51 protein-coding genes, 1 tRNA gene and 2 pseudogenes (1 of these 54 running past the window's edge) are annotated in these 57671 nt (G+C 69.1%); 14 read left to right on the top strand and 40 right to left on the bottom strand.

Features of this window, described 5'->3' with window-relative positions; translation table 11 throughout:
- Together FV560_RS09085 and FV560_RS09080 are read left to right on the top strand one after the other, a co-directional pair.
- A protein-coding gene (locus FV560_RS09085; protein WP_159621212.1) for an SGNH/GDSL hydrolase family protein crosses the window boundary here: on the top strand, positions 1–595 show its 3' portion. It extends 239 nt beyond the left edge of the window; 595 of the gene's 834 nt are visible here — the last part of the coding sequence; its start codon lies beyond the left edge, outside the window; it ends in the stop codon at positions 593–595.
- Positions 596–752: 157 nt separating this feature from the next.
- Positions 753–2666, top strand: coding sequence for an acyl-CoA dehydrogenase family protein (locus FV560_RS09080; RefSeq protein WP_159621211.1), 1914 nt, complete (start codon positions 753–755; stop codon positions 2664–2666).
- Between the two features lie 60 nt (positions 2667–2726).
- On the opposite strand, the gene FV560_RS09075 is transcribed toward FV560_RS09080, so the two are convergent.
- The 8 genes from FV560_RS09075 to FV560_RS09040 form a co-directional block, all read right to left on the bottom strand.
- Positions 2727–3095 (bottom strand): hypothetical protein, encoded by a 369-nt coding sequence (locus tag FV560_RS09075; RefSeq protein WP_159621210.1) that lies wholly within the window; start codon positions 3093–3095, stop codon positions 2727–2729.
- 203 nt (positions 3096–3298) lie between these two features.
- On the bottom strand, positions 3299–5770 hold the full coding sequence (locus tag FV560_RS09070) for a metallophosphoesterase family protein (RefSeq protein WP_200837588.1): 2472 nt from the start codon (positions 5768–5770) through the stop codon (positions 3299–3301).
- A gap of 212 nt (positions 5771–5982) precedes the next feature.
- A complete protein-coding gene (locus tag FV560_RS09065) occupies positions 5983–7971 on the bottom strand; it encodes an alpha/beta hydrolase family protein (protein ID WP_159621209.1) in 1989 nt (662 codons plus the stop codon).
- A 24-nt stretch (positions 7972–7995) separates the two neighbouring features.
- Positions 7996–8850, bottom strand: coding sequence for a hydroxymethylpyrimidine/phosphomethylpyrimidine kinase (locus tag FV560_RS09060; protein ID WP_235020026.1), 855 nt, complete (start codon positions 8848–8850; stop codon positions 7996–7998).
- 64 nt (positions 8851–8914) lie between these two features.
- Positions 8915–8987 (bottom strand) — tRNA-Thr (locus FV560_RS09055).
- Between the two features lie 77 nt (positions 8988–9064).
- Entirely contained in the window at positions 9065–9838 is a 774-nt protein-coding gene (locus FV560_RS09050) for a DsbA family protein (protein WP_159621208.1), read from the bottom strand.
- A 60-nt stretch (positions 9839–9898) separates the two neighbouring features.
- The gene (locus FV560_RS09045; protein ID WP_159621207.1) at positions 9899–10414 is read right to left on the bottom strand and encodes a hypothetical protein; all 516 of its coding nucleotides are present in this window, start codon (positions 10412–10414) and stop codon (positions 9899–9901) included.
- A gap of 142 nt (positions 10415–10556) precedes the next feature.
- Entirely contained in the window at positions 10557–12299 is a 1743-nt protein-coding gene (locus tag FV560_RS09040; protein ID WP_159621206.1) for a serine/threonine-protein kinase, read from the bottom strand.
- Between the two features lie 71 nt (positions 12300–12370).
- On the opposite strand from FV560_RS09040, the gene FV560_RS09035 reads away from it, so the two are divergent.
- The 4 genes from FV560_RS09035 (at position 12371) to FV560_RS09020 (ending at position 17270) form a co-directional block, all read left to right on the top strand.
- Positions 12371–13798, top strand: coding sequence for an alpha,alpha-trehalose-phosphate synthase (UDP-forming) (locus tag FV560_RS09035; RefSeq protein ID WP_159621205.1), 1428 nt, complete (start codon positions 12371–12373; stop codon positions 13796–13798).
- 18 nt (positions 13799–13816) lie between these two features.
- Entirely contained in the window at positions 13817–14650 is an 834-nt protein-coding gene (gene otsB / locus FV560_RS09030) for a trehalose-phosphatase (protein WP_235020025.1), read from the top strand.
- Positions 14651–14774: 124 nt separating this feature from the next.
- The gene (locus FV560_RS09025; protein ID WP_159621204.1) at positions 14775–15899 is read left to right on the top strand and encodes an ABC transporter ATP-binding protein; all 1125 of its coding nucleotides are present in this window, start codon (positions 14775–14777) and stop codon (positions 15897–15899) included.
- 120 nt (positions 15900–16019) lie between these two features.
- Positions 16020–17270, top strand: a complete 1251-nt coding sequence (locus tag FV560_RS09020) for a DUF4032 domain-containing protein (protein WP_159621203.1) — start codon at positions 16020–16022, stop codon at positions 17268–17270.
- A gap of 4 nt (positions 17271–17274) precedes the next feature.
- Here FV560_RS09020 and FV560_RS09015 read toward each other — a convergent pair whose 3' ends face one another.
- On the bottom strand, positions 17275–19083 hold the full coding sequence (locus FV560_RS09015; protein WP_159621202.1) for a glycoside hydrolase family 2 protein: 1809 nt from the start codon (positions 19081–19083) through the stop codon (positions 17275–17277).
- Positions 19084–19198: 115 nt separating this feature from the next.
- On the opposite strand from FV560_RS09015, the gene FV560_RS09010 reads away from it, so the two are divergent.
- Complete coding sequence (locus FV560_RS09010) at positions 19199–20215, top strand: LacI family DNA-binding transcriptional regulator (protein ID WP_159621201.1); 1017 nt, start codon at positions 19199–19201, stop codon at positions 20213–20215.
- Here the strand turns inward: FV560_RS09010 and FV560_RS09005 are convergent.
- The 8 genes from FV560_RS09005 to cysS form a co-directional block, all read right to left on the bottom strand.
- A complete protein-coding gene (locus FV560_RS09005) occupies positions 20212–21291 on the bottom strand; it encodes a Gfo/Idh/MocA family protein (RefSeq protein WP_159621200.1) in 1080 nt (359 codons plus the stop codon). The two genes, FV560_RS09010 and FV560_RS09005, sit on opposite strands and share 4 nt — an antisense overlap.
- Positions 21291–22016, bottom strand: a complete 726-nt coding sequence (locus FV560_RS09000) for a ThuA domain-containing protein (protein ID WP_159621199.1) — start codon at positions 22014–22016, stop codon at positions 21291–21293. The genes FV560_RS09005 and FV560_RS09000 overlap by 1 nt, the downstream gene beginning before the upstream one ends.
- A 106-nt stretch (positions 22017–22122) precedes the next feature.
- Positions 22123–24201 carry a hypothetical protein gene (locus tag FV560_RS08995; RefSeq protein ID WP_235020023.1) on the bottom strand — a complete coding sequence of 693 codons (2079 nt, stop codon included), beginning with the start codon at positions 24199–24201 and terminating at the stop codon, positions 22123–22125.
- Positions 24202–24211: 10 nt separating this feature from the next.
- Positions 24212–25519 (bottom strand): ABC transporter substrate-binding protein, encoded by a 1308-nt coding sequence (locus tag FV560_RS08990; protein WP_159621198.1) that lies wholly within the window; start codon positions 25517–25519, stop codon positions 24212–24214.
- A gap of 112 nt (positions 25520–25631) precedes the next feature.
- On the bottom strand, positions 25632–26630 hold the full coding sequence (locus FV560_RS08985; RefSeq protein ID WP_159621197.1) for a LacI family DNA-binding transcriptional regulator: 999 nt from the start codon (positions 26628–26630) through the stop codon (positions 25632–25634).
- A gap of 14 nt (positions 26631–26644) precedes the next feature.
- A complete protein-coding gene (locus FV560_RS08980; protein WP_159621196.1) occupies positions 26645–27856 on the bottom strand; it encodes a hypothetical protein in 1212 nt (403 codons plus the stop codon).
- Positions 27857–27866: 10 nt separating this feature from the next.
- Complete coding sequence (rlmB, locus tag FV560_RS08975) at positions 27867–28832, bottom strand: 23S rRNA (guanosine(2251)-2'-O)-methyltransferase RlmB (protein WP_159621195.1); 966 nt, start codon at positions 28830–28832, stop codon at positions 27867–27869.
- Positions 28822–30252 carry a cysteine--tRNA ligase gene (cysS, locus tag FV560_RS08970; RefSeq protein ID WP_159621194.1) on the bottom strand — a complete coding sequence of 477 codons (1431 nt, stop codon included), beginning with the start codon at positions 30250–30252 and terminating at the stop codon, positions 28822–28824. Before cysS ends, rlmB begins: the two co-directional genes overlap by 11 nt.
- Before the next feature lie 96 nt (positions 30253–30348).
- Here cysS and FV560_RS20525 point away from each other — a divergent pair, with 96 nt between their 5' ends.
- On the top strand, positions 30349–31236 hold the full coding sequence (locus tag FV560_RS20525; protein WP_159621193.1) for a DNA-3-methyladenine glycosylase family protein: 888 nt from the start codon (positions 30349–30351) through the stop codon (positions 31234–31236).
- Positions 31233–31715 (top strand): methylated-DNA--[protein]-cysteine S-methyltransferase, encoded by a 483-nt coding sequence (locus tag FV560_RS08960; RefSeq protein ID WP_159621192.1) that lies wholly within the window; start codon positions 31233–31235, stop codon positions 31713–31715. The genes FV560_RS20525 and FV560_RS08960 overlap by 4 nt, the downstream gene beginning before the upstream one ends.
- Positions 31716–31789: 74 nt before the next feature.
- Here FV560_RS08960 and FV560_RS08955 read toward each other — a convergent pair whose 3' ends face one another.
- Complete coding sequence (locus tag FV560_RS08955; protein ID WP_159621191.1) at positions 31790–33592, bottom strand: ABC transporter ATP-binding protein; 1803 nt, start codon at positions 33590–33592, stop codon at positions 31790–31792.
- A gap of 79 nt (positions 33593–33671) precedes the next feature.
- Here FV560_RS08955 and FV560_RS08950 point away from each other — a divergent pair, with 79 nt between their 5' ends.
- Positions 33672–34124, top strand: coding sequence for a MarR family winged helix-turn-helix transcriptional regulator (locus FV560_RS08950; protein WP_200837587.1), 453 nt, complete (start codon positions 33672–33674; stop codon positions 34122–34124).
- On the opposite strand, the gene ispF is transcribed toward FV560_RS08950, so the two are convergent.
- From ispF to FV560_RS08935, 3 genes are read right to left on the bottom strand one after another with little or no spacing between them, the layout of a single operon-like run.
- Complete coding sequence (ispF, locus tag FV560_RS08945) at positions 34121–34591, bottom strand: 2-C-methyl-D-erythritol 2,4-cyclodiphosphate synthase (RefSeq protein WP_159621190.1); 471 nt, start codon at positions 34589–34591, stop codon at positions 34121–34123. The two genes, FV560_RS08950 and ispF, sit on opposite strands and share 4 nt — an antisense overlap.
- A complete protein-coding gene (ispD, locus tag FV560_RS08940) occupies positions 34591–35307 on the bottom strand; it encodes a 2-C-methyl-D-erythritol 4-phosphate cytidylyltransferase (RefSeq protein WP_159621189.1) in 717 nt (238 codons plus the stop codon). The genes ispF and ispD overlap by 1 nt, the downstream gene beginning before the upstream one ends.
- Positions 35308–35315: 8 nt before the next feature.
- A complete protein-coding gene (locus FV560_RS08935) occupies positions 35316–35798 on the bottom strand; it encodes a CarD family transcriptional regulator (protein ID WP_159621188.1) in 483 nt (160 codons plus the stop codon).
- 195 nt (positions 35799–35993) lie between these two features.
- On the opposite strand from FV560_RS08935, the gene FV560_RS08930 reads away from it, so the two are divergent.
- Complete coding sequence (locus FV560_RS08930; protein ID WP_159621187.1) at positions 35994–36476, top strand: hypothetical protein; 483 nt, start codon at positions 35994–35996, stop codon at positions 36474–36476.
- A gap of 11 nt (positions 36477–36487) precedes the next feature.
- Here FV560_RS08930 and FV560_RS08925 read toward each other — a convergent pair whose 3' ends face one another.
- Positions 36488–37180 carry a response regulator transcription factor gene (locus FV560_RS08925; RefSeq protein ID WP_159621186.1) on the bottom strand — a complete coding sequence of 231 codons (693 nt, stop codon included), beginning with the start codon at positions 37178–37180 and terminating at the stop codon, positions 36488–36490.
- A complete protein-coding gene (locus tag FV560_RS08920) occupies positions 37177–38379 on the bottom strand; it encodes a sensor histidine kinase (RefSeq protein WP_159621185.1) in 1203 nt (400 codons plus the stop codon). Before FV560_RS08920 ends, FV560_RS08925 begins: the two co-directional genes overlap by 4 nt.
- 177 nt (positions 38380–38556) lie before the next feature.
- Between FV560_RS08920 and phoU the strand changes: the two genes are divergently transcribed.
- Complete coding sequence (gene phoU / locus FV560_RS08915; RefSeq protein WP_159621184.1) at positions 38557–39213, top strand: phosphate signaling complex protein PhoU; 657 nt, start codon at positions 38557–38559, stop codon at positions 39211–39213.
- A gap of 94 nt (positions 39214–39307) precedes the next feature.
- Here phoU and FV560_RS08910 read toward each other — a convergent pair whose 3' ends face one another.
- The 9 genes and pseudogenes from FV560_RS08910 to FV560_RS08875 form a co-directional block, all read right to left on the bottom strand.
- Positions 39308–40045: a phosphoglyceromutase gene (locus tag FV560_RS08910; protein WP_159621183.1), complete on the bottom strand. Its 738-nt coding sequence runs from the start codon at positions 40043–40045 to the stop codon at positions 39308–39310.
- A 32-nt stretch (positions 40046–40077) separates the two neighbouring features.
- A complete protein-coding gene (locus tag FV560_RS08905) occupies positions 40078–41085 on the bottom strand; it encodes a lactonase family protein (RefSeq protein ID WP_159621182.1) in 1008 nt (335 codons plus the stop codon).
- A gap of 72 nt (positions 41086–41157) precedes the next feature.
- Positions 41158–41487 (bottom strand): histone-like nucleoid-structuring protein Lsr2, encoded by a 330-nt coding sequence (locus FV560_RS08900; RefSeq protein ID WP_159621181.1) that lies wholly within the window; start codon positions 41485–41487, stop codon positions 41158–41160.
- Between the two features lie 242 nt (positions 41488–41729).
- Positions 41730–43253, bottom strand: coding sequence for a lysine--tRNA ligase (gene lysS / locus FV560_RS08895; protein ID WP_235020021.1), 1524 nt, complete (start codon positions 43251–43253; stop codon positions 41730–41732).
- A 4-nt stretch (positions 43254–43257) separates the two neighbouring features.
- On the bottom strand, positions 43258–43692 hold the full coding sequence (gene panD / locus FV560_RS08890; RefSeq protein ID WP_159621179.1) for an aspartate 1-decarboxylase: 435 nt from the start codon (positions 43690–43692) through the stop codon (positions 43258–43260).
- Positions 43693–43697: 5 nt separating this feature from the next.
- Positions 43698–44561, bottom strand: a pseudogene (panC, locus tag FV560_RS20105) (pantoate--beta-alanine ligase); the annotation flags it as partial.
- Between the two features lie 63 nt (positions 44562–44624).
- Positions 44625–45512 (bottom strand): annotated as a pseudogene (locus FV560_RS20100) (Rossmann-like and DUF2520 domain-containing protein); the annotation flags it as partial.
- Positions 45509–47032 (bottom strand): PH domain-containing protein, encoded by a 1524-nt coding sequence (locus FV560_RS08880; protein ID WP_159621177.1) that lies wholly within the window; start codon positions 47030–47032, stop codon positions 45509–45511. The gene FV560_RS08880 and the pseudogene FV560_RS20100, both read right to left, overlap by 4 nt.
- Positions 47029–47526: a PH domain-containing protein gene (locus FV560_RS08875; RefSeq protein ID WP_159621176.1), complete on the bottom strand. Its 498-nt coding sequence runs from the start codon at positions 47524–47526 to the stop codon at positions 47029–47031. Before FV560_RS08875 ends, FV560_RS08880 begins: the two co-directional genes overlap by 4 nt.
- A 60-nt stretch (positions 47527–47586) precedes the next feature.
- Here FV560_RS08875 and FV560_RS08870 point away from each other — a divergent pair, with 60 nt between their 5' ends.
- Both FV560_RS08870 and FV560_RS08865 read left to right on the top strand, forming a co-directional pair.
- Positions 47587–47961 carry an ArsR/SmtB family transcription factor gene (locus FV560_RS08870; RefSeq protein WP_159621175.1) on the top strand — a complete coding sequence of 125 codons (375 nt, stop codon included), beginning with the start codon at positions 47587–47589 and terminating at the stop codon, positions 47959–47961.
- On the top strand, positions 47958–48962 hold the full coding sequence (locus tag FV560_RS08865) for a cation diffusion facilitator family transporter (protein WP_159621174.1): 1005 nt from the start codon (positions 47958–47960) through the stop codon (positions 48960–48962). Before FV560_RS08870 ends, FV560_RS08865 begins: the two co-directional genes overlap by 4 nt.
- Here FV560_RS08865 and FV560_RS08860 read toward each other — a convergent pair.
- From FV560_RS08860 to FV560_RS08825, 8 genes are all read right to left on the bottom strand, one after another.
- Positions 48923–49399: a DUF3180 family protein gene (locus FV560_RS08860; RefSeq protein ID WP_159621173.1), complete on the bottom strand. Its 477-nt coding sequence runs from the start codon at positions 49397–49399 to the stop codon at positions 48923–48925. The genes FV560_RS08865 and FV560_RS08860 overlap by 40 nt on opposite strands.
- Positions 49400–49404: 5 nt before the next feature.
- The gene (gene folK / locus FV560_RS08855; protein ID WP_159621172.1) at positions 49405–50673 is read right to left on the bottom strand and encodes a 2-amino-4-hydroxy-6-hydroxymethyldihydropteridine diphosphokinase; all 1269 of its coding nucleotides are present in this window, start codon (positions 50671–50673) and stop codon (positions 49405–49407) included.
- Positions 50670–51518, bottom strand: a complete 849-nt coding sequence (folP, locus tag FV560_RS08850) for a dihydropteroate synthase (RefSeq protein ID WP_159621377.1) — start codon at positions 51516–51518, stop codon at positions 50670–50672. The genes folK and folP overlap by 4 nt, the downstream gene beginning before the upstream one ends.
- 71 nt (positions 51519–51589) lie before the next feature.
- The gene (folE, locus tag FV560_RS08845; protein ID WP_159621171.1) at positions 51590–52189 is read right to left on the bottom strand and encodes a GTP cyclohydrolase I FolE; all 600 of its coding nucleotides are present in this window, start codon (positions 52187–52189) and stop codon (positions 51590–51592) included.
- Positions 52186–54210: an ATP-dependent zinc metalloprotease FtsH gene (gene ftsH, locus FV560_RS08840; RefSeq protein ID WP_159621170.1), complete on the bottom strand. Its 2025-nt coding sequence runs from the start codon at positions 54208–54210 to the stop codon at positions 52186–52188. The genes folE and ftsH overlap by 4 nt, the downstream gene beginning before the upstream one ends.
- A gap of 118 nt (positions 54211–54328) precedes the next feature.
- On the bottom strand, positions 54329–54883 hold the full coding sequence (gene hpt / locus FV560_RS08835) for a hypoxanthine phosphoribosyltransferase (RefSeq protein ID WP_159621169.1): 555 nt from the start codon (positions 54881–54883) through the stop codon (positions 54329–54331).
- 26 nt (positions 54884–54909) lie between these two features.
- Positions 54910–55965, bottom strand: coding sequence for a tRNA lysidine(34) synthetase TilS (gene tilS / locus FV560_RS08830; RefSeq protein WP_159621168.1), 1056 nt, complete (start codon positions 55963–55965; stop codon positions 54910–54912).
- Complete coding sequence (locus tag FV560_RS08825) at positions 55965–57005, bottom strand: zinc-dependent metalloprotease (RefSeq protein ID WP_159621167.1); 1041 nt, start codon at positions 57003–57005, stop codon at positions 55965–55967. The genes tilS and FV560_RS08825 overlap by 1 nt, the downstream gene beginning before the upstream one ends.
- Positions 57006–57671: the final 666 nt, after the last annotated feature.

Raw genomic sequence — 57671 nt, 5'->3', positions numbered from 1 at the left:
CGCCCTCAGCGCCGAACCCGATCTGATCTCGATCGTGGGCGGCGGGAACGACCTGTTGCGCCCCGGAGCGGACCCGGACCAACTCGCCGTCAGCCTGGACCGTGCCGTCCGCACCGCTCGCCGCACTGGCGCTGAGGTGCTGCTGGCCACCGGTACCGATACCCGCAATGCGGGACTGCTGCGCCGGATCCGGCCCAAGGTCGCGATCTACAACGCGCACATCTGGTCGATCGCGCAGCGGCACGGCGCCACCGTGCTCGACGTCTGGGGACTGCACCCGCTGCAGGACTGGCGCATGTGGGCCGAGGACCGGATCCACCTCAGCAGCCTGGGGCACGCGCGGGTGGCCGACGCCGCGCTGGTCGCGCTGGGATTGGCGCCGGAGCACCCGAACTGGCATGTTCCGCTCCCGCGCCCGCCGGTTCGCCCGGCCACCGAGCGGCTCCGCGCGGACGCAGAGTGGATGGCCCGCGACGTGTACCCGTGGGCGACCCGCAGGCTGCGGGGGCGCTCCTCCGGTGACGCACACCTGCCCAAGCGACCCGAACCTCGTCCGGTGTCCTTCCCCGGCCAGGACGAGCGCTCCGATACCTGACGCGCACGGGTTCGAGCACGCCGAACGCAACCAGGAAACCGGCAACCGAGCCACGGAGAGCGACAGCCGCTGTCAGGGTTCCTACCCGAGCGGATTCCGCCCGCTGGCGGGCGCGAGCCTCGCAGATCAGACTGAGGGAGCATCGGAGGAGGCCCTCATGTCACAACCGGAGGTGACCGCCCGCGAAGCCCGCCGGGTGGCCGAAGAAGCACGCAGCAGTGAATTCACACACGCCTCGTTCGCGCGGGAGCTCTACCTCGGCCGGTTCCGGCCCGAGGTCCTCTGGCCGGAACCGAGCGAGTCGACCCCACCGGCCGACCCACGCGCGGAGGCATTCCTGACAGACCTGCGCCACTATCTCGACGAATACGTCGACGGAGCACGGATCGAGGCCGAGGACCACATCGACGACGAGGTACTGGCCGGGCTCGCCCGGATCGGCGCCTTCGGCATGACCATTCCACGCGAGTACGGCGGAGTAGCGCTCTCGCACGTGGACTACAACCGCGCACTGATTCTCGCCGGGAGCGCGAACCCCAGCCTCGGCGCGCTTCTCTCGGCGCACCAGTCCATCGGGGTCCCCGAGCCCGTCAAGGTGTTCGGCACCCCGGAGCAGAAAGAGACGTACCTGCGGCGCTGCGCCGAGGGCGCGATCTCCGCCTTCCTGCTCACCGAACCCGATGTGGGATCAGACCCGGCGCGGCTGCATGCGAGCGCCACCCGCACTCCCGAGGGGGACTACCTGATCGACGGGGTCAAACTGTGGGCCACGAACGCCGTGCTCGCCGAGGTGTTCGTGGTGATGGCACGGGTGCCGCCCGATCCCGACGGCGGGGGCGGCGGGATCACGGCGTTCATCGTGGAGGCCGACACGCCAGGCATCACGATCGAACGCCGCAATGAGTTCATGGGGCTACGCGGGCTGGAGAACGCGGTGGTGCGCTTCCACCAGGTGCGGGTGCCGGCACGCAACGTGGTCGGCGCCGAGGGCAAGGGCCTCAAGATCGCGCTGACCACACTGAACACCGGGCGACTGTCCATCCCGGCCCTGTGTGTGGCTGGCAGCAAGTGGTCCCTGACCATCGCCAGGCAGTGGGCGCGCGAGCGGGTGCAGTGGGGAGCGCCGATCGGCAAGCATGCGGCCATCGCACATCAGGTCGCCTTCATCGCCGCCACCACCTACGCCCAGGAGGCAGTGGTGCAGATCGCCGCCGAGCTGGCCGACGCCGAGTCGGCCGACATCCGGATCGAAGCGGCCCTGGCCAAGCTGTGGTGCAGCGAGATGGCCTGGCAGGTGGCCGATGCCATGGTGCAGATTCGTGGTGGCCGGGGGTACGAGACGGCCCGTTCGCTGGCCGCGCGTGGGGAACGCGCCGTCCCGGCCGAACAGTTGCTGCGCGATCTGCGGATCAATCGCATCTTCGAGGGTTCGAGCGAGATCATGCACCTGCTGATCGCCCGTGAAGCCGTGGACGAGCACCTCCGGGTGGCGGGCGCGCTCATCGACCCCGATGCCGACTCAGCCGACCGGGCCCGGGCAGCCGCGGACGCCGCGATGTTCTACGGCGGTTGGCTGCCCCGACTGGTTGCCGGACCGGGCGACTTGCCTGCTTCCTTCGCGTCCTACGGCCCGGCCGCACCGGCGTTGCGGTACGTCGAGCGGACCTCCCGCCGACTCGCCCGGAACACGTTCTATGGCATGGTCCGATGGCAGGGCGGCCTGGAGAAGCGGCAGGGATTCCTGGCCCGCGTGGTGGACGTCGGGGCCGAGTTGTTCGCCCAGACCGCCGTGCAGGCGCACGCCGCCCGCACCCCGGAGATCGGTAGCCGGCAGCGGCTGGCCGATGCATTCTGCCGCCAGTCCCGGGTGCGGGTGGAGCGCCTCTTCCGCGAGTTGTGGCGCAACAGTGACGATGGTGACGAGGCAGTGGCCGCACAGGTGCTGGCCGGAGACTTCAGCTGGGCTGAGGACGGTGTGATCGACCCCTCGGCGGGCACCGGCCCGTGGATCGCCACCGCCACCGAAGGCCCGTCCACTGCCGAAAACCTGGCCCGGCGCTATCGGCGGTGACTGTGAGTGCGGGTACCCCTGCTGCCTGCCGAGGCACCCGCGCCACACGGCCAGTCCGGATCAGCAGCGGTAGTTGACCGTTTGCGTCAAGCCCCACGATCCGTACATCTTCACCCACTGCGGACCGTAGGCCGTCCGGCCCTGCCCGAGGTAGGCCCGGCACCCTGCGTCGACATGGAATCCATCTGCATCCGCCCACCCGAACTTCGACTGGGTGTTCTGGCCGGGATATAGCCACCCGCGCGGCGAACCGTACGCACACGTGCCATTGCTGGCCCAGTCCCGGCAGACGACGAACGCATGAGTGGACGAGCTCGAGTTCGCGATGACGGCATCATTGAGATCGGCAGCCTGAGCTGGCGCCGGAGCAATAACGCTCACTCCGGCAACAAACGCCAGAATAGCCAGCAACTTGGTGACGAATTTCATGCGGTAACCCATTCTTCTGGAGTGGGCGAAAAATGTCGTGGATCATCACACCATCCCGGCCAACATGCCGATAGAGGTTTCCGAGAGAGTTATCTTCACTGCAATCGATTGTTTCATCGTGAGACATCGGGTGGATACGTGCCGCAATACGGGAGCCCCGGCGGGAAACAGACACGCCGGGGCTCACCGTCATTCCGACGGGCTCAGCTCTCGGGAATAGTGCGACGCTGACGGGCCACCAGGAACATCGCCATACCGCCGAAGAGCAGCGCGGCGCTGCCGGCGACCATCCAGACCGGGGTTTCCGAACCGGTCTCCGCGAGGTCGCCTCCTCCCTCCGCTGCGGTCACGGTCAGCGCGGCCGAGGCCCGTACGCCCGACTCGGAGATGAGCACGATTCGATGCGAACCCACAGCCGTCACCGGGATCGTCACCTGCGCGGTGACAGCTCCTGAGGCATCGGCCTCGACCGTTGCAAGCTCGACCGTGTGAGAGTGCAGCTCGATGCGCACGGCCTCGCCAGAAGGGAACCCGGAGCCGTTCACCTCCAGCGCATCGCCGGCAACCACTGAAGACGAGGACAACGTGACGGCAGCCGACGCCTCGCTCTCACCGGGTTCCTCACCATCACCCGGCTCCTCACCACCCGGCTCCTCACCACCGGGTTCCTCACCATCACCCGGCTCCTCACCACCGGGTTCCTCACCATCACCCGGCTCCTCACCACCGGGTTCCTCACCATCACCCGGCTCCTCACCACCGGGTTCCTCACCATCACCCGGCTCCTCACCCGCGGAGCGCCCGATCTCGAAGCGATCGATCACCCATGGGTCGATCTCGGGGGTGCGCACATCGAACGCGTACGAGACCACCTCACCGGCTCCGGTGTCCAACATCGCGAAGACCGCCAGATCGTTGCTCTGCACGAACGGCAGCGGCGTACCGTCGTCCGCGGTGAACGGCTCCACGTTCGGGACGATCGGCTCGAGCCCGCCGGGATTGCCTTGCGCAAGATAGTTCTCGTCATCCCACGGCAGCCCTGGCAGGGGTCGCGACCTGCCGCTGAGCTCGTGGTAGGCGCCGTAGGTGTTGCCGGTATTCGACGTTTCCAAGTAGTTCACACCGTTCTCCGACTCGAACCTGTTCCACAAGTGCGAGTGGCCATTGTGAACCAGATCGACCTCGGCTCCTTCGAGCAGCGGCTGCAGATCGTGGCGCAACATGTTGTCCTCGGGCGGATACTCGTAGCGGATGCCAATGACCTCGCCAGAATCGTTCGTCTCTTCGATGCGAACCGGATCAGCGAATTGCGGCATCACGTTGTCACCCAGGCCCTGCGGACTCTCGTGCAACATGACAATGCGGTACGCGGCATCTTGAAACTCATCGCTCGCGAGTTCTTCTTCAAGCCACTCGTATTGTTCGCTACCGACGGCCAGTGACTCGAAGATGTGTTCGCCGTACCCCTGCTCCAGTGGCTCATCGAGACTCGATGCCGCCTCCTGATACCTGCTGGAGGACGTCCGCTCCTCGGGATCGGCAACCGCCGTCGGGCTGCGCCAGATGCGCGTGGAGTAGAGCGAGACGAGACGGACACCACCGAAGGTCGTGGCGTAGTAGGTTTCGCCACCCGGAGAGTCGTCCGGAAGTGTGAACATCTCCTCGTAGCTCGTGGTGCTGAAGGAATTGTCCTCGATCCACTGCGCCCTAGTCTGCGGATCGTCCGTGGGGTTCACCTCCGCCGCGACCCTCTCGTACTCCGCCTCGGCGACGGCGATCGGGACGGGTGAGCCGTAGGCTGCCCCGATGCTCGCCGCACCGGCAACTCGCCCGTGCACTTCATGGTTGCCTACGGCCGGGAACAAGGGTGCGTTCTGGATGATCTCCCCGCCGTGGTAGGCGGTGATGCCGTGGTTGTCGACCCGATCGCCATTGCCCTGAAGCACCGCGAGGAAGGCGCTACCTCGGGAATCGTCGAACCATTCCGACGCGCGATCAGGATGGTTGACGAGGTCGCCGGCGAGGAAGACCCCGTCGATGTCACCGATCGTCTCTGCAGCCAGCTGGAGGTTCGCGGCCGTGTTCGCCATGGCCTGGTGGTCGCTGGTGAGCAGGATGCGCAGATCGTCGTCGGCGGCAGGGGAAGGACGCAGCGAGAAGGTGCCTGAGACGGCTGCATCCCCCGCATCGGTCGAGACGACCCGGTACGGCACGGCCTCGCCTGGGGCGAGACCATCGATCGTCGCCTCGTGGCGCCACACGTCACGGTGGACGATTCCCTCCTCCTCCGTGGGCCTGACCGCATCGGGGATGCGCGAGGAACTGTCCTCCGCGAGCCGTGAGTACTTCAGGGACTCGGCGGGGATGACGCGCACACCGGTGAAGGTCGCCCCGGCCGCGGCCTGCTGAGCCTGCTCGGCGGTCAGCGTGGCGACCTGCGCACCGAGGAGGACGACGTGGTTGCTTCCCTCGAACTCCGTGTTCCAAACCACGTGGACGCCGTCGGCGGTAGGACTCTGCAGGAATGGGTCGCTGAGCAGTGGAAGATCGCCGACCGGGTCGGTCGCCGCGGACGCGACCGGAGCACTGGATGCCGCGGTCGGCAACAGCAGCATCGGCAGAGCGGTGCACAGTGCGGCGACTGCGGTCCGGGTTCTGCGGTGGGGGCCAGACATCACGAGTGACGGTTCCTCTCGGTGCACACATAGACAGGCTTCGACGAGCCTCTCGAGGCTAGGTAGGCCAGATGGCTCGCCGACGTGCGCGCGATGAATAGGCGACATCACCGAGGTGAACGACTCCCGCACCGGTCCGGACGCGGGCTGGGCTGGTCAGGGCCGCTCAGGGCTGCTGCGACGGACGATCGCCGAACGCCGCTGTGCGCGGATCAGGTGACCGGCAGGTGCTTCGCCCACCAGCGCAGGATGTGCTCGAAGCGCGCCACCCGGTGCCGGGGCCGACCGGAGCGGCTCAACTCGTGCCCCTCCCCGGGGAAGAGCAGCAGTTCGGCCTCCACGTCCCGCAGGCGCAGTTCGGTGTACCAGCGCTGGCCCTGCTCCACCGGGCAGCGCCAGTCCCGCTCGGAGTGGATCACCAGGGTCGGTGTCCGCACCCGATCCACGTGCGCCATCGGGCTCTGGGCAGCGATCTGCTCCGGGTCGGTTCCCAGGTAGGCGTGGGGAAAGAACCACCCGATGTCGGCGGACCCGACGAAGCTGACCGGATCGAGGAAACCGCGTTCGACGATCGCCGCGGCGAACCGCCTCGTCTGGGTGGTCAGCCATGCCGTCATGTAGCCGCCGTAGGAGCCGCCGAGCACGCCCACTCGCTCGGCGTCCAACTGCGGGTGCGCTGCGAGCGCCGCGTCGAGGAAGGCGAGCACATCGACGGCGTCCCGGCCGCCGAAGCCGCCGATGATCGCCCGCGCGTGGTCCTGCCCGTACCCGATCGAACCACGCGGGTTGCAGAACACGACGGCGTAGCCCGCCCGGGTATAGACCTGCACCTCGTCGAAGAACATCGGTGTGTACTGCGCGGCCGGTCCGCCATGGATGAGCAGCAGCACGGGGTGCGGCCCATCGCCCTCGGGAATGCTCACCCAACCGTGCACCGGGTAGCCGTCATCCCCGCTCGCGATCAGCTCGACCGGTTCGACCGCGCCCGCCTCCTGCCGGAGCCGGGCGGAGAGGTCGGTCACGCGCCAGGGCGCGGCGTCCGCCGGGATATGCCAGAGGTCGGCCACGCTGTCCGGACTGCCGGCGGCCACCAGGGCTGCGCCGTCGGGCATCGCCGCGACCGCACGCGCCTCCACATGCCCGTCGAGCACAGCCACCACCGTGTCCCCGTCCGCCCGGAGCACCGGGGCGGTGCCGCGTTTGGCCCCGACGAGGAAGACGCCGTCGCCGGCAGGTTCCAGCACCCCGGTCAGAGTGAGCGTGCGCGGATCGGTGAGGCGGGTCAGACCGCTGAGTGTGGTGCCCTCCAGTGCGGCGCGGTACAACGCGGGTGAGCGGCCGATGAAATCCATCCGGTCTGGGCCCTGATCGGTGAGCAGCAACCAGAGCCGTCCCGTGGCGTCGAAGGTCACGGCACCGGGGGCGTGGGAGCCGACCTCGAGAACGGTTGCCGGGGATTGCGCCTCCGCTCGGTGATGCAGTAGGTCTCCGGCGATCGCGTCCGGAGCCGAGCGGATCGTCAGCAGGCCGGTGCCGTCCGGGGTCCAGACGGGGATGCTGTGGTCATACGGTTCGGTCGTGACCTGCGTGACCTCGACGCCTGCGACAGCATGGGGACTCTCACCGTCATCCGCCGTCGAAGGTGGGTCGGCGAGCGGGTCGAGCAACGTGGACCGGGACGAAGGAATCCCCGCGAGGAACACCTGCTGGGGCCGGTCGGCGGAGTAGCCGAGGCCGTCGGTCCGGTACGTGAGCCGGGTGATGTGGCGCGGTGCCTCGGCATCGGAACCGACGCCCTCGGCGGTGCCGTACCGGCCTTGCTCGGGCACCCGGGCCGTGTATGCGAGGCGGGTCGAGTCCGGGGAGAACATGGGCCGGCCGGACACACCGGCCGGGTGCGCAGTAAGGACCCGTGGCTCTCCGCCGTCGGCGGGAATCAGCGCGACCTGCGGCTTGCCGCCCGAGAGAGCACGAATGAACGCCAGCCACCGCCCGTCCGGGGAGAACACCGGTTCCGAGTCGTCCGGACCGTGGGTGAACGGGCGCAACTCGCCGCTGTCCAGGCTGAGGCGCCACAGCGCCGAGGGGTAGGTGTCGGCGTCGGTGTCGGGGCGGTCGATCGCCACCACGGCCCAGGTGCCGCTGGGGTGTGCGGCGGGCGTGCCGAGTTGGCGGAACAGGTTCAGGTGCTCGGGTCGCATGCAGCGAGCCTAGAACCCTCGACTTCAGAGGGTGCGGATCTGCACGGGGCCGTCCGTGGGCGCCGGTCCGGCGAGCCGTACGGCGTCGAACGGGGCGTGGGAAGGGAGCCGGTCCAGGATCCCCTGGGTCACGAGCTGCTTGGCCACCTGCACGGCGTCGGTCACCTCGGCCCCCTTGGCGAGCTCCGCCGTCACGGCTGCGGCGAACGTGCAACCGGCACCGCTGACCCGCTCCTCGCCGATCTTCGGGGTACTCACCACGGTCGTCGTCGTCCCGTCGAAGAGCACGTCGACGGCGTCCGGCCCCTCCAGCTCGACGCCACCCTTGGCAACGACATACCTCGGGCCGAGGGCGTGGATGCGCCGGGCGGCCTCCGCGAGGTCGTCCACCGATTCGATGCGCTCCATCCCGGCGAGCGTGCGGGCCTCGAAGTGATTGGGGGTAATCACCGTGGCCAGGGGCAGGATCCGCTCCCGGAGAGCGTTGTCGGTGTCGAGCGCGGCACCGGGTTCCTGCCCCTTGCAGATGAGGACCGGATCGAGCACCACATGCCGCCACGGGTGGCCGGCGATCGCGCCCGCCACCGTGTCGATCGTCCCGGGGGTGCCGAGCATCCCGATCTTGACGACGTCCGGTGCGTGGCAGGCCAGGGCCGCCTCGATCTGGTCGGCGATCACCGACGACTCGACCGGGACGAACCGGTGTGCCCAGTTCGCTGCGGGATCGAAGGAGACGATGCAGGTGAGGGTGCCGAAGCCGTAGGCGCCCAGGGTCTGGAACGTCCGCAGGTCTGCCTGGATCCCGGCACCGCCGGTCGCTTCGGAGCCGGCGATCACGTAGGCGCGTGCAGGTTCAGTGGGGATGCTGGTCTCGGACACGGCCCTACGGTACGACCCCTGCGCCGTCAGGAGGAAAACGCCGGAGGCGGGGTGAGGTTCACGGAGCCACCTGTCGGACTCGAACCGACGACCGTCCGCTTACAAGGCGGGTGCTCTACCAGCTGAGCTAAGGTGGCGCGCCCACGAGGGGCGAGTCGAGTGTGCCAGATCGGCCGGGGCTGGGCGTAATCGCTGCACGCCCCGGCCGATCGGGTCAGCGACTCTGGAGCTCGGCCAGCAGGGCCCCCTCGGTGGTCCACTGCCCGGCCGGGTCGTTCTCGTCGTTACCCCAGACCTCACCGTCGATGACGATCGTCGGTGTGCCGGAGTAGCCGTCGCGGATGGCCTGGTCGGAAGCGAGCTCCACCCACTCGTTGTAGGTACCCTCGGAGAAGGAGTCAGCCACCTCCTGGGGCACGCCGGCATCGACGGCGATCTGGGCGATCTGTTCGTCGGTGACGTCGTTCGCCTGATTCTCGAACATCGTGGCCATGAACTCTGACGCCGCTTCCGGAGCCTCGCTGGCGATGACGAGGAACGCATTCGCCGACCGGGTCGAGTTCATCGCGGCGCCGTCCAGGAAGTCCACCGGGTGGTAGACGACCGTGGCGTCACCGTCAGCCGCCGCCTGCGTGACATCCTCGCCATTGACGGCGTCAAAGGTTGCACAGTGCGGGCACTGGAAGTCGAGGTAGACGTCGACGGTCGGAGCACCCTCGTTCGGGGAGCCGACGCCGTCGGCCCCGAAGGTGATACCGCCGTGCAGGTCCGAGCCCGCAGGGCTCTCGCCCTCATAGTCCGTCAGGAGGGTGCGGCCGGAGGCCTGGTAGATCATCACACCGGCGACGGCGATCAGCGCCACCACGGCGACGACGACCACGATGAGTACGCCTCGGTTGCGCTTGTTGCGCTGATCCTGGATCTTGCGGAGACGCTCGGCCTCCTTGCGGGCGGCTTCGCGCCGCTCAGCCTTGCTGCTGGTTGCCATGGGTAATTCCTTGTCCGGCCGCTGCCGCGGCCTGCAGGTCGAACGGGTGGGGGCAGGTGCTCAGACGAGCACCGGCGGCCCGCGGCGCCACACCGGGCGTCCCTGCAGGACCGGGAGCACCGGGGCGCTGTACCAGGTGGGCCGTTCCCCCCGCGGCACCAGACGCGGTACCCGAATCTCCCCCGGGAGAGTGCGCAGTGCCGCGAGGACTCCGCGCACGCCCGCCGCCGCCCGGGAAACCCAGAGCGCCACCCCGGTGAGGGTCACGTGTGCCACGAACAATGCCGCCAGCAGCGCCGCACACCCTGCCACAGCGGCAACCGTGTGCGGACCGTATCCGAGCGTGCCGGTGGGGCAGGCGGCCACCGAGCGCATCTGCGCCAGGTTCGCAGCCACGAATCCGGCCACGCCGTCCGCGCTCACGCACTCGGCGGGCAGCAGCACCCGCCCCAGCACCATCGAGAGCACCGACCATCCGCTCAGCACCGACACCAGCGCAGCGGGCGAGGACAGCCTGGCAGCACACCGCACCGCACGCGGGACAGCGCGCACGTGGTGCAGGAACGAGCCGGGCATGACGGCAAGGATACGCGGCCGACCTCCACGGGCCGCAAGCACCGGCGGATCTGACACACCTCCGGCAGTCTGACCCACCTTCGGCAGGCACCGACGGTAGGTCAAACTGCAGAAAGTAGGTCAGACGGCGGGTGGTGCGGGATCAGAAGAACCTCGTCGGCGGCACCGGGAACGGCCACCACTGCACCGCGCCGTCACCGAGCACGGTGAGGGCCAGCGCGGTCAATCCCACCCCGGCAGCGATCAGCGCCCACACCGCAGCGGCGGCACCGGCGGGTGCAAGCACTCGCAGCACCGTTCGCTGACCTTCCCGGGCGTTCCCACTCGAGGGCGTCCACCACAGCAGCAACACCGCGACCGCCACCACCGCCGGTACGAGGAACACAAGCGGGACGGCTTGGACGGCCAGCACCCACACGATCACCACACCGGCCGCTGCCACGACCACTCCTGGCAGCGTCAGCAGCAACCCGAGCACCACATGCAGCGGGAAGGCGGCGGTGGCGCGCGGCAGGTCCCAGCGCCCCGGGCCACGGCTCAGCCGTCGCTGCCGCAGTGCGCGCACGTCCGAACCGATGGCACCGAAGATCACGACCAGCACGACGGCGCCGAGTACCACCACCGAGGGGTAGAGGCCACCGAGCAGCGACAGTGCCGCGAGCCACACCAGCGACAGCCACGGGCGAGCACGGGCGGGCACGGCCCAGGCGGGGCGCTCGGGGAAGCCATCAGGGCCGAGGGAGTACGGAGGAGGCTGCACCGCTGGCGCCGGCACCTCCTGGATCGACGGGGACGGTGGCCCCGCATCCGGGTGGACCGGATCGGGGAGGCGAGCTGCGCCGTCGGGCGGTGGGGGTTGCTCGCCTTGCGCACTCGACGAGTACTGCGCAGTGGAGGGGTACTGATCGCGCACCTGCTGCGGCATCACGGCCGTGTGCTCAGGAGGCGCCGAACCTGGCGGGATGGCGGGCGGGAGCGGCGCAGCCAGATCGGGATCATCCGCCACCACCTCCGTGCGAGGCTCGTGCAGGTTCTCGGCATCGTCGTCACCATCGGCGAGCAGCGACGTCGGCTCCCGGCCCGTCGCATGGTCGCGGAGTGCGCGACGCACCACGTCAGGGCGCATCCGCCGGTCGGGGTCCGGGTGCAGCGCCCGTCGCAGCACCTGCGCCGTCCGCGGCGGCAAGCCGTCGGTGTCGACGCGTCCGGCCTCCACGCGTAGCAGCACCCCCTGAGCGCTCCCGAACGGACCACGCCCCGTAGCGGCGAACACGAGCACTGCCGCCCACCCCCACCAGTCCCCCACCGGCCCCGGGTCCGCACCGCGCATCACCTGCGGATCCACGTAGCCGGGGGTGCCGGTCACCAACCCGGTCTGGGTCAGACGAGGGTCGTCCGCGAGCTGGGAGATACCGAAGTCGATCACCACCGGGCCGTCGTCGGTGAGCATGACGTTGCCCGGCTTGAGGTCGCGATGGACCACCCCGACGGCGTGGATCGCCTCCAGCGCGTCAGCCAGCCCATCCGCGAGGTCGGCCAGCTCCTCGGCGTCCAGCGGGCCGTGCTCCCGCACGGACTCCTCCAGCGACTGCCCGTCGATGAGCTCGGTGACGATGAACGCCTCGGCGGAGTCGGCCTCCGCATCCAGCACACGTGACACCCGTTCACCGCGCACCCGGTGCAGCGTCGCCACTTCCCGTCGCAGCCGCTCTCGGGCAGCGTCGTCGGCACTGAAGATCGGATGCAGGAGCTTGACCGCGACATGCCGGTCCTCAGCGTCGATCGCCTCGTACACGGTGCCCATCCCGCCGGAGCCGAGTACCTCGAGCAGGCGGTACCCGCCGACCTCCCGGATCGGCCGCCGCTGCTCGGGCCCTGCGTCCATACCGGCAACCTACGCCACCACCGGACCAAGTAGCCTGGACGCGCCGCCGGAGAAAAGGGGTCAGAGCAAGAATGCCAGCACCACACGAGTTCGTCGTCGTCGCCAACCGCCTCCCTGCTGACATCCGCGTGGACGAGGAAGGCAACGTCTCCTCCACCCCCGCACCGGGCGGACTGGTCACCGCCCTCGCACCCGTGATGCGCGCCCAGGACGGCGCCTGGGTGGGCTGGTCCGGCTCGGCCGACCAGTCGCTCGACCCGTTCGACACCGACGGGATGCACCTGGTGCCGGTGCCGTTGAGCACACAAGAGGTCTCGCGCTACTACGAGGGCTTCTCCAATGCCACGCTGTGGCCGCTCTACCACGACGTGATCGTGCCCCCGGAGTTCCACCGCATCTGGTGGAACTCCTATGTGGAGGTCAACCGCCGCTTCGCCGAGGCGGCAGCAGGCACCGCCGAGAAGGGCGCGACGGTGTGGGTGCAGGACTACCAGCTGCAGCTCGTCCCGGAGATGCTGCGCCGGCTGCGCCCGGACGTGCGGATCGGCTTCTTCGACCACATCCCCTTCCCGTCCGTGGAGCTCTTCGGCCAGCTCCCGTGGCGCCGGCAGGTGATCGAAGGACTGCTCGGTGCCGACCTCATCGGCTTTCAGCGCACCGGTGACGCCGCGAACTTCCTGCGCGCGGTTCGCCGTTTCACCTCCCACAGCACGCGCGGTCAGCAGATCACCATCGGGCAGCACTGGAACCGTCCGGAGCGGCACGTTCGCGTGGGGACGTTCCCGATCTCCATCGACTCCCACAAGGTCGACGAGCTCGCCCGCACCGAGAAGATCACCAAGCGTGCCGCGCAGCTGCGCACCGAGCTCGGCGATCCGGACGTCCTCATGCTCGGTGTGGACCGGCTCGACTACACCAAGGGCATCCGGCACCGGATCAAGGCCTTCGGTGAACTGGTGGCAGAGAAGAAGGTCACGGTCCCCCGGACCGCGCTGGTACAGGTGGCCAGCCCCAGCCGCGAGCAGGTCGAGCAATACAAGACCCTGCGCCAGGAGGTGGAGGTCATGGTCGGCAACATCAACGGCGACCACGGCTCCTGGGGCCGCTCGGCGATCTACTACATGCACCACTCCTACCCGTTCGAGGAGATGGTGGCTCTCTACCGGGCCGCCGACGTCATGCTCGTGACGGCCCTGCGCGACGGGATGAATCTCGTGGCCAAGGAGTACGTCGCCGCCCGTCCGGACCTGGGCGGTGCCCTGGTGCTGAGCGAGTTCGCCGGTGCCGCGGACGAACTCAGCCACGCCCTGCTGATCAACCCGCACGACATCGAGGGCATGAAGGAGGCGATCCTGAAGGCCGCGACGATGGGACCGGCCGAGCAGCGGCGCCGGATGCGCACGCTGCGCAAGCGCGTGCTGGAGAACGATGTGCAGGGCTGGGCGAAGAAGTTCCTGTCCGTCCTGCAGAACATGCCCCAGCGCACCAGCCACGTCTAGTCCCGCCAGGAGGTCACCGTGTCCACATCCCCCGATGTCACTCCCGACGGCGTAGGTCACCTCGATCACGTTCCGTTCGCCGAGGCGCTGCGCACCTTCGCCGCCGCACCCAGCGTCCTGATCGCCCTGGACTTCGACGGCTGCCTGGCCCCGTTCGTCCCCGACCCGGCCGACGCCCGACCGCTCCCGGAGGCGAGCAAGGCACTGCGCCGGCTCTCAGCCACCGACGGCGTCCAGCTCGCCCTGGTCTCCGGGCGTCCTGTCGACCAGCTGCAGGCGCTCGCCGATCCGCCCGCCGGAACGTGGCTGGTCGGCAGCCATGGGGCCGAGACCGCCGAACTCGACGCCGATGGCACGCTGCACCGGGTGCCGTTCACCCTCGCCGGGACCGAGGCGGACCTGCTCGCCGAGGTGACCTCCGCCGTCGAGGGTATCGCCGCACTCCACCCGGGCACCTGGGTGGAGCACAAACCGGCCGCTGCCGTGCTGCACTCCCGCACCGCGGCCGAGGACGTGGCCGAGCGTGCCCTCAGTGCGGCCCACGACGGGCCGGGGCAACTGCCCGGTGTGCACGCGATGCACGGGAACCAGGTGGTGGAGCTCGCTGTGGTCGATGTGACCAAGGGAGCAGCTCTGACAGCCCTGCGCGAGCGACTCGGAGAGGTCGCGGTGCTCTACGCCGGCGACGACGTCACCGACGAGACTGCACTGGCCACGCTGGGCCGAGGCGACCTCGGCATCAAGGTCGGTCAGGCCGAGACCGTGGCACCCTTCCGGGTGGCGGACGAACCGGCGATGGCGCGGGTGCTGACCGATCTCGCATCGTGGCGGGCGTCACATCACCAGGACTGAACCTGTGACACAATGATCTGCGGTACCTCCGACCGGTGGTGCCGTGTCAGCGGAGACACTCGCATGGCACTCTTCACAACGGATCGTCCGGCACGTACCTGCCGGTGAAGGGAAAGACGCAGTCATGGCAACTGTGACCTATGACCACGCAAGCCGGATCTACCCCGGCACCGAGCGCCCCGCGGTGGACGCTCTCAACCTCGAGGTCGAGGACGGCGAGTTCCTCGTTCTCGTCGGCCCCTCCGGCTGCGGTAAGTCCACCTCCCTGCGCATGCTCGCCGGTCTCGAGGACGTCAACTCCGGCCGCATCCTCATCGGTGACCGCGACGTCACCGACGTGCAGCCCAAGGACCGTGACATCGCGATGGTGTTCCAGAACTACGCGCTGTACCCGCACATGTCCGTCGCCGACAACATGGGCTTCGCCCTGAAGATCGCCGGCAAGCCGAAGGCTGAGATCCGCCAGCGCGTCGAAGAGGCCGCCAAGATCCTCGACCTGAGCGAGTACCTGGACCGGAAGCCGAAGGCGCTCTCCGGTGGTCAGCGTCAGCGTGTGGCCATGGGCCGCGCGATCGTGCGTCAGCCGCAGGTGTTCCTCATGGACGAGCCGCTGTCGAACCTGGACGCGAAGCTGCGTGTGCAGACCCGTACCCAGATCGCCTCGCTCCAGCGCCGTCTCGGCGTCACCACCGTGTACGTGACGCACGACCAGACCGAGGCCCTCACGATGGGTGACCGGATCTGCGTGCTCAAGGACGGTGTGCTGCAGCAGGTCGGCACCCCGCGCGACATGTACGACACCCCGCAGAACGTGTTCGTCGCCGGCTTCATCGGCTCCCCGGCCATGAACCTGGGCTCCTTCAAGGTCGCCGACGGCAAGGCCAACCTCGGCGGGGCGCACATCCCGCTGACCCGCACCACCCTCGATGCGATCACCGATGAGGACAAGGGAGAGATCACACTCGGGTTCCGCCCGGAGGCCACGCACCTCGTCTCCGAGGGCACTGAGGCCTCGTTCGGCATCAGGGTGAACCTGGTCGAAGAGCTCGGCTCGGACGCCTTCGTCTACGGCGAGATGCTCGACAAGGAAGCCTCCGAGCACATCTCCTCCGGTGCCGGCGACGCCCAGGTGATCGTGCGCGTCGAGCCGCGTAACCCCCCGATGAAGGGTGACACGGTCTACATCCAGATCGAGGACGGTCAGAAGCACCTGTTCTCCTCCGCGACCGGCCAGCGTCTGCCGGAGTGATCCGGGCGCACTAGCCCTGGAACGGGGGCGGGCCACTGCGGCTCGCCCCCGTTTCGCATGTCCGGGTGCCTTCCCCAGGCGAGAGGGTGCCGCAAACGCCGAACCTGAGAGACTAGGACCATGCCGCAGTCCTTGCAGATCACCTCCGCCTCCCCGGATCCAGCCATCCTGGATCTGCCGTGGCACATCGCACTCGAGGACTGGCCGGCCGAGAATCTCGCGGCACTCCCCCGCGGCATCTCCCGCCACGTGGTGCGTTTCGTGCGCCTCTCGGGCAAGGTGCTCGCCGTCAAGGAGATCGGCGAATCGGTCGCCTATCGCGAGTACCAGCTGCTGCGCGACCTGCAGAAGCTGGATGTCCCTGCCGTGGAGCCGGTCGGGGTGATCGCCGGGCGCAGCACACCCGAGGGCGAGGAGCTGAGCCCGGTGCTGATCACCCAGCACCTGAAGTTCTCGCTGCCGTACCGTGCCCTGTTCAGCCGGTACCTCGCACCGGACACGGCCACCCGGTTGATCGACGCGCTCGCCGTGCTGCTGGTCCGTCTGCACCTGACCGGCTTCTACTGGGGCGATGTCTCCCTCTCCAACACCCTTTTCCGGCGCGACGCGGGCGAGTTCGCCGCCTACCTGGTGGACGCCGAGACCGGCGACCTGCACGACGCCCTCACCGACGGTCAGCGCGAGTACGACCTCGAGATCGCGCGGGTCAACATCATCGGCGAGCTGATGGACCTGGAGGCCGGGGAGCTGTTGGTCGATGACGTCGACACCGTGGCCGTGGGCGAGATGATCGTCACCCGCTACCGGGAACTGTGGAACGAGCTGCTCGGGGTCGAGGAGTTCGGCGCCGACGATCGGTGGCGGGTCGCAGCACGGATCCAGCGCCTGAACCAGCTCGGCTACGACGTCGGCGAGGTGCAGATGACCACCGATATCGACGGCACCACCTTGTCCATCCAGCCGAAGGTCGTCGACCCGGGCCACCACCATCGCCGGCTGATGCGCCTGACCGGGCTGGACGTGGAGGAGAACCAGGCCCGCCGGCTCCTCAACGACATGGACACCTACCAGGCCGCCACCGAGCAGCAGAACGAGGACGAGGAGTTCGTCGCCCACGAGTGGCTCGCGGACGTCTTCGAACCGACCGTGCGCGCGATCCCGCGGGACATGCGCGGCAAGCTCGAACCGGCCGAGATCTACCACGAGGTGCTCGAGCACCGCTGGTTCATGGCCCAGGAGGCCGGGCACGACATCCCGATGAGCGAGGTCGTGCCGCACTACATCGACACCGTGCTACAGCACCGCCCCGACGAGGAGGCGATCCTCGGTCTGGACACCGCCACCCTGCGGGCGCTGGGCGAGGACGTCTGAGACCTCAGCCCTCCCGTTCGAACGCCGCCGGGCGCTCCTGCACAGCCCGCACCCTGGAGACGTCCAGCTTCTCCGACCGGTCGAAGCGGTAGATCCCGTTCTCCTCCTGGAAGACGTCGGTGAGCTGGGTGTAGCAGTAGCCGAACATCTCCGGATCGTCCAGGAGCGCGTTCGTCAGACCCGCGAAACGCTCGTGGAAGCCTTCCTCGTCCCGCACCCGGTCGCCGTACCCCCAGGAGTCGTCACGCTTCGTGCCGAGTGCCTCGGCTGCGCGCTCGGGGTTCCACCAGATGCCCCCGTACTCGCTGACGAAGTACGGCTGCCCGGCGTACGGCTGGGAGATCGTGGCGCCGTCGTGGGTGTTCGTGTGGGCCTCCCCGCGGGCCAGGCCACCGACCTCACGGGCGAACTGCTCCGGATCCTGGGTGTAGTTGTGGGAGTCCCACACGTCGGTCTCGAGCACGCGGTGGGAGTAGCCGGAGGCGTCCAGCACGGGCCGGGTGGTGTCCATGGCCTTGGTGGCCAGGAACATCGCGCGCGTGACGTCGTCCAGCTGGGTGATCCGGTCGTGCAGGTGCTGGTAGGTCTCGTTCAGCGGGCACCACCCGATGATCGAAGGGTGGGAGTAGTCGCGCTCCACCGCCTCCAGCCACTGGGTGACGAAGGACGCCGTCGGCTGCTGATGGTCGCCCGGGGTGCCGTGGCCACTGATACCCCAGTCGCCGAACTCGCCCCACACCAGGTAGCCGAGACGGTCGGCGTGGTAGAGGAAGCGCTCCTCGAACACCTTCTGGTGCAGCCGTGCCCCGTTGAACCCGGCGGCCAGGGAGAGCTCGATGTCGCGCACCAGCGCCTCCTCACTCGGTGCTGTCATCAGACTCTCGGGCCAGTACCCCTGGTCCAGCACGAGCCGCTGGAAGACGGGCTTGCCGTTGAGCAGGATCTTGCGTCCGTCGATGCTCACCGACCGGAGCCCGGCGTAGCTGGCCACCTGGTCCAGCACGGTGTCGCCATCCAGGAGGGTGATGTCCACGTCATACAGATGGGGGTCGCCGGGCTGCCACAGGTGCACCCGCTCGGCCGGGAGGTTCACGACGGCGGAGGGAGCCAGATCCAGATCCGCTGCCACCTCGTCCGTGGCCACCACGCCCGCCTCGTCGCGCACCTCGACGCGCACGCGCTGCCCGGGACGGTTCGCCGTCAGTGGCACGCTCACGTGGAACCGGCCGCCGGCCACGTCCGGGGTGATCCGGGGGCGTCCGATCGCCACCTCGGGGACGCCTTCGAGCCAGACGCTCTGCCAGATGCCGGTGGTACGCGTGTAGTGGCAGCCGGTGTTGGCGTACCAGGTGGCCTGTTTGCCCCGCGCCTGCGGCCCCCGGCGGGGGTCCCGCGCCCGCACGGTCACGGTGACCGTCTGACCGGCCTCGGCGAGACCTGTCAGGTCGGCGGTGAACGGCGTGAAGCCACCACGGTGGCGCACCACCTCGTTCCCGTCTACCCACACCGTGGCGTCGTGGTCGACAGCGGCGAAGTGGAGCTGGGGCCGCAGACCGGCCCACCCGGCCGGGATCGTCACCTCCCGCCGGTACCAGACGGCCTCGTGGAAATCGACGTCACCGATGCCAGAGAGCTCGGACTCGGGTGCGAAGGGCACCATGATCGTCCCGCTGAGAGCCGTCTCGAGCAGTCCGCGTTCAAGCCCGGAGTCACCCGGGTCGAACTCGAAGTCCCAGCGGCCGTTGAGGTTGATCCAGGTGTCGCGGACAACCTGCGGGCGGGGGTGCTCCGGGCGGGGGATCTCGGCGGTCATGGCGCAACCTCATCGTCTCGGGGAAGAGTCCAGCACTGGATTCTCACGTTGTAATCGTCGTCTCCGTTACCGTAGGCGGCAGAGTGTCCGCCCGTCAAGAGAGGGATCACCCGACGTGCCCGAGGAGCCCGGCCCGCAGCGCCCACCCAGCATCAAGGACGTCGCCGCACGTGCCGGAGTCTCCTGGAAGACGGTCTCGAACGTGATGAACGGGCAGATCAACGTGCGCCCCGCCACCCGCGAACGCGTCGAGCAGGCGATCGCCGATCTCGGGTACCGCCGCAGCGCCGCCGGCCGTCAGCTCCGGTACGGCCGCTCGTTCATCATCGCTCTCGCCGTCTCCGAGCTGACCACGCCCTACTTCGCCGACCTCGCGCACGAGGTGCTCGCAGCGGCCGCCGAGCGCGGGTACACGGCGCTGATCACGGAGACCCGCGGAGACGAAGCACGTGAACGGGCAGCCCTGCGAGGGTTCGATACCCAGGTGGCCGACGGCGTCATCCTCAGCCCCGTCGCACTGGACGGCGCCAGCATCGTGACCGCGCAGAGTCATGTGCCGCTGGTGCTGCTGGGCGAACGCGTAGCCGGCTCACCGCTGGACCACGTGATCTACGACAACCACCGTGCCGCCCGTGAGGCCACCGAGCACGTCCTGGCCGGCGGATCGACACGCCCGCTGTTCCTCGGCGCGGACCCGGGGCACCGCTACGGCACGGGCTGGCTGCGGGCCGAGGGCTTCATGGCCGCACTCGGGTCGCGAGCGAGCGAGGACCTGATCGTCCGCACACCGCACTACACCCGCGCCGCGGGGGCACGAGCAGTGACGGACCTGCACCGGGCCGACCGCCCTTTCGATGCCCTCGTGTGCGCCAGCGACATCCTCGCCGTCGGTGCCCTGCACGCGTTGCGCGAGCTGGGAAGGAACGTCCCCGGCGAGGTCCAGGTGATCGGCTGGGACGGCATCGACGAAGGCGCCTACACCTCACCCCCGCTGACCACGGTCGACCTGGACGTCCGCACGGTGGCGAGGGCCGCCGTCGACCTCGTGATCGCCCGGATCGAAGGTGCCGGGACGCCCCCTGCGGAGGTGGTGGTGCCCCACCGGCTCCGCACCCGCGGCAGCACCCGCTAACGGGTGGTGGTGAGAGGCACCGGGGCCGGACGCTCCACCCGGGAGGAGATCGTGACCGCCCGGCCCGTCTCAGCAGAAGTGAGCAGCCCCTCCATCACGTCGAGCACATGCAGCGCGAGGTCACCGGAGGCCCGCACGCCGGCCTCGTTCTCCGCCACCATCATGTCCACGACGCCGATCCCGCGACCGCCGGGGATGTCACCGGCCGAGGGCTCCAGCACCGCCCACTCGGGCGAACCGAGCTCGCGTAGCCGGACGTCGCCGTCGAACCGGTTGGGGTCCGGCACGCTCAGCGAGCCCTTCGTCCCGTGCACCTCGATCTTCGGCGCCTCCGTACCGGCCGTGTCGAAGCTCATGACCACCGTCGAGATCGCACCACTCGCATGGGTGAGAATGCCCGTCACGTGCGTGGCCACGTCCACCGGCACGCTTTCCCCTGCTCGCGGGCCGGAACCGATCGTGCGGGATTCGTGCGCCGCACCGGAGGCCCCGACGACGGAGGTCACCTCACCCAGCAGGGTCACCAGCGTCGTCAGGTAGTAGGGACCCATGTCCAGCAGCGGGCCGCCACCGGCCTGGTAGTAGAAGTCCGGGTTCGGGTGCCAGGACTCGTGGCCCGGGCAGGCGAAGGTGGCCGTCGCCGAGGTGGGGGTACCGATGCGTCCGGCGTCGACGGCGGCTCGTGCGGTCTGGATCCCCGCGCCCAGCACCGTGTCCGGCGCTCCCCCGACGCGGATCCCGGCAGCCCGCGCCGCCTCCAACACCCCAATGCCATCGGCCGTGGTGGCCGCCAACGGCTTCTCGGAGTACACCGGCTTCCCAGCGGCGATCGCCGCGTGTGCGATCTCGGCGTGCGCGGCGGGAATCGTCAGGTTGAGCACCACGTCCACCTCAGGGTCGGCCACCAGGGCCTCGACGCTGAGCGCCCGCGCGCCCACCTGGGCGGCAACCTCCTCGGCGCGAGCCGCGTTCAGATCCGCGACCGCCGTGACCCGGGCGTTCGGGAGCCGATCGAAGGTGGCGAGGTACTGGTCGAGGATCTTGCCCAGGCCCACAATGCCGATGCGTACGCTCATCACTGCTCCCCCGCCCGCTCGCGCGCCGCCCACAGCAGTCCCCGCTCGATGATGGTGCGCACACTCGGGTGCTCGAGCACGTCCACCGAGTGCCCGGGAGTGGCCACGAAGACGCGCCCCTCACCCCAGTCGCGCGTCCACACCGCCGGGCAGGTGACCTCGCGGTGCCACGGCTGATCCTCACGCGCGGGGTGAGTGGTGGTGGCATGCACGTCGATGAGGTCATCGGTCAGCACCCAGTACTGCTCGGTGTCCAGGTCGAAGTCCTCGATACCGGCGACCACCTCGTGGTCGGAGATGACGTTCACGCGGTGCGGCAAGTAGTTGTCGTGCTGTTCTCCCTCGCACTGCTCGGCGGGACGGGAAGGATGGGTGGCGAACTGCCCGCCCACCAGGTGCAGGTAGTGGTTGGTGTTGCGGAAGGAGTCGGCGATCCCGCCGTGCCATCCGGCGAACCCGGTACCCGCCGCGACCGCGGCAGCCAGGCCGGAGAACTGATCCTTCTCGATCGTGCCCATCGTCCAGCACTGCACGATCAGATCGGTCGCGGCCATGGCCTCGGCGTCGGAATAGACGTCGAGGGAGTCGTGCACCTCGACCTCGAACCCGTGCTCGCGCAGGAACGGCAGGAACATGTCGGTCGCCTCGACCGGAGCATGCCCCTCCCAGCCGCCTCGTACCACCAGGGCCCGGCGTGCGGGCGTGTCGTGCGTCGTCACAGCCATCCTCGTCCTCGAAGGTCACGGTTATCGACAGTCTAGATATGTTGCGTCGAACAACCAACCGTCGTTCTTCTGATGATGCAACGGTACATCACAGGCTAGGGCACACTCATGGGCTCGGAACCAGCCCCTCGTGCCGCACCACCCACGACCCGTTCTGCGGGAAACCCGGTGCAGACGAGCCCGTGCCGTCCACCCCATCCCAGCCGTCGGCCATGAGCGCCAGGGCGGTGAGCAGCGCCCCGTTTCCCGGAAGGTAGGCCGGCAACGAATCCGTCTGCCAGTTATGCCCGTTGGGCAGGTAGCCATTCTTCGGGCGGTCGGCCAGCAGCAGATCGACGGCGAGACCCGGCTCCCCCAAACGAGCGGCCGTCATCGCCATGGCCGGATAGTCCCAACCCCAGGTGCTCGCCCAATCCCAGTCCGCAAGCACGTCCTTGAGAGTCCGCAGCATCGTCGCCCGATCCACGTACCCGGTGTCGGGCACCACACCGAGGGCGTAGAGGTGCGAGGGGTGATCACGGCGTGTGGTCCAGGGCGGTGCACCCACCGCCGCGTAGACCCCCTCGCGCACATGCGCGGGACGTATCCAGGTGGCCACCTCGGCCCAGCGCGGGTCGGCCGGAACACCGAGATGGCCCCGCCACCGGTTCGCTACCTCCAGCCCCCAACGCCAGTAGGCCAACTCGAACGGCGGATCCCGCAGTACCTCACGCTGGTCCGCGTCGCACTCCTGCGCCGGTATCAGCGGCGGCCCGAGCGCGTACCCGTCCGTTCCGGCTTCCACGAGATCAGCCATCAGCTCGGCAGTGGCAAGGACCAGTTCACCGTGACGTTCGACCACCTTCGGCGAGCCCGCGCGGTACAGCAACTCAGCGAGGTGGATCGGGTGCGGTTGCTGCCACAGCAGGAACGGGCCGATGTTGCTCGGACTCTCACGACCGTCAGGGGCGACCTGCTTGGGCCACCGGGCGCCGGCGTAGCCCTGTGCCGAGGCGATCCCCCGCGCCGTCTCCAGCATCTGGTGATACCAGGGCATCGAGCGTTCCAGCAGGTGCGGCCTTCCCCACAGCGGGAAGTGGCCCGCATGCCAGTAGTGCATCTCCAGGTGGAAGCGCCCGCGCCAGCTGTTGACCATCAGCCCCGTCTCGGCCGGGGGCGTCGAGCCGGCGCAGTGGATCGCCGTCAGGTACTGCGAGAGGACGGCCCGCCGCTCCAACTCCCCGGCCCGCGGATCATCCGACCCGTGTAGCTCCAGGGCACCACCTGACCTCCAGAACCCCGGCCAGTGCCGTGCCGATGCGGTCAGCACACCGGACGCCGTCAAGGGCCTGCCGACCGGGGCCGCGATCGGCAGCACCTCTACCACCAGGTCGATCGTCGCGCCGGACGGAACCAGGAGGAGGCGATGCTCGGCCACCTGTCTGACGGTGAGCTCCGGTCCGTGCCAGAGGCGCAGGCGATGGTGGTCGGCGCCGTCCAGGCTGCGCACCACCTCGGTGCCGCGCGCCCGAGGGCGCAGCCGGGTGCGATGACGCTCAGGACTTTCCCAGTCCGCTCCGCCGCTCCACGCCTCGGATCCGTACGGGAGCTCCAGCTCCAGCGCCACCGCGCCCGCAGGCAGGTCGGCGACCCACCCGACGGCGTCCCGGACCGGATGGCATGCTGTGTGCACCGTGAGCGGATGGCCGGCCAGGCGCACCTGGGAGCGCGCAGTCCCGGTCCACAGGTCGAGCTGCTGGTGCCCGGCGATCTCAGCGCTGTGTGGCTGCCGGAACCCGTCGGTCAGCACCCAGCCGATCCGGTACAGGTGCAGGCGGTGCGGGTTGGACCGGAGCCAGAGCAGCGCAGGATCCAGGCCGGAGTCGTCGCGGCTCAGCGGTGGCGCGTCGACGTAGGGCACCGGGCCGCGTGCGGTGTCGTACGTACGACGGAAGGCGTCGAGGTCGGCGCCCGGCGGGCGGGGCGTCGAGTGCCAGGCCCACTGGGTGAACGTCCCGAGCAGCGTCCCGTCGGGCCCTCCAGCAGGATCAGCCACCGGATAGTGCTCGGGCAGGGTCTGCGTGCCGGTCACGTCCAGGGTGATGCAGTGCTCCCCGTTGCCCACACTCAGGGGCGAGCGGGGGTCACTGCCGTCCACCTCGATGCGGTGCCGCTCGACGAGCGCCCGCCGGTCGATCCTGCTCACTGCTGCGCTCTCAGGAGATGGCCTCCGTGACCTCGTCCACGAACTGCTCGCCCGCCTGCTCAGGGGTGATCTCGTCGAAGAGCACCGCGTCATTGAGCCGGTCCACGATCAGCGCGGTCTCGGTGGAGCCGGTCGGCCCGATCACGAAATGGCCGTCCACGAACTCGCTCACCCTCCCGATGAAGTCGAACTCGATCTGAGTGTTCTCCTCCAGCCCTGCGGACGCAAGGTGCTCGCGGATCTCAGGGTGAGACGGGATGCCCCGATCAGTGCCGATGTGATCGGCCGCTTCGGTGCTGCCGACCAGGAAGTCCACGAGCCGCGCGGCCGCCTCCGGGTGCTCGGTTCCCGAGCTGATCGTGTACAGCTGCGAGGCCTGCAGCCACATGCCTGAACCGTGCTCACCGGAATCCCCGGGAACTCGCACAGGCACGATGTCATCACCGGACGCCTCGCGTAGGGCGCCGATACTGTTCGACCAGCCGAAGCCCATGGCAGCGCGACCTTGGCCGAGCAGACTCTGCTCGGGCGCCGTCTGGGTGCTCAGCTCCGAGGTGAGGGAGGCCGAGGGTGTCCCGCCGCTGTCTCGCAGTGTGGTGGTGAGGGTGAACCAGTCAGCGATCACCTCAGCAGGTGCGGCGAGTGTTCCCTCCTCGGTATAGAGGCCCTGCCCGGTGTGCTGATAAAGGTAGGCGTCCAGCATGTCGGCCGCGGTCGGGTCCTGGGCGCCATAGGTGTCGTCGCCGGTGGCTTCGCTGATCTGCACCGCGAGGTCCGCGTAGTCCTCCCAGGTCCATGTCTCGTCATCGGGTAGCGGCACGCCGGCCTCAGCGAACAGGTCCCGGTTGATGATCGCACCGAAGGTGTTGGCACCGGTCGGCACCCCGTACTGGGTGTCGCTGAAGTAGCCGTTGGCGAGGGCACTGTCGTCGATCTCGGTGAGGTCGAGCCACTCGGAGACCTCGGCCAGATCGAGCAGCGCGCCGCGGTCGCCGTACTCGCGCGGGTAGGCCCCACCCATCGTGATGACGTCCGGAGCGTCACCGCCTGCGGTCGCGGTGGCGAGGCGGTCGAAGTAGGAGTTGAAGTCGATGAACTCGGTCTCGACGACGATGCCCGGGTTCGCTTCTTCGAACGCGTCCACGGCCGCGTTCGTGACGGCGGCACGCTCATCGTTACCCCACCAGGCGAACCGGATGGTGACGTCACCGTCGTCTCCGGTGGACTCAGCGGCACCTCCACGTGAGCATCCGGCCAGTGCAACCAGGCCGGCGAGCGCCAGCACCCCCCACACCTGTGCGTTCCTGACAGTTCTCATGTCGACTCCATCCCGGCGCTCCGATGCGCCGTGCTCGTCACTCGAGGTTTACACCGGTGTAAATGGTGACCCGCCGCAGCGGCGATGTCAAGGCCCTCACGCCGGCGATCTCTCAGCCGGTGGACTCGCGGACCACCAGTTCGGCCGGAACCTGATGCTCGGAGGCCGCCTCAGCTCGCCCCTCGATGCGATCGACGAGCAGCCGGACGGCCGTGCGTGCGATCTCCTCCCGGCCCGGATTCACCGTGGTCAATGACGGTCGCGCATACCCCGAGTCCTCGATGTCGTCGAACCCGGCCACCCGCACCTCACCGGGCACGTCCACTCCGGCGTCCCACAGCGCGCGCATCGCCCCCAGCGCCATCGCATCGTTGAGCGCCACCAGCGCGTCGAACCTCTCCCCCCGGGCCAGCAACTCGGCGACGGCGGCCCGACCGGTTTCCCTCGACCATCGTTGCGAACCGGCCGACGGGAGATCGTCCGGATCCAGCCCGGCGCGGGCGAGCGCCCCGCGCACACCGCGCACGCGCAGCGAGCCGGCACCCACCTCCGAGTCGTGCGCACCGATCAGTGCGATCCGGCGGCACCCGCGCGCGAGCAGATGCTCGGTGAGCATGGTCCCGCCCGCCTCATTCGCCATGGCCACATGGTCCACATCCGAGCGTAGTGAGCGCTCCCCCAGCAGCACCATCGGGAAGTCGACCGCCAGCGCAGCGGCGTCGGCCTCACGCAGCGCTGTCGGGGAGTAGATGAGCCCATCGGTCATACTGCGCCGCGGGCTGCGGAGCACCTCGAGCTCACCGGCTGGATCACCGGTGGTCGGCTCGATGAGCACCGTGTACCCGAGCCGGTCGGCGGCGCTCATCACCGCATCGGCAAGCTCGGCGAAGTACGGCAGCCTCAGCTCCGGTACGGCGAGTGCGAGCATGCCGGTCCGGCCCGTACTGAGGTTCCGAGCGGTGACGTTCATCTGGTAGCCCAGCTCGTCGATCGCCGCCATCACCCGGGCCCGCATCGAGGCGCTGACGTGCTCGTACTGGTTCACGACGTTCGAGACCGTCTTCAACGACACCCCGGCATGGCTCGCCACCTGGCGCATCGTCACGGCCATCGGATGCAGTCGGCTCAGCGCTCGCCGCGCACGCGCGGCCACACGGCTGCCACCACGTTGGCGACGGCGCCGCCCCAGAGCACACCCGCCGTCACCTTGCCGGCGATCGCCCACCCCTGGCGGGTGCCCGGGCGGGAGGCCCGGTGCCAGATCAGCCCGCCGATCGCGGTCTCGACGCCGGCAACGACGTACGGCGCCCAGGTGCGTACCGGCTCCTCGGCCGCATCCGCGAAGGCCGTCATCCCGGTGCGGGCGTCCTCGGCCGCCTGATGGGCACGTGTGCGCGCGTCCTCGCGGGCCTGGTGGGCGGCCCGCCGGGCATCTTCGGCCGCCACATGGGCACGCCTGCGCACCTGCTCGGACACGGTCAGTGGCTCGATGAGCTGCGCCCCCTCCACCTCCGAGGCGGTGGTCTCCCCCTCGAGGAACCGGGTGAGCTGCACGGCTTCCTCGTCCAGGCCGAGCGAGCCGAGGACGTCCGCGAACTGCACCTCGCTCAGGAGAGCGGCGCGGAGCCGGGCACGGTCGCCCGGCCACGCCTCCTCCACCTGGTCGAGGAGCAGGTCCAGGCCGAGTACCTGCTCGGCGAAAGACTCGGCAAGATGCCCGTCGGGGATCGTGGCTCGCTCCAGGCCCCACACGTGCTGCGCGCTGCTCGCACCGACCACGCAGAGCGCGGCACGCACCGTGCGCTGCTCGAGCACGACCGCCGGCAGGCGTCCCTCGCGAAGTCCCAGATCGTCGATCCCGGCGACATCTTCGACCAGCACCGCCGAGCCGCCGACCAGCGGGAGCGCGTACACGCTCATCGTGGCGTCGGTGGCCAGATCGTCGAGCTCCTCACCGGTGGCCGGCGTGAGGATCACGGCACGCTCGGTGACGCTCGCGATATCCAGATGCGGTTCGAACGGGTCCTCGTCGTCATCATCGTCACCTGCCGTCACATCACCGAAGAGGGCGCGCCCTTGGCACTCGGCGGCGAGCGCCTCGACCAGTTCGGTCAGCGGCGGCCCGGGGATGACCGAGGTCAGGGACTCGTTCAGCACGGCGACCCGCTGCTCGTCATCGGTAGCGACTGTGACAGTGACGGTGGTCGGCTCCTCCGGGTCAGCCTCCAGGATCGCGACCACCAGGGCACCGTCGAGGAAACCGGCCGCCCGCAGCACCTGCTGCTCCGGCGCCGTGATCTGTCCCTGACAACGGTGCCACGACGTCGAGGTACTCATATGTCCGAGCCTACCGATTCCGGCGCTGCGCGATCTCATACAACGCGATCCCGACGGCGGTACCCGCGTTGAGCGATTCGGTGGCCGCTGCCATCGGGATGGACACCACGAGGTCGCACGTCTCCTGGACGAGCCTGCTCAGGCCCTTCCCCTCCGACCCCAGCACCACCACCAGGGGCTCGGTCGCCAGCTCCAGATCACCGATCCGGGTCTCGCCATGACCATCCAGCCCGACGACGAAACACCCGGCCTTCTTGTAGTCCTGCAGCGCACGCACCAGGTTCGTCGCACGAGCCACCGGCACCCGCGCAGCCGCACCGGCGGAGACCTTCCACGCCGTCGCCGTCACGCCGGCGGAGCGGCGTGAGGGCACCACCAGTCCGTCCACCCCGAACGCTCCCGCCGAGCGTAATGTGGCTCCCAGGTTGCGCGGATCGGTGATCCCATCCAGCGCGACGATCAGCGGCGCATCGCCGCGCTCAGCCGCGATGTCGAGTAAATCTGCCGGATCGGCATAGGAGTAGGCGGGCACCTCCAGGGCCACGCCCTGGTGCACGGCCCGGTCGGTCATGGCATCGAGCTCCGGCTTGCGGATCTCCTTGACCGGGAGGTTCTGAGCCGCCACGGCCGCCACGATCTCCCGGGTGCGGTCGTCGGCATCGATCCCAGCCGCGAGGTACACGGCACTCACCGGGATCTGCGCGCGCAGCGCCTCCACCACCGAGTTGCGGCCGACGACCAGCTCGTGGCTCTTCGCCACCCGCTGGCCCCTCCGAGCGCCCCCGGCTGTCCTGCCGGCAGCACGCTCGGCCGCCGCCTTGCGCTTGTGCGCCGGGTGGTACGGGCGATCCTCGGCCTTCGGCGTCGGGCCCTTGCCCTCGAGCGCCTTGCGCCGGTGCCCGCCTGTTCCGACCTGCGCGCCCTTCTTCGAGCCGGGCTTACGCACGGCCCCCGGACGCTTCGAGTTACCGGCCACGGGTGCCACCCTTCACGCTCCACCGGACGCCGCCGGCAGAGTCTTCGACGACGATTCCCGCCTCCGCGAGGCGGTCCCGCAACGTATCGGCACGGGGGTAATCCTTGGCCGCACGAGCCTCGGCTCGTTCGGCGAGCACAGCCTCGACCAGAACGGACAGGGCATGGTGAGCTCCGCCGTCGTGGGCCGCCTCACCGGCCCATGGCTCGGCGAGCGGGTCCAGACCGAGCACGGACAGCATCGCCCGTACGGCGAGCACCTCGGTGGCGACAGTGGCGTCCTCACCTGAGGCGAGGGCGGTGTTGCCGCGGCGGACATGCTCGTGCACGACGGCGAGCGCTGCGGAGACGTTGAGGTCATCGTCCAGGGCGGCGCTGAACGCCTCGGGAAGCCGCGCGCTGGCGACGTCCTCGCCGGAGGCGACGCCGGCGAGCTCACCGGCTCGGGTGACGAACTGGCCGATCCGATCCCATGCAGCACCCGACTCGGCGAGCGTGTCATCGGTGAATTCCAGCGTGGAGCGGTAGTGCACAGCCCCGAGGGCGTAGCGGAGCACCACAGGGGACGTGCGTTCGAGCACGGCGTCCACTGTGAGGGAGTTCCCGAGCGACTTGCTCATCTTCTCCCCGCCTACGGTCACCCAGGCGTTGTGCATCCACAGCTCGGTGAAGTCCCAACCGGCGGCCTGCGATTGTGCGAGTTCGTTCTCGTGGTGCGGGAAGCGCAGGTCGATCCCGCCGCCGTGGATGTCGAAGCCCTCACCGAGATACTTGCGGGCCATGGCCGAGCACTCCAGGTGCCAGCCGGGCCGGCCCCGACCCCACGGGGTGGACCACGCGGCGCCGTCGGGATCGGTGGGCTTCGTGGCCTTCCAGAGCGCGAAATCGCGCGGGTCGCGCTTGTCGGAGGCCTCGTCCTCGTCGACGGAGAGATTCTCCAGCAACTGCCGGGTGAGAGCCCCGTACTTCCCCCAGGAGTGCACGTCGAAGTAGACGTTGCCCTCTGCGCCGCGGTACGCGTGACCGCGCTCGATCAGCCGGTCGATGAGCTCGATCATCTCCGGGACATGGCCGGTGGCGCGCGGCTCGTAGGTGGGCGGGAGGACCCCGAGCGCGGCGTAGGCGGCAGCGAACTCCCGCTCGAACCGGTGCGCCCAGGCCCACCACGGCACGTCCGCCTCGGCCGACTTGACGAGAATCTTGTCGTCGATGTCGGTCACGTTGCGGATCAGGGTCACCTCAAGGCCCGATCGGCGCAGCCAGCGCACCAGGATGTCGAAGGCGATCGCCGAGCGCAGGTGCCCGATGTGGGGAGCCCCCTGGACGGTCGCACCGCACAGGTAGATCCCCACATGGCCCGGTCGTCGGGGCGCGAGGTCACGAACCTCGCGAGTGGCGGAATCATGCAGGCGAACAGTCACCCGGAGAGTCTAGCGACGGGAGGTGACGTTCGCTCCCTTCGACGCGGTGCGGAGGGCGCCGGAACGGGTGTCGCACCCGGGTGACACGATGCAGGCATGCACTCGGTCGAGGTGGCACTGCCGTTCACCCCTCCCCTGGACGGGGAGGCACTCTGGGACTACCTCGCGGCGCGCACGGTCACCGGGGTGGAGACCCTCGACGGCGTCCGGTACCGCCGGGCAGTGCACCTCACCTCGGGTCCGGGGGTGCTCGAGCTCCACCGCCCCGACGGCGGCACCCACCTCCGGGGGCGGGTATACCTGAGCAGGACAACCGACCAGGCTGAGGCCGAGTCACTACTGCGACGCACGGCCGATCTGGACCGGGACCCAGCGCAGGTGCTGGACGGGCTCGGTGGTCATCCCTGGCTAGGGCCGCTGGTGCAGGCCCGGCCAGGTCTGCGAGCGCCGCAGCATCCCGGGGGTTTCGAGACAGCGCTGCGGGCGGTGCTCGCTCAGCAGGTCTCATTGACGGCGGCGCGTACCCACACTGCTCGCCTGGTGGCTGCGGTGGGCTCGCCATTGACAGACCCGGTGGGTGAGGTGACACACCTGTTCCCGACGCCGGCCCAGGTCGCCGGCATCGGCACGGGAGCCGGGCCAGAAGAGAGCGTGCTGCGAATGCCGGCCGGGCGCCGTCGGGCAGTGCATTCCCTGGCCGGTGCGGTGCTGGACGGACTGGACCTGGACAACGCAGCCGGCGCTGACGCGGCCGAAGCGGGCCTACTCGCAGTCCCCGGGATCGGACCGTGGACGGCACAGTACGTCCGGATGCGGGCCCTCGGCGATCCGGACGCGTACTGCGGGACCGACCTCGTGCTGCGGAGGGCGGCCGAGACCCTCAGCGACGGTTCCGTGGACACGCGCGGCGCGGGGTTCTCGCCGTGGCGCACCTATGCTGCCCATCATCTGTGGCGGCACGCCCAGGTGGAGGCAACGAGATGAGCTACTGGCACGATGTTCCCAGTCCGATCGGGCAGATGGTGCTGCTCGGCGATGGCGAAGCACTGACCGGACTGCTGTACCCCGGTCATACGACGGTGTCTCTCGCCGAGGGCGCGACCAGCGACCCGGGGCCGTTCCGGGAGGTGGTGCGACAGCTCGAGGAGTACTTCGCGGGCGAGCGCACCACCTTCGACGTCCCCATCCACCCGCACGGGACCGAGTTCCAGCGGCGGTGCTGGGAGGCACTGCTGACCATCCCCTACGGCCAGACACGGTCCTACGGTGAGATCGCGGCCGCCGTCGGGGAACCGGGCGCTGCCCGGGCGGTGGGGCTGGCGAACAACCGGAACCCGATCTCCATCATCGTCCCGTGCCACCGGGTGATCGGTGCGGACGGGTCGCTCACCGGGTATGGCGGCGGGATGGCGGCGAAGCGGTACCTGCTCGATCTGGAGGCGCGGGGTAGCACGCTGTTCTGACGAGCCGAGGACGTACAAAGTCGACGGCCTGGGCGCTACTCGTGCCATATCTGGCACTGCACCCACAGGGGCCGTCAGTTCGATAAGCCCACCGGCTCCCGCGCCGCGAGGGCCGCGTACCTTCCACCCTGCGCCAGCAGTTCCTCGTGCGAGCCCTGCTCGACGACGTGCCCGTGGTCGAGAACAACGATCCGGTCGGCATCGCGGACTGTGGAGAGGCGGTGGGCGATCGTCACGGTCGTGCGACCGCGGCTGACGACCTCCAGCGCCGCCTGCACCGCGCGCTCAGTCTCGTTGTCCAGGGCACTGGTGGCCTCGTCGAGCACGAGGATCCGAGGGTCCCGCAGCAAGGTCCGGGCGAGGGCGATGCGCTGCTTCTCCCCACCGGAGAAGCGGTATCCGCGAGCACCGACGACCGTGTCGTAGCCGTCCGGGAGGCCGGTGATGAGCCCGTGGATCTGGGCATCTGTGGCAGCTGCTTCGATCTGCGCATTGGTGGCGTCCGGGCGGGCGTAGCGCAGGTTCTCCCGGATGGTGTCGTGAAGCAGATAGGTCTCCTGGGAGACCACGCCGACGAGTCCGGCCACATCGGTCAGCCGCATGTCGCGCAGGTCCACACCGTCGATGGTGATCGCACCCTCGTCGGGGTCGTGCAGGCGGGCCAGGAGCGAGGCCACGGTGCTCTTGCCGGCGCCGGATTCACCCACCAGCGCCACACTGCTCCCTGCGGGAACGTCGAGCGAGAGGTGATGGACGGCGTCGGAGGCGGATTCCGGGTAGCCGAACGTGACGCCATCCAGGCGCAGGTGCCCGCTCGCCCGGGTCGGGTCGACGTGCACAGGCTCGGCCGGGTCGTCGATCGGCACTGGCAGGTCGAGGAACTCGAAGATCCGCGAGAACAGGGCCATCGAGCTGTAGACCTGCACGCCGACGTTCAGCACTCCCATCAGCGGGCGGAACAAGCCGGACTGCAGCGCCACGAACGCCACCAGGGTGCCGATCGTGATGTCCTGCCCGAATGGGAGACCCGCCATCAGGTAGAGCAGTGCCGGGATCACGCCCATCACGATCGTCATCGCTGCCATCAGCCAGCGGCCGGCCAGCTGGGAGCGCACTTCGAGCCCGAGCAGTTCGCGGGAGGTGCCGGTGAACCGGTCCGTGAGGTATCCGGTCGCGCCCAGAGTCTTGCCCAGCACCGCGCCACTGACCGAGAGCGACTCCTCGATCTGGGAGTGCAGGCCCGCCATGGTGCGCTGGCGTTCGCCGGTGATCTCCCGCCGCATCCGGGCGACCCTGCGCGTGAGCCAGATCGCCGGCGGTAGCACCAGCAGCGAGAACAGGCTCAGCTGCCAGCTCAGGGCCACCATCGCGATGATCGTCCCGATAGCGGTGGTCACGTTCGAGGCAACGGAGGTCGCAGCGTTGGTCACGACGTTCTGCATGGAGGAGATGTCGTTCGTCAGCCGCGACTGCACCTCGCCGCCTCGTGTGCGGGTGAAGAAGGCCAGCGGCTGGCGCTGCAGGTGGGCGAAGACGTTCGTGCGCAGGCCGTGCATGACGCGCTGCCCGATCGTGGTGGACAACCACGTCTGGATGACGCCGAAGACGTTCGTGATCACCGTGACGGCCACCATCAGAGCGACGAGGATCACGAGCAGGCGCAGGTCGGAGTTCGCGAGGGCATCGTCGATGGCTCGCTGGGTGAGGAACGGAGTCGCCAGCCCGACCGCAGACGTGGCCACGATGAGCGCGAGCACGATGGCGAGCCCGCGGCGGTGGGGCCGGAACAGCGCGAGCACGCGCCGTCCGGACACAGGATGCGCGGCCAGCTGCGCCTTGTCGCGAGGGTCGATGCGGGTCGGGGATTCCGGTCGCATGGGCCCCCTCCTTTCATTTGCTGAGGCTTCCAGTTAGTGAGGTTACCTCATCATGTGGGTGGCGGGGTAGAGTGGCGGCGTGAAAGGTCGCTCACACCGCCACCGCGAGCCCCCGGGCCCCGATGCCGATCTCAGCGAGTTGCTGTTGTACGCAGCCCACGGGATGCGCCGCGCCTGGGCGCATTCGCTGGAGGAGTGGGGCCTGTCCCCGCACCATGCGATGGCGCTACGGCAGGCGATGGCTGACGACGGCAGCCGCGTCTCCGATCTGGCCGGCAGGTTACGTATCGCCCCCCGATCGGCCACGGAGGTCGTGGACAGCCTGGAGGAACGCGGGCTGGTCGAACGGGTCCGCTCCGCCGAAGACAGGCGCGCCGTGCACGTCCAGGTCACCGACGCCGGACGCGACCTGGTGGCGCATATCGAACGCAGCCGCGATGAGGCTCAGCGAGCCATGTTCGAACGCCTCAGCACCAGCGAGCAGGCGGAGCTCCGGCGCATGCTGCGGACACTCATCGGGCCGGAGAGCTAGACGACAAGTGCGGTCGCGATGGCCGCCACGCCCTCATCGCGTCCGGTGAAGCCCAATCCGTCGGTGGTGGTGGCCGCGAGCGTCACCGGTGCCCCGGCAGCGTCGGAGAGCACCCGCTCCGCCTCACCGCGAACGGGGCCGAGCTTGGGCCGGTTCCCGATCACCTGCACCGCGATGTTGCCGATCTCGAAGCCGGCCGCCCGGACTCGTGCGGCCGCCTCGGCCAGCAGTGTCACCCCTGCTGCCCCCGCCCAGCGGGGATCGCTGGTGCCGAACTGCTGCCCCAGATCTCCCAGGCCGGCAGCACTGAAGAGCGCGTCTGCCGCGGCGTGGGCTGCGACGTCACCGTCGGAATGCCCGTCGAGTGCCGGTTCGTCCGGGAACGACAGCCCGGCCACAGACAGGCCTGTACGCCCGTCGGTCGCGAAAGCATGGACGTCGACGCCGATCCCGGTTCGCGGCAGCATCACAGCGCACCATCGCTCTCCGAGAGAAAGATCTCGGCGATCGCGAGATCGTGCGGTGTGGTGATCTTCAACGCAGCCGCCTCCCCGTCCACAAGGTGCACGGGCAGGCCGAGGGCCTCCACCAGTCCGGCATCGTCACTGACTGCGGTCACTTCGTCCCGAGCGCGCGCAGCCCCGGCTTCGTGCGCACGGCGAAGGACGGCGGCACGGAAGGCCTGCGGGGTCTGCACGGCTCGCAGCCGCGACCGCTCCAAAGTGCGCGCCGCCACGGGCGGATCGCCCGGACCGATCTCCTTGACCGTATCCACGACGGGAACCGACGGAATCGCAGCATCGATCCCGGACCGCACGGCGGCGACCAGCCGTCGCACCAGGTCGGCGGACGCCAGCGGGCGGGCCGCGTCATGGACGAGAATGACCTCCACGGCCGAGTTCAGTGTCGCGATGCCCGCGGCCACCGATGCCTGGCGCGAGACTCCGCCGGCGACGATGCGGACCGGGAGGTCACACGCGCTCGTCGTGGCACCGTGTACCTGATCGAGGAAGCCTGCCGGCGCCGTCACAACGATCTCGTCAATGACTCCGGACGCCGCCAGCCGGCTGGCGGCGTGCGCCACCAGCGGCCGGCCTCGCAACGGGACCAGCGCCTTCGGGAGATCGGCTCCGAACCGCTGGCCGGAACCGGCCGCCGTCAGCACGACCCCGACGCGAGGCACGGTGACGCTCAGGAGGCGAGAACCTCGTCCAGCAGCGCCTCGGCCTTCTCCTCTTCCGTGTGCTCGGCAAGTGCGAGCTCGGAGACGAGGATCTGCCGGGCACGGGCCAGCATCCGCTTCTCACCAGCGGAGAGACCGCGATCGGCGTCGCGGCGGGACAGGTCGCGGACGACCTCTGCCACCTTGATCACGTCACCGGAGGCGATCTTCTCCACGTTCGCCTTGTAGCGCCGGGACCAGTTGGTGGGCTCTTCGGTGTAGGGCGCTCGCAGCACTTCGAAGACCTTCTCCAGGCCTTCCTTGCCGACAACATCGCGAACACCGACCAGATCGACGTTCTCTGCCGGGACTTCGATGGTGAGGTCTCCCTGGGCCACTTTCAGGCGCAGGTAGAGCTTCTCCTCCCCCCGGATAATGCGTTTGGAGATCTCCTCGATGAGGGCCGCTCCATGGTGCGGGTAGACGACGGTCTCGCCGACTGTGAAGGTCATGTGCTCGCACTCCCCTTTCGCAGATACCGAGTTTAGCATGGGAAAGGTCTGCCTCACCTACGTCCCGCTGATGTTTGCGCAGGTCAGTGGCGTCGGACACATCGAACAAGATGTGCAGGAGCGGTGAAGACGCTCCGCCGGTGGCGCAGGCATTAAGGTTGGGGCGTACGCCCGCACCGTGGAGAGGAGAGCCCTGTGGCTCGCAGCACCCGTCGTCTCGTGGCCGCCCTGACGCTGGCCGCAGCCACAGCCGTCGGTGTCGGCGCGTGCAGCCCGATCACGACCATGCAGTCCTACGCGCCCAGTGACGGCGTCCAGGGAGAGCTCGAGGGCGGAAACGTCCGGGTCCTGGTGGAGAACCTCATGGTGCTCAGCGCTGAGGAGGGTGCCCCGGGCACCGTGCTCGGGGCCTTGGTCAACCGTGGTGCGGAGCCGGTCGAGGTGACCCTCAGCAACGCCGAGGTCACCGGAGGGATCCAGCTCACGGTCGAGGCCGATTCGACCCTGCTACTGAGCCCCGACCACGAGGACGTGGTCTTCCCGGCCGTTCCGGTAGCCCCGGGGGCGGTGCTGGAGCTTCAGGTCTCCACTGAGCAGACCGGCTCGATCACCCTTCCGGTTCCGGTGCTCAACGGAGACATCCCCCCGTACGGGGAGTACCTGCCCAGCAGCGAGTGACGCCGGAGCGCTCAGCGCTCGGCGACCAGTTTGTAGCCCAGCCCCCGCACAGTCACCAGCACCTGCGGGTGCACCGGGTCCTCCTCGATCTTGGCCCTGATCCGCTTGACGTGGACGTCGAGGGTCTTGGTGTCACCGACGTAGTCGGCACCCCACACGCGGTCGATCAGCTGACCACGGGTGAGCACCCGGTCCGGGTTGCGCAGGAAGAGCTCCAACAGCTCGAACTCCCGTAGCGGAAGCGCCATCGGGTCTCCACCGACGGTGACCTCGTGCCGGTCGGTGTCCATCCGGATCCGCCCGACGGACAGGACGGCGGGCTCGGCCGGCTCGGCCCCGCCGTCGGATCCGCGCCGCAGCACCGCCCGGATCCGGGCGAGGAGCTCCCGGAAGGAGTAAGGCTTGGTGACGTAGTCGTCCGCGCCGATCTCGAGCCCCACGACCTTATCGATCTCACCGTCCTTGGCGGTCAGCATGATCACCGGCACGGAGCTGCGCTGACGAAGCTCGCGGCACACCTCGACCCCGGAGAGTCCGGGAAGCATCAGGTCCAGCAGCACCAGATCCACGGCGACCCTGTCGAACTCCACCAGGGCATCGGATCCGGTCGCGACGGCGACAACCTCGAAACCCTCCCGGGTCAGTTGGTAGGTCAGCGGCTCCCGGTAGGAGTCTTCGTCCTCGACGAGCAGGATGCGGGTCACTGTGTCTCTCCTTCTGCACCCTCATGCGGCGCACCGGTCGTTGCCTGCGGATCCTTCTCACCCTCCGACGCCTCCACGGAGGGAATGCGAAGCGTGAAGGTCGATCCCCGCCCGGGGGTCGACCAGACCCTCACTTCGCCGCCGTGATTGGCGGCCACGTGCTTGACGATCGAAAGGCCCAGTCCCGTACCCCCGGTCTCGCGGGAGCGGGCCGGGTCCACACGGTAGAACCGTTCGAAGACGCGGCTGGCGTCCTCGGCGGACAGACCCACGCCCTGGTCCACGACGGCGATCTCGGCAATGCCTTCCACCTCACGCATGCCGACACTCACCCGGGTCCCGGTCGGGGAGTATCTCAGGGCGTTGTCCAGGAGGTTGCGCAGGGCAGTCACGAGCAACGCATGGTCGCCCTGGACGTACAGGCCCTTCTGGCCACCGACGACGATGGTCACATCCCGCGCTTGCGCCTCCACGGTGATCCGGTCGATCGCCTCGGCGACGACGGCCTCGAGCGGGACCTCGACGAAGTCGACCTCGTGTTCGGGCGCCTGGAGCCGGGAGAGTTCGATGATCTCCTGCACCAGTGCCGACAAGCGCGCAGTCTCACGCTGCATCCCGGCAGCGAACCGCCGGACGGCCTCCGGATCGTCAGCCGCGTCGGCCGCCGTCTCCGCGAGCAGTGCGATCGCGCCCACAGGAGTCTTCAGCTCGTGGGAGACGTTCGCGACGAAGTCGCGACGCACCTCCTCGACCCGCCGCTCGGCCGTCCTATCCTCAGCCAGCACCAGCACGCGGCCGCCTGTCAGCGGCGCCACCCGCACGTCGAATGCCAGCCGGTCCGAGCCCGGCACCTGCGAGCGGGGAATGATCATCTGCTCGTCCCTGCTGGATCCACCGGTGCGCACCCGCTCGACGAGCTCCTCCAGTGGTGCGTGCGCGAGCCGCCCGCCGCGCACCAAACCGTCGGTATAGGCAGCCGGAGCGGCTCGCAACACTTCGCCTGAGGGACCGACCAGAACCGAGAGCGAGCGCAGCGCGGCTAGCAGGGCCGCGACGTCGTCATCGAGCACGTCACCCTCCGGTTCTCTCGCGGCTGGACCGTGCTGGCTGCGTTCGGACACGCGAAAGGCGAGCGCGGCGCTCGCCCCGACGAACAGGCCGAGCACGCCGACGCCGACGATCAGCCATGCTTGGTCCACAGCGGCCAGACTAGACGCAGCCGGGAAGCCGGTCCGCACCGGCGATGTCCGGGCGGGGCGATGTTCACCTTCTCGGCACCAGGTATTCACCCGGTCGTGAGACTGTATGGGGTGCGCGTGTAGTGGAATGGACGCTGCACGTGCCCGGACGGGCGCAGGACGAGAGGACGGACGACGGTGCGAGCGATCTTCGAGCAGGAACTGGAACAGGTCGGTGAGGGGCTGCTGCAGATGGCCCGGCACGTCCAGGCCGGGGTCCGCGATGCCTCCACGGCGCTGGCATCCGCCGACCTTCAGCTAGCCGAACAGGTCATCGCCGCCGATGACGCGATCGATGCCATCGAGGCCGAGCTCGACGAACGCTGCGTGACCTTGCTCGCCCGGCAGCAGCCGGTGGCCACGGACTTGCGCGTCATCGTCTCCGGGCTGCGGATCAGCGCCTCAATCGAGCGGATGGGCGACCTCGCTCGCCACATCGCCCAGGTGACGCGGATGCGCTACCCGGAGCAGGCGATCCCCGAGCAGGCGCAGGAGACGTTCGCTGCCCTCGCCGAGGCAGCGAACCGGGCCGCCACCAACGTCGTGGCCCTGCTCGAGAGTCACGACCTCGAGTTGGCTGCCGCGATCGAGACCGACGACGAGCAGCTCGACGAGCTGCACCAGCGCACCTTCACGACCACGCTGGCCTCAGACTGGCAGGGCACGACCACCGAGACGGTGGACGTCACGCTGCTGGCTCGCTTCTACGAGCGCTTCGGTGACCACGCCGTCTCGGTCGCCCAGCGCATCTCCTATCTCGTGACAGGCGATCTGGACGGCGTGTCCTCAGACTGACAAGCCCGGCTGAACACGCTCCGCAAGAACGACGACGGCGCCCACCTCGCGGGAGGTGGGCGCCGTCGTCGTTGTGTGCGTGCTGAAGGCGCCGTCAGCGTCCCTGATTGGCCACGGCAGCGATGGCTTCCTTGGCCGCTTCCGGGTCGAGGTAGCGGCCGCCCGGGTTCAGGGGGCGCAGTTCCTCGTCGAGTTCATAGAGCAGCGGGATACCGGTGGGGACGTTCAGACCGGCGATCGTCTCATCGTCGATTCCGTCGAGGTGCTTGATGATGGCCCGCAGCGAGTTGCCGTGCGCAGCCACGAGAACCACCTTGCCCTCCTTCAGGTCGGGCACCACCTCGGACTCCCAGTACGGCAGGGCGCGCGCGAGCACGTCCTTGAGGCACTCGGTGTCCGGGATCGGCTCGCCGGCATACCTCGGGTCAGCGTCCTGGGAGTACTCGGACCCGTGCTCGATGGCCGGCGGCGGCACGTCGTAGGAGCGGCGCCACGTCATGAACTGCTCCTCACCGAACTCGTCGCGGATCTGCTTCTTGTCCTTGCCCTGCAAGGCCCCGTAGTGGCGCTCGTTCAGGCGCCAGGAGCGCTTGACTGGGATCCAGTGGCGGTCGGCGGCGTCGAGGGAGAGGTTCGCGGTCGTGATCGCCCGGCGAAGCAGCGAGGTGTGCAGCACATCGGGCAGCACGCCGGCGTCGGTGAGCAGCCGCCCTCCGCGCTGAGCCTCCTCGATGCCCTTCTCGGAGAGGGGCACGTCGACCCAGCCGGTGAACAGGTTCTTGGCGTTCCATTCGCTCTCGCCATGGCGGAGCAGTACCAGGGTGTAGGTCATGGCTCCAGTCTGCCGTACCTACACCCGTGCCGTCACAGCGGGAGGACGCACATCGGACCAGCCAGCTCCACGTCGGCCACGATCTCCGCGGGGATACCGTCGATCAGTGGGTGGACCGCCACCCGGTCGGCGTGCTGGCCAGCCACGATCACCGCGTCATCGGTGACGGCATGATGACGCGGCCAAGCGGCCGTGGATACCTCCGCGACACGGCGCACCGATGTCCCATCAGCATCAATCTCCAGGGTTGAGAGCGTGTCGGTGCCCCGCACGCCGACGTAGAGGAAGGAACCGCGACGTTCGATGTGGGAGAGCTGGTGCTCGCCCTCAACACCGGAGGCCGACTCCTGGTGCAGCACCTGGCCCTGCCCGGTCCCTTCGTCCCAGGACAGGGTGAGGACCTCACCACTGAGCTCACCGGCCACATAGAGGTAGCCGGGCCGGCTGTCGAGGTGTCGGGGTCCACAGCCGGCGGGCAACTCGGTCAGGACGGGTGGCTCGACGGGGCGGCCGTTCTCGAGCGGGTAGGCACGGAGGTGATCGGTTCCCAGATCGGCGACGAGCAGCCAGCCACCGCCTTCGCTGAGCGCGCAGAAGTGTGCGTGGGGGCCATCCTGCCGATTCGACACCGGGCCGCCGCCCTGGTGCGGCAGCAGGACGACCTCGTCCGTGACGTCCCCGGCCTCGTCGAGCCGGACCGCGCATGCAACCCCGTTGCCGTAGTTCGCCACATAGAGCCACTGACCCCACGGGTGCACAAGCACATGGCAGGGCGAGGGGCCACCGGTCGCGACCCGCGCCGTCCGTCGCAGTGAGCAGTCGGCGCTCATGTCGAAGGACGCCACGGTGCCGTCCGCTCCTTCGCCGACGGCGTAGACCCGCTCGGCCGAGGGATGGATCGCGAGGTAGGTCGGGGCAGGCGTCTCGACGACGAGCTCCGGGACCGCCTGGGACCAACTCGACGGGTCTGCGACGGTCACGCGCCAGATCCCCTGGCCAGGACCTGTTCCATGGGTGCCGAGGAGATGATTCACGCTCATGATGGCCTCGATGCAGTCATGGCACCCCACCATACGCACAGTGGGATGCCATGACGTGCAGTGAGATGCGGGTCAGTGCGCCTTGGCGTACGCCTCGCGGATCTCGGCCGAAACCCGGCCACGGTCGCTCACCTGGTAGCCGTTCGCCTTGGCCCATTCACGGATCTTCTGGGCATCGGAACCACCCGAGCGCGATCCGCCGGCCTTCCGTCCGGAGACCTTCCGTCCACCCGAGCGACGGGCGGGGCCGACCCACGGCGCCAGATCATCACGCAGCTTCGCTGCATTCTTGGCATTGAGGTCGATCTCGTAGGTCACCCCATCGAGAGCGAACGTGACCGTCTCTTCGGCGTCCGAACCATCGATGTCATCGATGAGGAGCACGCGAACCTTCTGTGCCATGTCTACATTCCTTTCGAACGCACGATATTCACCTTTCCCTGAAAGAATCGCACGACGATGGCATTGATGTCAAAGAGTTTCCGGGCGGGAATCCCTTGACTCCCGGTCGGCTCGTTCCTGCTCGAGCCGTACCTGCGCCCGTCGCTCTCTTCGATCCGCCTGCACGATCGCCCGAATGACGATCGTGAACAGCACTGCGAGCCCGAGGGAAGGCGCAATAGCCGCGACAAGATCACCGGCGGTCATGATCGCGGCTTGACCAGCGGGAAGGTAATTGTCTCACGTATACCGTGACCCGTCAGAGCCATCAGGAGCCGATCGATCCCCATTCCCATACCGCCCGACGGAGGCATTCCGTGCTCCATCGCCTGCAGGAACTCCTCGTCCACCTGCATGGCCTCGGCATCGCCACGGGCAGCCAACCGGGCCTGCTGTTCGAACCGTTCCCGCTGCACCACGGGGTCGACCAGTTCGGAGTAGGCCGTGGCGAGCTCGAATCCGCGCACGTAGAGGTCCCATTTCTCCACGACGCCCTCCTGCGAGCGGTGCGCGCGCGTCAGCGGAGAGGTATCGACCGGAAAGTCACGCACGAACGTCGGCGCATACAGATCGTCGCCGACAAAGTGCTCCCAGAGCTCTTCGACGACCTTGCCCGGGGTGGCGGTCTTCTCGTCGAGGGAGATGTCGGCTCGCTTCGCCAATGTGAGCAGATCGGCCAGCGGTGTGTGCGGGGTGATCTCCTCGCCGCAAGCCGCCGAGAGCGAGGGGTAGAGCTGGATGTCTTTCCACTCCCCCCCGAGATCGTACTCACGACCGTCGGGCAAGGTCACGACCGTCGTTCCGAGGGCGTCCCGGGCGGCGGTGACGACGAGATCCTGGGTCAAGGCGGCCATGGTGTTGTAATCGCCATAGGCCTCATATGCCTCGAGCATCGCAAACTCGGGCGAATGTGAAGAATCGGCACCCTCATTGCGGAAGTTCCGATTGATCTCGAAGACCCGCTCCACTCCACCGACCACGGCTCGCTTGAGGAACAGTTCCGGTGCGATCCGCAGGTACAGATCGATGTCGTAAGCGTTCATGTGCGTGACGAATGGGCGCGCACTGGCCCCTCCGTGCATCGTCTGCAGCATCGGAGTCTCGATCTCGAGGAAGTCCCGCTGATGAAAGGACTCCCGCAACGATCGCATCACGGCCGCCCGGGTGCGCACCATCTCGCGCGCCGCTGGTCGGGCGATCAGATCGACGTGACGGCGCCGCACGCGATTCTCCTCCGAGCTCTCCTTGTGCAGCGCCGGCAGCGGCCGGATCGCCTTGGCGGCAAGCCGCCAGTCATCGGCGAAGACCGAGAGCTCCCCCGTGCGGGAGACGATCACGCGTCCGTGAGCGAACAGGTGATCACCGAGATCGACATCGGCCTTGAACGCGGCCAGGGAGTCGGCCCCAACCTCGCGCTGGGAGAGCATCACCTGCAGGGTGCGGCCCTCACCGTCCTGCAAGGTCGCAAAGCACAGTTTCCCGGTGTTGCGCTGGAAGACCACGCGCCCGGCGACGCCGACCAGGTCCTGCGTCTCATCGCCGGCTTCCAGCGTGCCGTCATAGGCGTCGCGGATCGCCGCGATCGTGTGGGTGACCGGCACCGAGACGGGGTAGGCCTGACCCCCCTCGTCGAGGATCCGTGCCCGCTTCTCCAGCCGCACCCGCACCTGCTCGGGGACGTCGATGTCCGGTGCCGGGGGCTGCTGGGGCGAGTTCTCGGTGTTCACCCGGTCATCGTAACGACGTGCTCGAGTGCCACGGGACGGCTGCCGTGGCCAGACCGCTACCCGGGCCGACCGCTCCCGGATCATGACCGAGGCTGCGGATCTTGTTCTGCGCATCCACGTGCACCACCGGAGGGGCATAGGTGCGGGCCTCGGCATCGGGCATCAGGCCGTAGGCGATGATGATCACCAGGTCGCCAGGGTGCACGAGGTGCGCGGCCGCGCCATTGATGCAGATCTGCCCGGCCCCACGCTCACCCGCGATCACATAGGTCGTCAGGCGGGATCCGTTCGTGATGTCGACCACGTCCACCTGGTGGCCCTCGGGCAGGTCGGCAGCCTCAAGCAGGTCGGCGTCGACCGTGATCGATCCCACATAGTTCAGATCGGCCTGCGTCACCGTGGCGCGGTGGATCTTGCCCACCATCATCGGCCTCAGCATCCCGGTCATCGTGCCTCTTCCTGCAGTGGCCAGGAGACCACCGCGTTGTCGATCAGACGCGTCGCGCCCACCCGGGCCGCCACGACCAGCAGGGCCCTGCTCGGCGATCGCCCGCCGGGGTGGCGCTCACCCCACGCGGTCATCGTGTGCTCGTCCACGAGTTCCAGGTACGAGGGGCGAACCAGGTCCCGGTCCCGTTCGTCCAGTATGCGCTGAGCGGCCGCGAGCACGTCGTCCACGGTACCCCCGTCGGCCGCGGCCTGCGCACCGGCGGCCACCGCCTGTGAGAGCACCAGTGCCGCAGTGCGTTCCGCCTCGTCCAGGTAGGCGTTGCGACTGGACATGGCCAGTCCATCCGGCTCGCGCACGATCGGAACTGCCTCGATCCGCACCGGGATGTTCTGGTCGGAGACCATCCGCCGTACCAGTGCCAGCTGCTGGGCATCCTTCTGCCCGAACATCGCGATGTCCGCCCGGGTCAGGTGCAGCAGCTTGGCCACCACGGTGAGCATGCCGTCGAAGTGGCCCGGGCGGTCGGCCCCCTCCAGCACCTCCCCCATGTGTCCGGCCGTCATCGTGACCTGAGGTGCGCCGTCGGGGTACATCTCGGACTCCGGAGGGGCGAAGACCAGGTCCACTCCCTCCCGGCCCAGCGCCTCGACATCGGCGTCGAGGGTGCGCGGGTAGGCGGCCAGGTCCTCACCCGCACCGAACTGCAACGGGTTCACGAAGATGGTCACGATCACGCGGGGGGCGAGCGTTCGCGCCACCCGCACCAGCTCCAGGTGCCCCTCATGGAGGGCACCCATCGTCATCACGACGGCGACCGGCTCGTTCCACGATTCCCGTCGCTGCCGTAGCTGCGCCACTGTCCTGACGACCTCGGGTCCGCCGCTCTCCACCTCGTGGTCCGTCGCCGGATCTGTCACCGGGTCCAGGACGTCGAGCAACCTCGTGGCGGCCGGCTCGGAGATACGCCGACCCGCGAGTGCGCGTTGCACCGTCGCCCGCGCGAGGGCGACATAGGTCTCCGGGACGTCCACCAAGGCGGGGTCGGCCGCCACGATCCCCGCGAGCGCCGTCAGGTGCTCGGCCACCGTGCCGGAGTCGCCGCGTGCCACCGGCCCGGTGAGCGTGACCTCGCCACCGCGCAGTGCGCCGTCGAGGGCTGCCGAGAGCAGCGGCGTGAGGAGCGTTCCCGCATCGCTCACCCCAGCGGCCGTCAGCACCCGCATCGCCTGGCTGGTGAGGGTGACCAGATGGTTGGCTCCGTGCGCCAGCGCCGCGTGGTAGAGCGGACGCGCCTCCTCCGGCAAGACGATCGGTTCTCCCCCGAGCTCGACCACGAGCGCCTGGGCGATGGGCAGCACCGGCGGGTCGGCGGTCACTGCGAAGGGCAGCCCGTCCATTCTGCTCAGGTCGACGCTGGTACCGGTGAAGGTCATCGCCGGGTGGATCGCGAGCGGGATCGCGCCACGGGCCCGCGCCGGGGCCAGGACATCGACGCCGTACCGGCCGGCGGTATGCACCACCAGCTGCCCGGGCTGGAAGGCGCCGAGCCGGGCGAGGCCGGCGACGAGGTCACCCAGGACGTCGTCGGGAACGGTGAGCAGCACCAGCTCGCTGCGCTCGACGACATCGCGCACGTCGAGCACCGGAACGTTCGGCAGGAGAACCTCGATCCGCTCTCGCGTCTCCTCGGATGCACCGCTGGCGCCCACGACGGCGTGGCCGGTGGCCCGTAGCGCGCTCGCCAGTACCGCCCCGACGCGCCCTGCACCGACGATGCCGACACCGAGGCGGCCAGGACGGGAGTTCACGGGGCCATTCTCCCAGGATCGTCCGTCATGGCCCGAGGCGAGGCCGGGAGCACCCCAGCAGAACTGACGACGCGGGACGGGAGAACGCCACCGAAGCCGCCACCCTCGTGCAGCGCCGCGGACCCCTCCTCGGCCGGGGTCATCCAGCGCTCGGGGCCGGCACTCCGGCGAGCGTTCCGGGCGCGACGGGTCATCTCGGCCAGCAAGAGGCTGGTCGCCTCGGCATCCTGATGGTGCACCATCGGCGTGACGGGTCCGGGCGTGGAGTGGATCGAGAAGGTCATCAGGTCGAGCTTGCGCTCCCACGGCCCTTGAGTAACACCGAGCGACTGGATGCGCTCGTGGGGGACGAGGACGAGCGAGCGCCACCACCGCCCGGTGCGCAGCAGCACCGCCGTGCCGGTCATACGCACTCCGGTGCGCCGCCAGGTGAGGGGGTCCAGCCACCATGCCCGCGCCGGGGTGTGCTGGAAACCCTCCTGGTCGCCGTCCCCGGTCAGGCCAGCACGGAGGACCTCCAGCGGCCGATCGTCCCCGAGATCGGGGTGCACGAGGGAGAGCAGGTGAGCCGCCTCAGCCTCGGTGGCCACCGGGAAGAGCACGGTGCCGGTGGTCTCTTCCGCCCCGTACCCGGCGATGTTGACAGTGATCCGCCACCAGCCCTTGAAACGCCACAGCGGCGGCTGGGCCAGCCGGACCGCCTGCACCCGGCCGGGTGGGACGGTGCGAGCCTTGGACTCGAGCAGACCCTGACGGATGCGGATGCCGTCGGGCGAGGTGGCCACCCGGAAGGAGAACTCACCGGCAAACCGGCTCCAGAAGTAGGCTGCGGCACCGATCAGCGGGGCACCCATCGCGAACACCGAGGAGAGGTTCTCGGTGACGACGGCGATCACCACGAGGCCGACGGCCGCGACAAGCATCGTGACAATCCCGCCGGAGAGCGCAAGCGATCCGACGAGCCGCCCCGGGGAGAGGGTGTACAGGTGCATCTCCGGCGCTGCCGGTGCGTGCTGCACGCCGGCCTCGTCGGTCTCCATCCGCACCCCGGCGGCTCGGGCGAGGAGTTCGTTGCGCAGCCGTTGCGCCTCGTCCTCGCGCAGATACGCCAGTGTCAGGTTGGAGCCTGCACCTCCGGCGCTCTCGATCTTCAGTGCCGCGAAGCCGGTGAATCGCGCCAGCAGCGGTTGGGTGACGTCGACCGTCTGCAGTCGGTCCAGGCGCACGTGGCGCTGTTGCCGGAACAGCACACCGGAGTGGAGAAGGATGCTGTCCTCGGTGATGCCGTACTTGGTGCGTGACCACGCCAGGGCGGAGAAGCCGAGACCGAGCAGCGCCCCGAGCACGACGACCCCGGCGATGATCAGCAGCAGTGTGGTGACGGCGAGGTCGAGTTCACCGAGCTGGTCGGCCGATTGCCACACGAAGACCGCGAAGAGCCCCGCAGCGACCTTCCACGCGTTCAGGACCGGCGTGATGCGGTGCAGACGGTGCCAGTCGATGTGATCCGTCGACGTCACAGGCCGGCCAACCTGGCCTCGCCGCGGGCCGAGAGCTGATCACGCAAGCGTGCCGCCTCGGCCTCCGGCAGACCGGGGATGGAGGCGTCGGACTGCGCGGAGGCGGTGTGCAGTTGCACCTGGGCGATCCCCATCGACCGGGCGATGGGCCCGGCGTCGACATCCACGTACTGCATCCGCCCGTAGGGCACGACCACCATGGACCGGAAGAGCACACCCTTACGGATGAGGAGCTCGTCCTCCAGCTCGGCGTACCGGATGGCACGCACCTGCCGCGGTACCAGCCACAACAGCCAGACGAGCAGGATGCCGAACACGGCCGGCGCTGCCCACACCGCCGGTGTGGTGAAGATCGCCACCACCACCGACGCGACGAGCGGGATCCCGAGCCCGATCGCCACACCGATCTGGCGCACGGGGACGAGCTTGGGCGAGACGGACTGCCACTGGGCACCGTCGACCTCGAATGCGGATCCGGAACTCATGGTCGCCATTGTGACTCACGCTGCCGAGAACCTGGGACCAGACCTCGTCACTGTTGCTAGTATCTGCGTATGTCCGAAGATACGTATCCATGCACATTCGGAATGGATTCGCCCTACGTCGACCTTGCTGCCGAGGTGTTCTCGCTCCTGGCCGACGCCACTCGGGTCCGGATCGTTCTCGCCCTGCGGGAGGCGGAGATGTCGGTCAACCATCTCGCGGAGGCCGTCGGCAAGCCGCCCACTGCCGTCTCCCAGCATCTGGCGAAGTTGCGCTGGGGCCGCATCGTGCGAGCGCGACAGGAGGGCAACCGCGTCTTCTACTCACTGGTGGACGAACACGCCCGCACCCTCGTCACGCAGGCGGTGTTCCAGGCTCAGCACGCCCTCGAGGAACACCCGGCTCACCATCGGCCGAGCACTGGGCCGTCGAGCACAGGGCCATGAGCGACCATCATCACGGTGTCGCCGCCCGGCTCCGGCACATCTTCATCCCGCACTCCCACGATGTCGCCGACTCGATCGATGACGCCCTGACCGCGAGCGCCGAGGGAATCCGCGCGGTCCGCATCAGTCTGATCATCCTCGGCGTGACAGCGCTGGCTCAACTGGCCGTGGTGGCCGTGAGCGGGTCGGTGGCACTGCTGGCCGACACGATCCACAACTTCTCGGACGCCCTGACGGCCATCCCGCTGTGGATCGCGTTCGCGCTCTCGCGCCGGGCTCCCAGTGCCCGCTACAGCCATGGTTATGGGCGTGCGGAAGATCTGGCCGGGGCGTTCATCGTGGCGATGATCGCGCTCTCGGCCGTCGTGGCGGGGGTGGAGTCGATCCGCCGGCTCACTCAGCCGCAGCCCCTGGAGCACCTCGGCTGGGTGCTCGCTGCCGGGGCGATCGGCTTCGCGGGGAACGAGCTGGTGGCCCTGTACCGCATCCGGGTGGGACGGCGGATCGGGTCGGCTGCTCTGGTCGCCGACGGCATGCATGCACGGACCGACGGATTCACCTCACTGGCCGTCGTACTGGGCGTCATCGGAGTGTGGGCGGGCTTCCCGCTCGCTGACCCGATCATCGGGTTGGTGATCACCGCCGTCATCCTCGTCCTGCTGTGGAGCACAGCCCGCGATGTCGGGCGGCGCCTTCTCGACGGCGTCGATCCGGGTCTGTACGAGCGCGCTCTGGCGACCCTTGGTACGGACCCCACCATTGCCGGCGTCGGCCGCCTCCGGCTGCGCTGGACCGGACACCGGCTTGCCATCCAGGCACAGCTACGACTGCCAGCCGAGACCACGGTGGCGACTGCCGATGAGGTCAGCTCCCGCGCCGAGGAGGCATTGCGCCAAGCCCTGCCCGGGGTGGGTGCGGTGGATCTGACGGTCACCGCCTCGCCCATCGCTGACGGCGAGTCTCACGCCGCCGCGGCGTCGTCCTCGTCGTCTCGCCCCTGACCCTCGTCACCGTCGTCCGGCACGCGGCAGAACCACTGGGTCACCATGCCGGCGACACCGAGCGCTCCCGCTGCCAGGAGCGCCAGCACGACGCGCAGCAACTGTTCGCGCGGTTCCGGGGCCGTCAGCCGGGGAAGGGTCATCGCCAGCTGGGCAAGCAGGTATCCGACGTGGATGGCCGCTGTCACTGCGGCGGCCTGGCCCAGTGCGAGCACGCGCGCTGCACCGACCGGGTCGTCCACGCGGGCGTCCGCCACCGCACGCCGTACCCGGAGCCCGAGCACGAGTACCAGGACCGCGAGCGCCGCCAGCACACCGGCCAGCAGGACCGGCACGTCCGGAGGGACGTTACCGCGGGTGGTCCACCATCGCAGGGCGACGATGCTGACCGTCCCGGCGACCACGGAGACGGCACCGAGTGTGGGCCAGCGCAGCATGGCGATCATTCGTCCCGGTGCAGCGGCTGCCAACGTGGGGCGATCGGCGCCTCGCCGGCGGGCTCGTTGCGCACCCATGGCAGGACGTCCTCGTCCCCGTGGGCGAGCAGCTCCAGGTCTTCCAGATCCTCCTGCTCGGCGTGGTCCTCCTGCTCAGCGTGGTCCTCCGACTCAACGGGAGCCTCCTGCGGGAGGTGAGGGACGCCGTCGGGGGGTGAGGGCGGTGAGGACGCAGAGACGGCTGCCGCCGGCACCGGGCGAGGCGCGGGATCCTCGAGCCAGTCCAGCGCGAGCCACCGCACGCCGGTCCGATCGGGAGCGGTCTCGGCGAGGGTGGCCACTGGGCCGCCGCCCAGGCCCGGCAGGAACGCGTCCGGGTCGGCCTGCGCCCACGGCACCAGCACGAAGGCTCGCTCGTTCGCGCGCGGGTGCGGCAGGGTGAGTTCCGGATCCGTCGAGGTGAGCGTGCCGTAGACGATCAGGTCGACGTCGAGGGTCCGCTCGCCCCATCGCTGCGTGCGCTGCCGTCCGTATGTTCCCTCGAGGTGGTGGGCGAGTTCGAGGAGCTCACGTGGGGCGAGGGTCGTGGTGGCGAGCACGACGGCGTTGAGATAGTCCGGCTGTGCGACCGCGTCAGGCTGCAGTACCGCCGAGGTGCGCGCGAGCGGCGAGACCTCCTCCACCGTGAGCCCATCGGCACTGGTGAGGTCGGCGATCACACCACGCAGCGTGGTGCGCACGTCGCCGACGTTCCCTCCGAGGGCGAGTACGACCGGCACGGGCTGCTCAGGAGCGGTGTCCAGATCCGGCTGGGCGTGCTCCGGCTCCGCCCTGGCAGGGGCGGGCTCCGCTCTGGCAATGGCAGGCTCGGGCGCAGGGGCGTCGGGGTCCTGGCGGTCGATAGAACGCCGCACGTGCACCTGGACGTCGGCATAGGGCACGCCTACGGGAGCCTCTGGTTTGTGGACCGTCACGTCCACCGACCGCACGCCCGGGCGGGAGAGCATCGCCTCGGCGATCTGGTTCGCGAGCGTCTCGATGAGGTTGACGGGCTCACCCTCGATGAAATCGACGATCTCGCGCGCCGCCGCCGCGTAGTCGACGGTGTGGGCGAGGTCGTCCGAAGCGGCCGCAGCACGGGTATCCACCGCCATGACCACATCGACGAGAAACGTCTGCCCCTCGCGTCGTTCCTCCGGGAACACCCCATGCCTGCCTACCCCGCCGACGCCCAGGAGGCGGATCTCGTCGAGGGCTGCCTCGGTGCCTGTCATTGCGACCCCTTCTGTGCGCCGTCCGCTTCCTCGGGTGCTCGTTGCCGCCCATTCTCGGCCGCGCGCCAGGCCTGGGCCACTCGAACGGCGTCCACGGAGCCGATCACGTCATGCACCCGCACCCCCCACACCCCTCGCGCCGCCACCAGCGTCGTGACGGCGGCAGTGGCACGGTCGCGGAACGCGGGCAGAGACTCCGAGCCGGCGGCCCGGAGCAGCTCACCCAGGAAGCGTTTCCGGGATGCGCCGATCAGGACCGGGTAGCCCAGCGACATCAACTCGTCCACTCCCGCGAGCAGCTCCCAGTTGTGCCCGCCCTCTTTGGCGAACCCGAGCCCGGGATCGAGTACGAGCTGATGCTCGCCCACACCTGCGGAGCGGACGGCCTCGACCTGGGCGCGGAGCTCGGTGCACACCTCGGTGATCACGTCGTCGTACTCGGCCAGGTCGTTCATGAACTCGGAGTGCCCGCGCCAGTGGGAGAGCACATACCGGCACCCGGACTCGGCGACCACGGTCGCGATCTCCGGGTCGGCGAGGCCGCCGGACACGTCGTTGATCACCTGCGCACCCGCAGCAAGCGCACGGGCGGCCACCTCCGCACGCATCGTGTCGACGCTGACCACGGCGCCCGCACCGGCGAGCTCGGTGACCACCGGCAGCACGCGGCCGAGCTCCTCCTCCAGGCTCACTCGCTCCGCACCGGGCCGGGTGGACTCGCCGCCCACATCGACGATATCCGCGCCCTGAGCGAGCAGATGGCGGCCGTGCGCGACGGCGACGTCGGGTTCGAACCACTGCCCGCCGTCGCTGAAGGAGTCCGGGGTGACGTTGACGACGCCCATGACGAGCGTGCGTGACCCTTCGTCCGGGTGCAGCTCGTCCCTCACGCGGGCCACCCTACCCACGTCGAGCGTCAGCCTCGTGCGATGAGGCTCATCGCCTCGGCCCGGGTCGCCGTCTGGCGCATGAGCCCGCGCACCGCCGAGGTCACGGTCCGTGAGCCCGGTTTGCGCACCCCCCGCATCGACATGCACAGGTGCTCGCACTCCACGACGACGATCACGCCGCGCGCATCCAGTAGCTCGACCAGCGCGTCGGCAACCTGGGTGGTCAATCGTTCCTGCACCTGGGGGCGCTTGGCGTAGACGTCCACCAGCCGGGCGAGCTTGCTCAGCCCGGTCACGGTGCCGTCCTCGGAGGGGATGTAGCCCACGTGTGCCACCCCGTGGAAGGGCAGCAGATGGTGCTCGCAGGTGGAGTAGACCTCGATGTCGCGGACGAGGACCATCTCTTCGTGGTCGATGTCGAAGAAGGTCTGGACGACCTCCTCGGGGCGTTGGCGCAACCCGGCGAAGATCTCCTGATACGCCTTGGCGAGCCTGGCGGGAGTGTCCTGCAGTCCCTCGCGTTCGGGATCCTCCCCGACGGCGACCAACAGGTCCCGTACGGCGCGTTCCACGCCTGCGGGGTCATACGGGCGCACCGGGCGGGGAGAGCTGGCCCCGTCGGTCACAGTTGCTCCTCAGGCGGCGTCGGAGCAGCCGCGCCCGGTAGCCCGTCCTCACCGGCTGCGGCGACCTCGTCCTGGGGAGGCATCTGCTCCTCGCCGCGGGAGATTTCCAGGGGCGTCTGCACCGGCGGGATCTGGCTGACTGTGCGCTCCTGGCTGGAGAGCCAGACCGGTCGAGGGTCGCGCTTGATGACCGGGGAGAAGACCTCGGCGAGCTCGGCCTGGTTGAGCGTCTCCCGCTCCAGCAGTGCCAGGGCGAGCGCGTCGAGGACGTGCCGGTACTCGGTCAGCACGGCCCATGCCTCGTCGTGGGCACTCTCGATGAGGCGGCGCACCTCCTCGTCCACGAGACCGGCGACGTCCTCGGAGAACTCGCGCTGGTGTCCCATGTCACGGCCGAGGAAGACCTCGGAGTCGGCGGTGCCGAGCCGGATCGCGCCGACCCGCTCGCTCATCCCGTACTCCTTGACCATCTTGCGGGCCGTCGCTGTGGCCTTCTCGATGTCGTTGGAGGCACCGGTAGTGGGGTCGTGGAAGACGATCTCCTCGGCCACCCGGCCGCCCATCGCGTAGGCGAGCTGGTCGAGCAGTTCGTTGCGGGTGGTGGAATACCGATCTTCACTGGGCATCACCATCGTGTAGCCGAGCGCACGACCGCGCGGGAGGATCGTGACCTTCGTGACCGGATCGGTGTAACGCAGCGCCGCCGCCACCAGGGCGTGACCACCTTCGTGGTAGGCGGTGACCTTGCGCTCCTTCTCGTTCATCACCCGTGTCTTCTTCTGCGGCCCGGCGATGACGCGGTCGATGGCCTCGTCCAGTTCGGTGTTGCCGATGACGGTGCCGTTGGTGCGGGCGGTCAGCAGCGCCGCCTCGTTCAGGGCGTTCGCCAGGTCGGCACCGGTGAATCCCGGGGTGCGCTTGGCGATGGCGTGCAGGTCGACGTCCGGCGCCATCGGCTTACCCGCAGCGTGCACCCCCAGGATCGCTTCGCGGCCCTTCAGGTCGGGCGACTCGACGGCAATCTGCCGGTCGAAACGTCCCGGACGCAGCAGCGCGGGGTCGAGGATGTCCGGCCGGTTCGTCGCGGCGATGAGGATGACGTTGGTGTTGACGTCGAAGCCGTCCATCTCCACCAGGAGCTGGTTCAGGGTCTGCTCACGTTCGTCGTGCCCGCCGCCGAGGCCCGCGCCACGCTGGCGGCCGACGGCGTCGATCTCGTCCACGAAGATGATGGCCGGAGCGTTGGCCTTGGCCTGCTCGAACAGGTCACGCACACGGGAGGCGCCGACGCCGACGAACATCTCCACGAAGTCCGAGCCGGAGATGGAGTAGAACGGCACTCCGGCCTCACCGGCCACGGAGCGGGCCAGCAGGGTCTTACCCGTTCCGGGCGGGCCGTACAGGAGCACACCCTTGGGGATCTTCGCGCCGACGGCTTGGAACCGGGAGGAGTCAGCGAGGAAGTCCTTGATCTCGTGCAACTCTTCGACGGCTTCGTCGGCACCGGCCACGTCGGAGAAGGTGACGGTGGGGGTCTCTTTGGAGACCTGCTTGGCCTTCGACTTCCCGAAGTTCATCATCCGGGAGTTCCCGCCCTGCATGCGGGAGAGGATGAACCAGAACACACCCACCAGCAGCAGCACGGTGAGCAGGGTCATCAGCAGGCTGGACCACCAGGGCGTCTGCGGGACGACCGAGTTGTAGCCGCCCTCCGGCTCGGCGGCGGCGACTGCTTCGGCCACCGTCTCGGCCTGTGGAGTGACGTAGTAGAACTCCACATCGGTGCCGTAGTCGGTGTCATCCTCGCCGACGTACGGCTCGCTCAGGGTGAGGTTCACGCGCTGGTGGCCGTCGGTGATCTCGACCTGTTCGACCGTGTCGCCCTCGAGTAGCTCCAGGCCTGCGGAGGTGTCGATCTGCTGGACGCCACCACCACCGAGCAACTGAAAACTCACGACGATCACGATGATCGGGATGAGGATCCAGATCAGTGGCCCACGCAGCAGCTTCTTCACGTTCATCGCACCTATGGGGCCGAGCCCCGGTCCCTCCTGCTAGCAGTTCTACCGGGTGACGCTATACGACCGGATCGAGTGCTCGTGCACATGTTCGCCTATGGCAGTACTGCCGAGCATGTGCTCAGCGCTGATAGACGTGCTCGGCGAGGGTGCCCACGAACGGCAGGTTGCGGTACCGGCCGTCGTAGTCCAGGCCGTATCCGACGACGAATTCGCTGGGCACGTCGACGCCGATATAGGCGACGTCCACCTCGACCTTCGCGGCGTCGGGCTTACGCAGGAGTGTGGCCACCTTCACGGACGCGGGGTTGCGGCTGCGCAGGTTCGCGAGCAGCCAGGAGAGGGTGAGCCCGGAGTCGATGATGTCCTCGGCGATCAGCACGTGCTTGCCGTCGATGTCGGTGTCGAGGTCCTTGAGGATGCGCACCACGCCGGAGGACTTGGTGCCCGACCCGTAGGAGGAGACGGCCATCCAGTCCATCGTCAGGTTCGTGTGCAGCCGCCGGGAGAGGTCGGCCATGACCATCACCGCACCTTTGAGGACGCCGACGAGGAGGATCTCCTTGCCCTCGTAGTCGGCGTCGATCTGGGCCGCCATGCGGTCGAGTGTGGAGCTGATCTGCTCCTCGGTGAGCAGGACCTCCTTGAGGTCAGAGCCCATGTCGGTCGCGTCCACTCCACTCTCCCTGATGTTTGCCGCTGTCATTCAGGACCAGACGGGCCTGCGCTCAGCACAAGCCTGCCACAGGTCCGGGTGGCGGTGATGCCGCCCGGCAGCTGAGCGGGGCCTTGCCCGGACCATGCCGTGACGAGTGCGTCGATCGCATCGATGTGCACCTGCCCCAGCGCCCCGGAGGGTGCGCCCGCGTCCAGCGCCAGTCTGCGCAGCACCCGCAGCCTCAGTGCGGTGGGGAGTTCACCGATCCGGCGTGCGTCCACGACGACGTCCCTTCCGTCGTCGGAACGCCTCGACTCGAGGAGTTCGTACTGTTCGGCGGCGAGCCGGTCGAGCAGGTCGGAATCCTCGCGTGCGAGGCGCGCCGTGCGCACCAGGCCGGCGCGCACGCCGGGACCGAGTGCCTCGGTGAGAGCAGGCAGCGCCTGGTGTCGCACCGCCGCCCGGGGAAGGGGGCGTCCGTCGGCCGTGCGCCACGGACCGTCGACGGCGTTGGTGGGGTCGTGCCAGACCGGCAGGCCGAGCGAGGCGCACGCGTCGTGGGTGTCGGCGCGTGACGCCGTCAGGAGTGGGCGCCAGAACCTGCCACGGACGGCGGCCATGCCAGCCAGTGAGCGGGTGCCGGATCCGCGTGCGAGCGCCAGCAGGACGGTCTCGGCCTGGTCGTCGGCCGTGTGACCGAGCAGCACCGCTCGCGCGCCCTGTCGGTCGGCAGCCTCGCCGAGCGCCTGATAGCGGGCGTCCCGGGCAGTGGCCTCCGGACCTTGTCCACCGGCGGCGACCGTGACGGTGAGCACCTCGGCAGGGTCGAGGCCCAACTCGTCGCAGCGCTGACGGGCTGTGGTCGCCGCGCTGGCGCTGCCTGGCTGCAACTGGTGATCGATAATGCAGGCACCGGCCCGCAGGCCGAGACGCGGCGCCACGAAGGCCACGACGGCCGCGAGAGCCAGGGAGTCGGGCCCGCCTGAGCAGGCCACCAGGATCAGGTCGCCGCGTGCCAGGTCACCGGCGGTGAGACGGTCGGCGAGGAACGTGCGGGTGGTGTGCCGCAGCCGGGCGACGGGGGCCGCTGGCCCTGGCATCAGCCGTGCACGCGCCGCACCCAGGCCGCCGGGTCGGCGATCTCACCTGGCCGGGGAAGGTGTTCCGGGGCGGCCCAGACGGCGTTGAATCCCTCGTGCCCCACCTGGTCCACGACGGCACGCACGAACACGGCACCGTTGCGGTACTGCGCGAGCTTGGCGTCGAGCCCGAGCAGGCGGCGTAGCAGCAGGTCGAGCGGCCCTGTCCCGTCGCGCCGCTTCTCGAAGGCTTTGCGGATCTTCTTCACCGAGGGCACCACACGCTTCCCGACGGCGTCCATCACCACGTCTGCGTGGCCTTCCAGGAGGGACATCACTGCCACCGACTCCTCGACGGCGTCCCGTTCGTCCTCGGTGAGGACGGCATCCAGGAGTGCGCCTGCGGGTGCGTCCTTGCGTTCGCCGGTAATCACTCCCGGGAGGGCCCGCACGAGGTCCTGGAGGCGCCGGCCACCGTTCTCGGCGTCGGACACGGTGGTCATGAGGGAGCGCATCGTGGTGCGCATGTGGTCGGCGAGCCAGGGAGCGGCGGCGAATTGGAGTGCATGCGTCTGCTCGTGCAGGCACACCCACATGCTGAAGTCGCGCCGATCGGCACCGATATCGCGGTGGACGTGCAGGATATTGGGGGCCACCAGCACGAGCCGCCCTGTGAACGGGTCGTACTGGCCCAGCACCTTCGCTGACAGGAGGGCCAGGAGGGCCCCCAGCTCCTCGCCTGCGAAGCGGTCACCCCACATCGCGGACGGGCGGGGCAGCACATCGCCCACCGTGCCCTGCAGCATGGCGATATTCGCGGCGGCCCACCGTGGCCGGTCCACCACGTAGACCGGGCCGGCGCCAGCCTGCAGCGCCGGCTCGAGCAGTCCGGTCACCGCTCCGACGTGCGCAGGTGCCTCCGCAGCGCAGGTGCGTAGTTCGGCGACGAAGTCCGCCAGCGTCTCCCGGTCAACCCGCGGGCCCGCCGGCACGATCGCGGCGGCACGAGAGGCAGCGAGCTGCCAGTTGACGGCGTCCCGGCGGCCTGCTGTCTGCGTCATGCCTCCAGCGTACGGGTCGAGGTCTGGGGCGGTGCGTGCTTGCTGATGGAGCGCGCGACCGGGTTGGGGTGGGTGACAGGGCCCGGGTCGTGACCGGGCGGCGAGCGAACACGGAGCGTCACGAGTAGACGTCTCCGTGCCTGCAGTGTCCATGCCTGCAGTGTCCATGCCTGCTCTATCCGTACCTGCACCATCGCCCACCGGGCTCTCGGGCACGCCGGTGCCCCCGTCGACGGTGGGTGTCGGCGGGGTTCGGGGCGGGGTGGTCAGAAGGGTGGTGGGTCGGTGTTGCCTGGTCTGGGCGTCGTGCCGGGGCTCGCGGGCGGCTCAACGTCGTGGGGGCTTGCGGGCGTGCACTCACCGCGCGCGTGGTGAACGCGCCGGTCACGGCCGAAACCAGCGTCGGGCCCTGGATCGGTGCCAGAACCGGTGCCAGGACTGGTGCCGGGAGGCCGCTCTACTGCCGCTGGTCGCACCTGGTGGCGGCGGGTAGGCATAGCCCGGGCGTTGGCTCGCATCGAAGCGATCGCGATACGGCGGGTCTTGATGACCGGCTGACCCGGGGTACTGATGACACCCGGAAGTACGAACGTACCCGCCGGGGCCACCAAATACGCCACCCGATCAGGCCCGGTCCAGTAATACATCCCCGGGCAGAGCAGCTCA

This window comes from Ruania rhizosphaerae, from assembly GCF_009805705.1.
In the GTDB taxonomy this organism is placed as follows: domain Bacteria; phylum Actinomycetota; class Actinomycetes; order Actinomycetales; family Beutenbergiaceae; genus Ruania; species Ruania rhizosphaerae.
The sequence above is the reverse complement of the archived record's forward strand: the minus strand, read 5'-3'. Positions and strand labels throughout refer to the sequence as shown.

Bases quoted from the DNA above. Each gene is read 5' to 3' on its own strand.
- FV560_RS08955 (WP_159621191.1), bottom strand. From the start codon at position 33,592: ATGCGACCGGAATCCCCGACCCGCATCGACCCTCGCGACAAGGCGCAG.
- FV560_RS08865 (WP_159621174.1), top strand. From the start codon at position 47,958: ATGAGCGACCATCATCACGGTGTCGCCGCCCGGCTCCGGCACATCTTC.
- FV560_RS08905 (WP_159621182.1), bottom strand. From the start codon at position 41,085: ATGAGCGTGAATCATCTCCTCGGCACCCATGGAACAGGTCCTGGCCAG.
- folP (WP_159621377.1), bottom strand. From the start codon at position 51,518: ATGGGCGTCGTCAACGTCACCCCGGACTCCTTCAGCGACGGCGGGCAG.
- FV560_RS09035 (WP_159621205.1), top strand. From the start codon at position 12,371: ATGCCAGCACCACACGAGTTCGTCGTCGTCGCCAACCGCCTCCCTGCT.
- FV560_RS09050 (WP_159621208.1), bottom strand. From the start codon at position 9,838: ATGGCAACCAGCAGCAAGGCTGAGCGGCGCGAAGCCGCCCGCAAGGAG.
- FV560_RS08910 (WP_159621183.1), bottom strand. From the start codon at position 40,045: ATGACCTACACCCTGGTACTGCTCCGCCATGGCGAGAGCGAATGGAAC.
- FV560_RS09070 (WP_200837588.1), bottom strand. From the start codon at position 5,770: ATGTCTGGCCCCCACCGCAGAACCCGGACCGCAGTCGCCGCACTGTGC.
- FV560_RS08960 (WP_159621192.1), top strand. From the start codon at position 31,233: ATGAGCTACTGGCACGATGTTCCCAGTCCGATCGGGCAGATGGTGCTG.
- FV560_RS09040 (WP_159621206.1), bottom strand. From the start codon at position 12,299: ATGGACGCAGGGCCCGAGCAGCGGCGGCCGATCCGGGAGGTCGGCGGG.
- FV560_RS08825 (WP_159621167.1), bottom strand. From the start codon at position 57,005: ATGACGCAGACAGCAGGCCGCCGGGACGCCGTCAACTGGCAGCTCGCT.
- FV560_RS08875 (WP_159621176.1), bottom strand. From the start codon at position 47,526: ATGGCGACCATGAGTTCCGGATCCGCATTCGAGGTCGACGGTGCCCAG.
- FV560_RS09075 (WP_159621210.1), bottom strand. From the start codon at position 3,095: ATGAAATTCGTCACCAAGTTGCTGGCTATTCTGGCGTTTGTTGCCGGA.
- ftsH (WP_159621170.1), bottom strand. From the start codon at position 54,210: ATGAACGTGAAGAAGCTGCTGCGTGGGCCACTGATCTGGATCCTCATC.
- ispF (WP_159621190.1), bottom strand. From the start codon at position 34,591: ATGCTGCCGCGAACCGGGATCGGCGTCGACGTCCATGCTTTCGCGACC.
- FV560_RS08870 (WP_159621175.1), top strand. From the start codon at position 47,587: ATGTCCGAAGATACGTATCCATGCACATTCGGAATGGATTCGCCCTAC.
- FV560_RS08990 (WP_159621198.1), bottom strand. From the start codon at position 25,519: ATGAGAACTGTCAGGAACGCACAGGTGTGGGGGGTGCTGGCGCTCGCC.
- FV560_RS09015 (WP_159621202.1), bottom strand. From the start codon at position 19,083: ATGACCGCCGAGATCCCCCGCCCGGAGCACCCCCGCCCGCAGGTTGTC.
- FV560_RS09045 (WP_159621207.1), bottom strand. From the start codon at position 10,414: ATGCCCGGCTCGTTCCTGCACCACGTGCGCGCTGTCCCGCGTGCGGTG.
- panD (WP_159621179.1), bottom strand. From the start codon at position 43,692: ATGCTGAGGCCGATGATGGTGGGCAAGATCCACCGCGCCACGGTGACG.
- FV560_RS09005 (WP_159621200.1), bottom strand. From the start codon at position 21,291: ATGAGCGTACGCATCGGCATTGTGGGCCTGGGCAAGATCCTCGACCAG.
- FV560_RS09025 (WP_159621204.1), top strand. From the start codon at position 14,775: ATGGCAACTGTGACCTATGACCACGCAAGCCGGATCTACCCCGGCACC.
- FV560_RS08860 (WP_159621173.1), bottom strand. From the start codon at position 49,399: ATGCTGCGCTGGCCCACACTCGGTGCCGTCTCCGTGGTCGCCGGGACG.
- FV560_RS08900 (WP_159621181.1), bottom strand. From the start codon at position 41,487: ATGGCACAGAAGGTTCGCGTGCTCCTCATCGATGACATCGATGGTTCG.
- tilS (WP_159621168.1), bottom strand. From the start codon at position 55,965: ATGCCAGGGCCAGCGGCCCCCGTCGCCCGGCTGCGGCACACCACCCGC.
- FV560_RS08980 (WP_159621196.1), bottom strand. From the start codon at position 27,856: ATGAGTACCTCGACGTCGTGGCACCGTTGTCAGGGACAGATCACGGCG.
- FV560_RS08985 (WP_159621197.1), bottom strand. From the start codon at position 26,630: ATGGCCGTGACGATGCGCCAGGTGGCGAGCCATGCCGGGGTGTCGTTG.
- FV560_RS20525 (WP_159621193.1), top strand. From the start codon at position 30,349: ATGCACTCGGTCGAGGTGGCACTGCCGTTCACCCCTCCCCTGGACGGG.
- FV560_RS09080 (WP_159621211.1), top strand. From the start codon at position 753: ATGTCACAACCGGAGGTGACCGCCCGCGAAGCCCGCCGGGTGGCCGAA.
- FV560_RS09000 (WP_159621199.1), bottom strand. From the start codon at position 22,016: ATGGCTGTGACGACGCACGACACGCCCGCACGCCGGGCCCTGGTGGTA.
- folK (WP_159621172.1), bottom strand. From the start codon at position 50,673: ATGACAGGCACCGAGGCAGCCCTCGACGAGATCCGCCTCCTGGGCGTC.
- FV560_RS09065 (WP_159621209.1), bottom strand. From the start codon at position 7,971: ATGCGACCCGAGCACCTGAACCTGTTCCGCCAACTCGGCACGCCCGCC.
- FV560_RS09020 (WP_159621203.1), top strand. From the start codon at position 16,020: ATGCCGCAGTCCTTGCAGATCACCTCCGCCTCCCCGGATCCAGCCATC.
- FV560_RS08935 (WP_159621188.1), bottom strand. From the start codon at position 35,798: ATGACCTTCACAGTCGGCGAGACCGTCGTCTACCCGCACCATGGAGCG.